The organism is Lawsonia intracellularis PHE/MN1-00, from assembly GCF_000055945.1.
Classification (GTDB): Bacteria; Desulfobacterota; Desulfovibrionia; order Desulfovibrionales; family Desulfovibrionaceae; genus Bilophila; species Bilophila intracellularis.
Window position 1 is genome coordinate 115,343 of the sequence record NC_008011.1, and the last position, 57,671, is coordinate 173,013.

At 32.4% G+C, this 57,671-nt stretch carries 53 protein-coding genes and 2 tRNA genes (2 of these 55 running past the window's edge); 29 read left to right on the plus strand and 26 right to left on the minus strand.

The genetic code is table 11. The features are described 5' to 3' along the window. The 3 genes from queF to eno all read left to right on the plus strand — a co-directional run. Positions 1-311 carry the 3' portion of a preQ(1) synthase gene (gene queF / locus LI_RS00495; RefSeq protein ID WP_011526172.1) on the plus strand. 199 nt of this gene lie to the left of the window's left edge, so the window shows 311 of its 510 coding nt (coding positions 200-510); its start codon lies off the left edge, out of view; it ends in the stop codon at positions 309-311. 19 nt (positions 312-330) lie between these two features. Beyond that, on the plus strand, positions 331-1,140 hold the full coding sequence (locus tag LI_RS00500; RefSeq protein ID WP_011526173.1) for a type III pantothenate kinase: 810 nt from the start codon (positions 331-333) through the stop codon (positions 1,138-1,140). A 113-nt stretch (positions 1,141-1,253) separates the two neighbouring features. After that, positions 1,254-2,555, plus strand: a complete 1,302-nt coding sequence (gene eno, locus LI_RS00505) for a phosphopyruvate hydratase (protein WP_011526174.1) — start codon at positions 1,254-1,256, stop codon at positions 2,553-2,555. 13 nt (positions 2,556-2,568) lie between these two features. On the opposite strand, the gene LI_RS00510 is transcribed toward eno, so the two are convergent. Then, on the minus strand, positions 2,569-3,612 hold the full coding sequence (locus LI_RS00510) for a glycosyltransferase family 9 protein (protein ID WP_011526175.1): 1,044 nt from the start codon (positions 3,610-3,612) through the stop codon (positions 2,569-2,571). 532 nt (positions 3,613-4,144) lie between these two features. Here LI_RS00510 and LI_RS00515 point away from each other — a divergent pair. Beyond that, positions 4,145-5,140, plus strand: coding sequence for a phosphodiester glycosidase family protein (locus LI_RS00515; protein WP_011526176.1), 996 nt, complete (start codon positions 4,145-4,147; stop codon positions 5,138-5,140). Positions 5,141-5,154: 14 nt separating this feature from the next. Next, on the plus strand, positions 5,155-6,372 hold the full coding sequence (locus LI_RS00520; protein ID WP_041817060.1) for a bifunctional nucleoside/nucleotide kinase/histidine phosphatase family protein: 1,218 nt from the start codon (positions 5,155-5,157) through the stop codon (positions 6,370-6,372). A 24-nt stretch (positions 6,373-6,396) separates the two neighbouring features. On the opposite strand, the gene LI_RS00525 is transcribed toward LI_RS00520, so the two are convergent. The 3 genes from LI_RS00525 to LI_RS00535 form a co-directional block, all read right to left on the minus strand. Then, positions 6,397-7,677, minus strand: coding sequence for a response regulator (locus LI_RS00525; RefSeq protein ID WP_011526178.1), 1,281 nt, complete (start codon positions 7,675-7,677; stop codon positions 6,397-6,399). A gap of 69 nt (positions 7,678-7,746) precedes the next feature. Beyond that, entirely contained in the window at positions 7,747-8,148 is a 402-nt protein-coding gene (locus LI_RS00530) for a hypothetical protein (protein ID WP_011526179.1), read from the minus strand. Positions 8,149-9,000: 852 nt separating this feature from the next. Beyond that, entirely contained in the window at positions 9,001-9,936 is a 936-nt protein-coding gene (locus LI_RS00535) for a magnesium transporter CorA family protein (protein ID WP_011526180.1), read from the minus strand. Between the two features lie 300 nt (positions 9,937-10,236). Between LI_RS00535 and LI_RS00540 the strand changes: the two genes are divergently transcribed. Further along, on the plus strand, positions 10,237-10,734 hold the full coding sequence (locus tag LI_RS00540; protein WP_011526181.1) for a hypothetical protein: 498 nt from the start codon (positions 10,237-10,239) through the stop codon (positions 10,732-10,734). A gap of 3 nt (positions 10,735-10,737) precedes the next feature. Here LI_RS00540 and argC read toward each other — a convergent pair whose 3' ends face one another. From argC to polA, 4 genes are all read right to left on the minus strand, one after another. Further along, the gene (gene argC / locus LI_RS00545; RefSeq protein ID WP_011526182.1) at positions 10,738-11,799 is read right to left on the minus strand and encodes an N-acetyl-gamma-glutamyl-phosphate reductase; all 1,062 of its coding nucleotides are present in this window, start codon (positions 11,797-11,799) and stop codon (positions 10,738-10,740) included. Positions 11,800-11,802: 3 nt separating this feature from the next. Then, a complete protein-coding gene (locus LI_RS00550) occupies positions 11,803-12,153 on the minus strand; it encodes a DUF1844 domain-containing protein (RefSeq protein WP_011526183.1) in 351 nt (116 codons plus the stop codon). Positions 12,154-12,453: 300 nt separating this feature from the next. Further along, complete coding sequence (locus tag LI_RS00555) at positions 12,454-12,819, minus strand: diacylglycerol kinase (RefSeq protein ID WP_011526184.1); 366 nt, start codon at positions 12,817-12,819, stop codon at positions 12,454-12,456. 27 nt (positions 12,820-12,846) lie between these two features. Next, positions 12,847-15,453 carry a DNA polymerase I gene (gene polA / locus LI_RS00560; RefSeq protein ID WP_011526185.1) on the minus strand — a complete coding sequence of 869 codons (2,607 nt, stop codon included), beginning with the start codon at positions 15,451-15,453 and terminating at the stop codon, positions 12,847-12,849. Between the two features lie 372 nt (positions 15,454-15,825). Here polA and LI_RS00565 point away from each other — a divergent pair, with 372 nt between their 5' ends. The 3 genes from LI_RS00565 (at position 15,826) to LI_RS00575 (ending at position 18,839) form a co-directional block, all read left to right on the plus strand. After that, on the plus strand, positions 15,826-17,100 hold the full coding sequence (locus LI_RS00565) for a hypothetical protein (protein ID WP_011526186.1): 1,275 nt from the start codon (positions 15,826-15,828) through the stop codon (positions 17,098-17,100). Positions 17,101-17,109: 9 nt separating this feature from the next. Continuing rightward, positions 17,110-17,751, plus strand: coding sequence for a hypothetical protein (locus LI_RS00570; protein WP_011526187.1), 642 nt, complete (start codon positions 17,110-17,112; stop codon positions 17,749-17,751). Between the two features lie 143 nt (positions 17,752-17,894). After that, positions 17,895-18,839, plus strand: coding sequence for a M15 family metallopeptidase (locus tag LI_RS00575; RefSeq protein ID WP_011526188.1), 945 nt, complete (start codon positions 17,895-17,897; stop codon positions 18,837-18,839). 171 nt (positions 18,840-19,010) lie between these two features. On the opposite strand, the gene LI_RS00580 is transcribed toward LI_RS00575, so the two are convergent. From LI_RS00580 to LI_RS00595, 4 genes are all read right to left on the minus strand, one after another. After that, the gene (locus LI_RS00580; RefSeq protein WP_011526189.1) at positions 19,011-20,675 is read right to left on the minus strand and encodes an acetolactate synthase large subunit; all 1,665 of its coding nucleotides are present in this window, start codon (positions 20,673-20,675) and stop codon (positions 19,011-19,013) included. 18 nt (positions 20,676-20,693) lie between these two features. Continuing rightward, on the minus strand, positions 20,694-21,623 hold the full coding sequence (locus tag LI_RS00585) for an AEC family transporter (protein WP_011526190.1): 930 nt from the start codon (positions 21,621-21,623) through the stop codon (positions 20,694-20,696). A 301-nt stretch (positions 21,624-21,924) separates the two neighbouring features. Then, a complete protein-coding gene (locus LI_RS00590) occupies positions 21,925-22,824 on the minus strand; it encodes a dihydrodipicolinate synthase family protein (RefSeq protein ID WP_015353669.1) in 900 nt (299 codons plus the stop codon). A 391-nt stretch (positions 22,825-23,215) separates the two neighbouring features. Then, a tRNA-Arg gene (locus tag LI_RS00595) sits at positions 23,216-23,292 on the minus strand. 124 nt (positions 23,293-23,416) lie between these two features. Between LI_RS00595 and ybgF the strand changes: the two genes are divergently transcribed. From ybgF to LI_RS00610, 3 genes are all read left to right on the plus strand, one after another. Beyond that, a complete protein-coding gene (gene ybgF, locus LI_RS00600; RefSeq protein ID WP_015353670.1) occupies positions 23,417-24,139 on the plus strand; it encodes a tol-pal system protein YbgF in 723 nt (240 codons plus the stop codon). 4 nt (positions 24,140-24,143) lie between these two features. Further along, positions 24,144-25,409, plus strand: a complete 1,266-nt coding sequence (dprA, locus tag LI_RS00605; RefSeq protein ID WP_011526193.1) for a DNA-processing protein DprA — start codon at positions 24,144-24,146, stop codon at positions 25,407-25,409. 66 nt (positions 25,410-25,475) lie between these two features. Then, a complete protein-coding gene (locus LI_RS00610; protein ID WP_011526194.1) occupies positions 25,476-26,417 on the plus strand; it encodes a tyrosine recombinase in 942 nt (313 codons plus the stop codon). A 64-nt stretch (positions 26,418-26,481) separates the two neighbouring features. Here the strand turns inward: LI_RS00610 and LI_RS00615 are convergent, their stop codons facing one another. From LI_RS00615 to serS, 3 genes are all read right to left on the minus strand, one after another. Further along, positions 26,482-27,423, minus strand: coding sequence for a Tim44 domain-containing protein (locus LI_RS00615; protein WP_011526195.1), 942 nt, complete (start codon positions 27,421-27,423; stop codon positions 26,482-26,484). A gap of 192 nt (positions 27,424-27,615) precedes the next feature. After that, complete coding sequence (gene der, locus LI_RS00620; protein WP_011526196.1) at positions 27,616-28,977, minus strand: ribosome biogenesis GTPase Der; 1,362 nt, start codon at positions 28,975-28,977, stop codon at positions 27,616-27,618. A 94-nt stretch (positions 28,978-29,071) separates the two neighbouring features. Next, positions 29,072-30,343: a serine--tRNA ligase gene (gene serS, locus LI_RS00625; RefSeq protein WP_041817028.1), complete on the minus strand. Its 1,272-nt coding sequence runs from the start codon at positions 30,341-30,343 to the stop codon at positions 29,072-29,074. 266 nt (positions 30,344-30,609) lie between these two features. Here serS and LI_RS00630 point away from each other — a divergent pair, with 266 nt between their 5' ends. The 4 genes from LI_RS00630 to purN all read left to right on the plus strand — a co-directional run bounded on the left by LI_RS00630 (position 30,610) and on the right by purN (position 34,580). Beyond that, positions 30,610-31,188 carry a hypothetical protein gene (locus tag LI_RS00630; protein ID WP_011526198.1) on the plus strand — a complete coding sequence of 193 codons (579 nt, stop codon included), beginning with the start codon at positions 30,610-30,612 and terminating at the stop codon, positions 31,186-31,188. Positions 31,189-31,205: 17 nt separating this feature from the next. Further along, the gene (locus LI_RS00635) at positions 31,206-32,285 is read left to right on the plus strand and encodes a tetratricopeptide repeat protein (RefSeq protein ID WP_011526199.1); all 1,080 of its coding nucleotides are present in this window, start codon (positions 31,206-31,208) and stop codon (positions 32,283-32,285) included. Between the two features lie 71 nt (positions 32,286-32,356). Continuing rightward, the gene (cobA, locus tag LI_RS00640) at positions 32,357-33,868 is read left to right on the plus strand and encodes a uroporphyrinogen-III C-methyltransferase (RefSeq protein ID WP_011526200.1); all 1,512 of its coding nucleotides are present in this window, start codon (positions 32,357-32,359) and stop codon (positions 33,866-33,868) included. A 28-nt stretch (positions 33,869-33,896) separates the two neighbouring features. After that, the gene (gene purN, locus LI_RS00645) at positions 33,897-34,580 is read left to right on the plus strand and encodes a phosphoribosylglycinamide formyltransferase (RefSeq protein WP_011526201.1); all 684 of its coding nucleotides are present in this window, start codon (positions 33,897-33,899) and stop codon (positions 34,578-34,580) included. Positions 34,581-34,655: 75 nt separating this feature from the next. Here the strand turns inward: purN and msrA are convergent, their stop codons facing one another. From msrA to LI_RS00660, 3 genes are read right to left on the minus strand one after another with little or no spacing between them, the layout of a single operon-like run. Continuing rightward, the gene (msrA, locus tag LI_RS07585) at positions 34,656-35,138 is read right to left on the minus strand and encodes a peptide-methionine (S)-S-oxide reductase MsrA (RefSeq protein WP_223604111.1); all 483 of its coding nucleotides are present in this window, start codon (positions 35,136-35,138) and stop codon (positions 34,656-34,658) included. Beyond that, positions 35,131-35,538 carry a methionine-R-sulfoxide reductase gene (locus LI_RS07590; RefSeq protein WP_011526203.1) on the minus strand — a complete coding sequence of 136 codons (408 nt, stop codon included), beginning with the start codon at positions 35,536-35,538 and terminating at the stop codon, positions 35,131-35,133. Before LI_RS07590 ends, msrA begins: the two co-directional genes overlap by 8 nt. A 44-nt stretch (positions 35,539-35,582) precedes the next feature. After that, a complete protein-coding gene (locus LI_RS00660; protein ID WP_011526204.1) occupies positions 35,583-36,239 on the minus strand; it encodes a YigZ family protein in 657 nt (218 codons plus the stop codon). Between the two features lie 648 nt (positions 36,240-36,887). Between LI_RS00660 and LI_RS00665 the strand changes: the two genes are divergently transcribed. Next, positions 36,888-37,646 carry a cytochrome c biogenesis CcdA family protein gene (locus LI_RS00665; protein ID WP_011526205.1) on the plus strand — a complete coding sequence of 253 codons (759 nt, stop codon included), beginning with the start codon at positions 36,888-36,890 and terminating at the stop codon, positions 37,644-37,646. A gap of 138 nt (positions 37,647-37,784) precedes the next feature. Here the strand turns inward: LI_RS00665 and LI_RS00670 are convergent, their stop codons facing one another. Then, a complete protein-coding gene (locus LI_RS00670; protein ID WP_011526206.1) occupies positions 37,785-38,354 on the minus strand; it encodes a sugar O-acetyltransferase in 570 nt (189 codons plus the stop codon). A 514-nt stretch (positions 38,355-38,868) separates the two neighbouring features. On the opposite strand from LI_RS00670, the gene LI_RS00675 reads away from it, so the two are divergent. The 3 genes from LI_RS00675 to clpB all read left to right on the plus strand — a co-directional run bounded on the left by LI_RS00675 (position 38,869) and on the right by clpB (position 42,831). Then, entirely contained in the window at positions 38,869-39,777 is a 909-nt protein-coding gene (locus LI_RS00675) for a DnaJ C-terminal domain-containing protein (RefSeq protein ID WP_011526207.1), read from the plus strand. An 18-nt stretch (positions 39,778-39,795) separates the two neighbouring features. Next, on the plus strand, positions 39,796-40,107 hold the full coding sequence (locus LI_RS00680; protein ID WP_011526208.1) for a chaperone modulator CbpM: 312 nt from the start codon (positions 39,796-39,798) through the stop codon (positions 40,105-40,107). Positions 40,108-40,197: 90 nt separating this feature from the next. Then, positions 40,198-42,831 (plus strand): ATP-dependent chaperone ClpB, encoded by a 2,634-nt coding sequence (clpB, locus tag LI_RS00685; RefSeq protein ID WP_011526209.1) that lies wholly within the window; start codon positions 40,198-40,200, stop codon positions 42,829-42,831. Between the two features lie 61 nt (positions 42,832-42,892). Here clpB and LI_RS00690 read toward each other — a convergent pair whose 3' ends face one another. Genes LI_RS00690 through LI_RS00700 form a run of 3 tightly spaced genes read right to left on the minus strand, consistent with a single transcriptional unit; the run spans position 42,893 to position 45,205 of the window. Continuing rightward, complete coding sequence (locus LI_RS00690; protein WP_015353671.1) at positions 42,893-43,627, minus strand: amino acid ABC transporter ATP-binding protein; 735 nt, start codon at positions 43,625-43,627, stop codon at positions 42,893-42,895. Continuing rightward, positions 43,620-44,405, minus strand: coding sequence for an amino acid ABC transporter permease (locus tag LI_RS00695; protein WP_011526211.1), 786 nt, complete (start codon positions 44,403-44,405; stop codon positions 43,620-43,622). The genes LI_RS00690 and LI_RS00695 overlap by 8 nt, the downstream gene beginning before the upstream one ends. Positions 44,406-44,455: 50 nt before the next feature. Next, entirely contained in the window at positions 44,456-45,205 is a 750-nt protein-coding gene (locus tag LI_RS00700) for a basic amino acid ABC transporter substrate-binding protein (protein ID WP_011526212.1), read from the minus strand. A gap of 333 nt (positions 45,206-45,538) precedes the next feature. On the opposite strand from LI_RS00700, the gene LI_RS00705 reads away from it, so the two are divergent. The 9 genes from LI_RS00705 to LI_RS00740 all read left to right on the plus strand — a co-directional run bounded on the left by LI_RS00705 (position 45,539) and on the right by LI_RS00740 (position 54,403). After that, positions 45,539-46,132 carry a D-glycero-alpha-D-manno-heptose-1,7-bisphosphate 7-phosphatase gene (locus tag LI_RS00705; RefSeq protein WP_011526213.1) on the plus strand — a complete coding sequence of 198 codons (594 nt, stop codon included), beginning with the start codon at positions 45,539-45,541 and terminating at the stop codon, positions 46,130-46,132. A gap of 100 nt (positions 46,133-46,232) precedes the next feature. Next, positions 46,233-47,540, plus strand: a complete 1,308-nt coding sequence (locus LI_RS00710) for a bifunctional folylpolyglutamate synthase/dihydrofolate synthase (RefSeq protein WP_011526214.1) — start codon at positions 46,233-46,235, stop codon at positions 47,538-47,540. A gap of 33 nt (positions 47,541-47,573) precedes the next feature. Then, positions 47,574-48,998, plus strand: coding sequence for an L-seryl-tRNA(Sec) selenium transferase (selA, locus tag LI_RS00715; RefSeq protein ID WP_015353672.1), 1,425 nt, complete (start codon positions 47,574-47,576; stop codon positions 48,996-48,998). 175 nt (positions 48,999-49,173) lie between these two features. Continuing rightward, a complete protein-coding gene (locus tag LI_RS00720) occupies positions 49,174-49,521 on the plus strand; it encodes an STAS domain-containing protein (RefSeq protein WP_015353673.1) in 348 nt (115 codons plus the stop codon). 90 nt (positions 49,522-49,611) lie between these two features. Then, on the plus strand, positions 49,612-50,742 hold the full coding sequence (locus LI_RS00725) for a FapA family protein (RefSeq protein ID WP_011526217.1): 1,131 nt from the start codon (positions 49,612-49,614) through the stop codon (positions 50,740-50,742). 5 nt (positions 50,743-50,747) lie between these two features. Continuing rightward, positions 50,748-52,451 (plus strand): CgeB family protein, encoded by a 1,704-nt coding sequence (locus tag LI_RS00730; protein WP_011526218.1) that lies wholly within the window; start codon positions 50,748-50,750, stop codon positions 52,449-52,451. 63 nt (positions 52,452-52,514) lie between these two features. Then, positions 52,515-52,601: transfer RNA gene (locus LI_RS00735), tRNA-Leu, on the plus strand. A 249-nt stretch (positions 52,602-52,850) separates the two neighbouring features. Then, positions 52,851-52,979: a hypothetical protein gene (locus LI_RS07705; protein WP_371982682.1), complete on the plus strand. Its 129-nt coding sequence runs from the start codon at positions 52,851-52,853 to the stop codon at positions 52,977-52,979. Positions 52,980-53,800: 821 nt separating this feature from the next. After that, positions 53,801-54,403 (plus strand): HD domain-containing protein, encoded by a 603-nt coding sequence (locus LI_RS00740; protein WP_015353674.1) that lies wholly within the window; start codon positions 53,801-53,803, stop codon positions 54,401-54,403. Between the two features lie 269 nt (positions 54,404-54,672). Here the strand turns inward: LI_RS00740 and LI_RS00745 are convergent, their stop codons facing one another. The 4 genes from LI_RS00745 to LI_RS00760 form a co-directional block, all read right to left on the minus strand. Continuing rightward, positions 54,673-55,461 (minus strand): DUF4396 domain-containing protein, encoded by a 789-nt coding sequence (locus LI_RS00745; protein WP_011526220.1) that lies wholly within the window; start codon positions 55,459-55,461, stop codon positions 54,673-54,675. Positions 55,462-55,814: 353 nt separating this feature from the next. Then, positions 55,815-56,201 carry a hypothetical protein gene (locus LI_RS00750; RefSeq protein ID WP_011526221.1) on the minus strand — a complete coding sequence of 129 codons (387 nt, stop codon included), beginning with the start codon at positions 56,199-56,201 and terminating at the stop codon, positions 55,815-55,817. Positions 56,202-56,234: 33 nt separating this feature from the next. Continuing rightward, a complete protein-coding gene (locus tag LI_RS00755) occupies positions 56,235-56,717 on the minus strand; it encodes a hypothetical protein (RefSeq protein ID WP_011526222.1) in 483 nt (160 codons plus the stop codon). 206 nt (positions 56,718-56,923) lie between these two features. Beyond that, positions 56,924-57,671, minus strand: the 3' portion of a protein-coding gene (locus tag LI_RS00760; RefSeq protein ID WP_011526223.1) for a glycosyltransferase family 2 protein. It continues 509 nt past the right edge of the window; only the last 748 of its 1,257 coding nucleotides appear in the window; the start codon falls outside the window, past its right edge; it ends in the stop codon at positions 56,924-56,926.

Sequence of the window (57,671 nt, forward strand, 5' to 3'; positions counted from 1 at the left end):
GAACTATTGTTGTTGAGTATATTCCTCATGAGCGTTGCATTGAATCTAAGAGTTTCAAACTGTATTTAATTGCTTTTCGTAACCATCAGACGTTTATGGAAACAGTCACAAATACAATTCTTGAAGACATGGTTACTGTTCTAGATCCATTATGGTGTAGAGTGAAGGGTTTATTTGAACCTAGAGGTGCAACACATTTGCATGTGTTTGCAGAACATATAAAAGAGGTTGAAGAAAAAGAGAAACAGGAAGCCTTACATACAGTTATTTTTAATTGGAAACAGCAGTACTTACCACATAGTTGGAAATAAGTTTTTTTGGGGTATAGTAATGGAGAACTATGGTCTTTTCATTGATGTAGGGAACACATCAGTAAAAATTGGTATTGGTGTTATTGATAGGCTTCTGATTTCATATACACTTTCAACAAACAATTCATTAAGCGGAGATACATTAGGCATACAACTCCTTCAATGTATTAATCATGCAGAGCAAGTTATCAATAAAGATATTACTATTTCTAGTTGTATGATGAGTTCTGTTGTTCCAACTATGGATACGTTGTTACAGTATGCTTGTGAACGTTTTTTGTTATGTAAACCACATATTATTAATCAGGATTTTATTATCCCACTAGATAATCATTATGAAGAGCAGTGTGAGGTAGGTGCTGATCGATTAGTTGCTGCCTATGCTGCAAGACGTTTATTTCCTGATTCTAAATCAGTAGTATCTGTTGATTATGGAACAGCGACTACATTTGACTGTGTAACAGATAATACCTATCTTGGCGGCTTAATATGCCCAGGTATTAAATCTTCCTTACAGGCATTATATACTAATACTGCAAAGTTACCTTCTATTATATTAAATACTGCATCTAAGGTTCCTATAATTGGTAAAAATACAAAGACTAGTCTAACACATGGTTTTCTTTTTGGCTTTGCTACAATGACAGAAGGTATTTATTCAAAACTTATTAATGTTCTTGATGGACCAGTAACTTTTGTTGCTACAGGTGGGTTTGCTAGAGATATGGCAAATGTTGTTTGTTGTTTTGATGCTGTTTGCCCTGATCTTATTTTAGATGGACTACATTTACTATGGATAGATTGCTTAAGTAAAAGTTATTCTTTATAATTAAAATTAAAAAATTATTGATGTATTCGTATTCCTTATTGCAGAAAGAAGATTTTTTTTGTACATAGAATGCTAATTATGATATAGTGACATGTTGCTATTAGGAGGAATATATGACTGCTATTGCATCAATTTGGGCTAGAGAAATCCTTGATTCTCGTGGGAATCCTACTGTTGAAGTAGAGGTGACTCTTGATTCTGGATATATTGGACGTGCAGCTGTTCCATCTGGCGCATCTACTGGAACCCGTGAAGCATTAGAGTTGAGAGATGGAGACAAGCAGCGATATAATGGAAAAGGTGTTTTGAAAGTTGTTGAAGCTGTAAATGGTCCTATCTCAGAGGCTGTTATAGGTATTGATGCATTAAGGCAAGTTCAAGTGGATAATACTCTTATTGATCTTGATGGTACTGATAATAAATCCAAACTTGGAGCAAATGCTATTCTTGGAGTCTCTCTTGCTACTGCTAGAGCAGCTGCAGAGGCTGTTGGTCTACCACTATATCAGTATATTGGAGGAACTAATGCTAAAGTACTGCCTGTTCCATTAATGAATGTTATTAATGGTGGAGCACATGCACCAAATAATTTGGATATTCAAGAATTTATGATTATGCCTGTAGGGGCAGAAACATTTCGTGATGCATTAAGAATGGGTGCAGAAATTTTTCATACATTAAAAACTATATTATCCGCTGATGGACATGTTACTAGTGTAGGAGACGAAGGCGGGTTTGCACCTCACCTTAAAAGCCATGATGAAGCTTTTCAATATTTAGTTAAAGCTATTGAAGAAGCAGGATATAATCCTGGTTCAGAAGTTATGTTGGCTATTGATGTTGCTGCATCAGAGTTTTATAAAGATAAACGTTATTTTCTTACAGAATATAAGACTCCTTTAAATAGTGAGGAAATGATAGAGTGGCTAAAAGGATTTACATCTAGGTATCCTTTAATATCTATCGAGGATGGTCTTGCTGAGAATGACTGGGATGGTTGGCGTGAATTAACAGTTGAATTGGGGAATGATATCCAACTAGTAGGTGATGATATATTTGTTACTAATCCAATCATGCTGAGTCAGGGAGTTGAAGAAGGTATTGGTAATTCTATTCTTATCAAAGTAAACCAAATTGGTACGTTAACAGAAACATTAGATACTATTGAACTTGCTAAACAGTCAGCATATACAACTATTGTTTCTCATCGCTCAGGAGAAACAGAGGATAGTTTTATTGCTGATCTTGCAGTTGGAATAAATGCTGGTCAGATAAAAACAGGTTCATTGTCCCGTAGTGATCGTCTTGCTAAATATAATCAGTTACTACGGATAGAAGAAGAGCTTGAAGATTCTGCTATTTACTATGGTCCTGTTTTTAGTGAAAGTAATCATTCTTGTTGTGATCATACCTAATAATATATAGATATTACGTTAATAATTGTCGAATAAAAGGTAAAATGGCTTGAGCAGCTTTTTGTGGTGTAACAAGCTTGAGGCATTTGGTAGAGATATTACATGTATTTTTATTACATGGCTGACAGTGAAGATTTGATTGGATATGTCTATGATTGTCTGAAGGATATGTCCATGCAGAGCTTGTAGAGCCAAGTATAGTGAAAGATGGTGTATCTACAGCAACAGCAATATGTCTTGGAGCAGAGCAATTACCAATATGTAATATTGCTTCATTAATACAAGCAGACATTTCCCTAAGAGTTAACATGTTATCAGGAAGTAAAATATAGTTATTGAGTTCTGGTGTATTAATCAGTTGTTGGATCTCTTTATATTCTCCAGGTCCCCAAAGAGGAAGAAAGTATAAATTAAGCTTAGCGTTTACAAGCATCTTTAATAATTCAATATAATGTGTGATAGGCCAACGACGGGTATTTTTTTTATGTGTTGGATCAATGGTAATAAGATGACTTTTTGACTTTAATCCTAATGTGGTAAGTCGTTGTTTTGCTAAAGTTTTTTCTTCTTGAGTAAGGTAAATATGAGGAGGTTCACCATTCCACTCAATACCTAGTAGTCTAAGGATACTTGCTTTACTCATGGCTGAGTAACCATCAAGTGGTTTAATTGAATGCGTGTAAAGCAGTTTTGTGTACCATGGTGGAGTATAAGAAATTCGAATAGGTGCTTTAGAAAGAGCTACTACCCAACGACATCGTGGTAGTTGTTGAAAATCTATAACAAGATCAAATTTTGTCTGAGTGACTTTCCAATACCATTGCACTTCTTTAAATAAAGAACATAGTTTTTTTTTATCCAAAGACCAAACAGTATCTATAAATGGATTGTTTTCTAAAAGGGGAACACATTTTTTTTCTGTAAGTAAATGGAGTTCTGCATTAGGATATCGACGTTTTAAAAGTTCAATCGATGGTGTTGCCAGAATAACGTCTCCAAGTTGTCGAAGCTGACATACAAGAATTTTTTTAGGTGAGATACTAGAAAGGGAGTTCATAAAAATTATTTAATTAACTTTGTGTTAATATTGTTCTATACATATGATAGAAAATAGATTATATTTATTATTCAATACTATTTAACTGTAACAATATATAATTTTTCATTATTAATGCTATAGCTAATTTTATTCTTTAAGGAAATCTTATAGCATAAGAGATAATATAATTGCTGAAAATGTAGCAACGCATTAATAAGATCAAGAATTTTTTACTGTTACTAGTTAGCTTTTATAAAAGATTATCCTGAAAATATACGATACTCACTTTTTTTATAACTAGCAACAGTTACATATTGTTATTCTATATCTTTATTGTTTTTATTATTAACTTTGTAATTTTGAACTTATTATTATTATTATTATAAAAGCTAGATAAAGACGACTAATTTGATAACTAAATTTAATGCTATTAACTTTGCTATGACTATGATTGATTCTTCCTCAAGTAATGTTATAATAACTCATATTATGTATATAATTTTAGTATATTTTACTTCTTTCTATTTTATAGGGAAGTAACATTTTTATTATGGCTACTAATTTATTCTCTATCCAAAAGAAATTTACGTTATTCTTAGTTCTTGTAACACTTATTAGTTTTATGTACATTTCATTCACAATCGCAAAAGATAGCTCTAGTTCTTCAAAAGAAAAAAATGTGTCTAATAAGTTGTATAAAAAGGAACAACTAACTAGATTAGATGAGTGTTATACTGGAGGAGGTAATGGTTATTATCAATGGGATTTTGATCTAGATAATATTCCTAAATGGCAGCTATTGGAGCATGGTTTATGGTTAGGAAAGTTTCCAGGCGTGACTAAGGCCGGAGATGTTTTTGAAGTTGTAATGTTAAAGATTAATCCTCAATATTACGACTTTTCACTTCACATGGCATCACAGACTGGTAAAGCATTTTCTTTACAGGATTGGAGTAATACATATGAGCTTAGTGCAGTAATTAATGCTAGTATGTATCTTCCTGATGGCGTTACAAGTACAGGATACCTCCGTAATCATGATCATATTAATAATGCACATGTTGGAAAGCGTCTTGGAGCTTTTTTTGTTGCATCACCTTATAATTCTACTCTCCCTAATGCAGATCTTCTTGATCGCACAAGCGATAACTGGGAGATACTTCTCCCTCAATATAAGATAGTTGTCCAAAATTATAGAGTTATTTCTGCTAATCGTCAGTGTTTGTGGAGTACAAAAAAAGTTATTCACTCTATAGCAGCAGTTGCACGTGATGGGAAAGGTTATTTATTTTTTATTCATACAAAGTATCCAATATCAGATTTAGATTTTGGTAACCTTTTACTCTCATTACCTATTGATATCCGTATAGTTATGTATGTTGAAGGAGGAAGTCAAGCAGGACTACTTATAAATACTTCTAACTTTAAACAATTATGGATGGGAAAACATCCAGTTAGTATTTTGTCTATCAATAATACATCAGTACCTATTCCTAATGTTATAGGCATAAAAAAGAGAAAAGGTCCAATACCATCTTTAAAATAGTCTAATTGACTCCTATGGGAAATTGTACAAGTAAACTGTATGTAATAATGGTTGGGTTGCCAGCAAGAGGAAAAAGTACGTTAGCAAAACGTATATGCTCTGGACTGGAACAGCAGGGTATTCAAACAGCTATTTTTAATAATGGAGAGTTACGTCGTACTCTTTTTGGAGGAGAAAGTGCTTGCCCAGAATTTTTTAATCCTCAAAATAAAAGAACAAAACGCTTTCGAGATCAAATCCTTTATCAAAGTATGGCTGGAGCAAGGGGTTGGTTAGAACAAGGTGGAGATGTTGCTATTATTGATGCTACAAATGGTACATTTGTTCAACGGATGAATATCATGATGACATTACAAGATAGACCGTTGCTGTTTGTTGAATGTGTAAATGAAGATCCTTTACTTTTATCAGCATCTATTCAACGTAAAACAAAATTACCTGAATTTACAGAACTTTCAGAAGATGAAGCATTAGAGTCGTTCAAAAAACGATTAGCTTATTATGAAAGTGAATATACACCATTGAGTAATGAACCTTGTTGGATGAGAGTTGATGCTGTTGATAACCGTATTTTAGCAGAATCTCCATGTAATGACTTACCATACTATGCAGCTATTAGAGACATTGTTGTTTCAAGATGGGTCCATGATTTATTTTTAGTAAGGCATGGTGAAACAGAATATAATTTAGAAGGAAGAATTGGTGGTGATCCACCTTTAACAGAAAAAGGACAAGAGCAAGCTAAGCAGTTAGCTGATCATTTTATGTCTATTGATATCCCTTATATTTTTACTTCTACAAAAATTAGGTCTATTCAAACAGCAGAACTATTACTTGCTAGCCATAATAAAACTGTTTGTATGGAATTGACTGAGTTTGATGAAATCGATGCAGGTATTTGTGAAGGTATGCGTTATTTAGATATACGTAAACATATGCCACATGAGTACGAAGCTAGATCAACTAATAAATATAGTTATATATATCCTCAGGGAGAAAGTTATGCCATGCTTAAAGAACGTGTGGCACAGGGACTGAGGCGTGCTTTATTTCTTGCAGGTGAAGGAACATTAATGATTATTGGTCATCAGGCTATTAATAGAACCTTATTGTCTTTATTCTTATTCCATCGACCAGAAGATGTTCCATATACATATATACCTCAAAATCAATATTACCATATTACTGTGACACAACAGAAAAAGCTTTTTGAAATGATTCAATATGCTTAAAAGCTTTTTTATAAGAGAAAAGAGTTATTTCTTTGAATCTCGAAACATATGATATGTAAATTTAAGTATTGAAATAGCATCTTGCAGTTTTGGCATAGATTTTAGAAAAGATGGTGCTTTAAATCTATCTTTAAGATTTTCAGGCTCATTTATATTTTTTGTTTGTTGAGTATTTGTCTTATGTTGTTTTTTGTCTTGAGTATTAGCTGAATCTAAAAAAAAGGAAAATTGTTCTTCATTCTTGGAAGAAGAAATAATTTTTTTTGCTGAATGTTCCAGTGATAGAATACGTTTTTTGACAGGTTGAAAGAGGTGTTTTCCAAGAAGTTCTGCCAATGGTGCTTCACCAATAGATTTTAAGTATTCTTGGAGGGTTGTTGCAATTTCTTGAGGATTAGGATTTGCTATACAACCACGAGCAACTTGTTCGTAGAGTAACTCATTTTGAAAAGGTGTACGTCCAGCAATGAGAGCTTGTGCAGCATCTGAGATATTTTTTTTTGATAAGAATTCGCATGCTTCACTATATAAAGGATTAGATGTACCTTCATTTACTTGGACTAACCGTTGATTAATGGTTTTTGCATGTTCCCATTGATGATTTTTTACATAAATATGTAACAGTTCGTCTAATATATCTCTATACTTCCTTTTACTTCCTTTACCTTTCCATGCTGTTGCTAATGCTAGAAGTGCATTTGCATGTTCAGGTTGATGTTTTACTATATAGTTTAATTGAGTAATAGCTTCATCCCAATTTTTTTCTCGTATGGCTTTAATTCCAGCTGTATAACTGTTTTCAGAAGATAACTCTTTAGTGCTTTGATGAGTTTTGATAAAATATTCAAGTGCTGTTTCAAAAGCAATTGTATTTGAGGTAACTGTATGTTGAATAGATTGTGTTTTTTCCTTAGCTAATTGAATGGACTTAAGTAAATCGGAAGATGAATAAGGACGCTTTAATATGGAATAATACATATTTTCTGCATGTTCTTGAGAAATGTTTGTTATTGTCATGATAAGAGGAATCTTTTTTAATACAGGATGTAATTGCAATAATTCAACAAACTCTTTTCCTGTTATGTCTTTTAATTGTTCGTGGCATAGGATAAGATCAGGCATACTAAGTTGATTTAGGTAGTTACTGACAAGGGTTGATGCTGCTTTTATACCTAGCTCCATAAATTGAATGCTTTTTACATTAATAGATCGAAGTGATCGACGATCAACCACAGCTACATCTTCATTACGAGCTAAGAGAAAGACATGTATATTGTCTTCAAGTTGATTTAATAAATTTTTCATATAGAGAATATATCTATTCTGAATGAGTACTGTCTAGTAGAAATCTTTTATAAAAAGATAGTAATATTTTTAGTTAGTCACATTCTGTGGGAATGGAATAATTTTTTTACAATTATTTTTTTTTATCAACGTTGGATCAGTATTTTTCTTTACAGAAGCCCCACATGTTGAACATAGTTCTTTATGGTTATCAATATAGCTAAGTATTCCTCTTAATTCATAGCAATGTTTACAAAATGGTCCTTTTTTGCCATCTGTATGATGAAACCAATAGGAATTTCTATCAAAGTGAAGGTTCTTAGAAAAGAATAATGTATCTTGAACGTCTTGGAGATGAAGACGTAGTTTATTATTTTCATCATGAATTTCAATAAATTCCTGTTGTAATTCTATAAGTAATTTAAGTGCTTCTTCATGTTTGCCATTAATGGCATATTCATAAACTTGTTTAAATTTATAGTAATTAATCATACAAGATGCACTCCTTTTTTTTTTTTAGTCATACTTTGTTATCGTGTAATAAATAAAAAACTTTAGATTAGGGGAATAGATAGTATTAGTAATAAGAAAAATACATATTTTAGGATAATCATTAATTAAAAATAGTTACTATATAAATGAAAGGAGCTTTCAAGGAGAGATAGATAACCTACGATATATTAAGGCTAAATCTTAGTTGGGAATAAATGGCGGAGAAGTATTGCCTAGTTGAGTAAATATGCTAATGTAGCATGTGGTATATGTGATATATTTAGAAGTGATAATAAATTATATTTACACAATAACTGTGGTAAGTTTTGTGATATTTAATATTTATAGCATGTTAGTTAAGTAAACCATAATGGTACTAAAAATCATAGTATTAACCAAATAAATAATACAGATAGACCTATTTTTAAATATTTATAGAAATTAAACATCATACTACTCATATTATAGTTAGATTCAATTATTAGTAAAAATTATCATTTATTACTATTACATTTTTCTATTCTTGTAAGAATAATTGTTATAAGATAAAAATGAGATATAAAATAAGTATATATTAAAAAATAATACATTATAATGAATTAGTATGATTGTTATAGATTTAGTAATATCTTTGAGTTTAATATATATATATACTTTATTTATATAGACTACAATAGGTTAATATTTCCTATTAGAGTTAATGTATCTTAATGTATTGTTATATACTTTATTACTCTAATGTAGAATGAATTTTTATCAAAATAGTTATATAATATGTTCTTATAATATAAGAATCTTAACTTATTATAATTAATAAAATAAGTTAATTAAATAATTATAGTAGTTATAGTACTATTGAAACCATCCTTTACGATAGAAAAAGTAAATAAGAATCCCAGAGATAAGGACCATCAAGCCTAATAAAACAAAATATCCATATTCCCATCCAATACCTGGCATGTTTTCAAAATTCATTCCATAAATACTTGTTATAAGCGTTAATGGCATGTAGACAGTAGAAAGTACAGTAAGTTGTCGAAGTCGTTGTTCTGTCTTTCTTTCCATTAGATACTGGTAAAATTGTTGTATATCCCTCAGGCGCATTTCAAGGTGTGTCAAACTTCTTACTAGATGTCCTTGTGCTTCAATGCTGTCTTTTAGTGTATCATAAAGTTCATTGAGAAAAGCTTTTTTTGTATGTTGTGTTTCTAAATTTGTTAATGCATAAAACTGATCTTCAAATTGACTGAGAAGTTGACTAACTTGTCGACGTACATTCACAGCGTCTTGTTCTTTGATAACAACAGTAGCTAAATCAACTTTTTCCCCAAATTCTTCAGTAGTTAGTCGAGCTCTGGTAAAGCAGCGAATATTTGCATCTATAAGGTTGTCTAAAATATAAGAAATTAAAGTTGGTATAGATTTTACATCTTCATCCATAGTATTTTTTTGATACTGTATTCTAAGTTGTACAAGAAGAGATACTTGGCTTTGATGGAGAGTAACAAGTCGATCTGGGAAAATAAGAAATGTTACATACTCACAGTCAGGTATAGACCATTCGCTACGTATAGGAAGTCTAAGTATAGCACAGGTTGAAAAAACTGTAGCTTCTGGGAACGGTTGGTTTTCAATAGCAATTTCAGAAATTTCAGGAGATATAGAAAGATTATCAAGAAAAGTAATGAGGTCATTTTTACTACCAGCTATATCATACCATTGTATTTTTTCATAAATAGGAATTTTTTTATGGATACTATGTTTTGAGCTATATCGAATTTTTTTCATATATGTATTTTCTAGTATATATTAAAAGATAGATAGTTAAACATATTTTTTTTTTTAATAAAAAAATGGATAAATAGAATGTAAACTACATTGTAATAATTTATAATTTATTATATAATGTATTTAGTTCATATGATACATTATATATCTTTTCAATTGTATATTAATATATTTTTATAAATATTTTACTATTATATTTTGCATCAGTATTTTTTTTTGTATTGTTTATAATACGATTTAGTAATTTATATTAATTTATAACTTATTTTACTAAATGATATTACTAACTGTGAGGGAACAATGGCTGATGCTATAGCTCTTGGAGATCATATTGAATCTAAATGTACACGTTGTCATGATGTAACGGGTCATATTGTAATTTTAATGATTGATGATGAAATTACTAAAGTTGAGTGTAGGGCTTGTGGAAGTATACATAAGTATTACCCTCCAGTTAATCAAAAGAGTAGTCTAAAAAAGATAAAAGAATCTAGTCCTGGATCTAAAAAAGTACAAAAAGAAACAACAACATCTGTTAATGTTATACCAAAAGCTAGTTCTAAAAAGACAAAGTCTCAAAAAGTGAATAGAGAACTAACAGAACAGCAATGGCAAGAAGCTATAAATACAAGTTATGGAATACGTAAGCCTTATACCATGACTATAAATTTAGCTCTTGGAGATATTGTAGATCATCCTAAGTTTGGAGAAGGTGTTGTACAGGAACTATTCCCGCCTGATAAAGCTGAAATATTATTTCGTGAAGGGATAAAACTTCTAAAATGTTCTACCAATTAGTAGTTAGGGCAGAAGAGGACAGAATATAAGTCCTGTTGTCATGGGTAGGTTAAACATAAGATTTGCATTTGCTATAGCTTGTCCTGAAGCACCTCTACAGAGGTTATCTATAGCTGATATAATTATAAGTCGTTGTGTACGTATATCTACTACTAACCCTATATCACAAAACATAGTACCACATACATTTCGTGTTTCAGGAAGTTTACTTGAAGGAACTATTCGTATCCATGGCTGATCTTTCCATGTATTCGTATAAAGTCTGTACACTTCATCCTGTGAGATTGGTAATGCTAATTGAGTATAAATAGTGGAAAGAATTCCTCGTGTAGTAGGTAAAAGGTGAGGACTAAATGTGACTGTAATAGGTTGTTTTGCAATATAGGAAAGCTCTTGTTCAATTTCTGGTGTATGTCTATGTATACCAATATTATAGGCTTTAAATGAATTTTGTATTTCACAAAAAAGCAATGAAGACGTTGAGGTATTACGACCTGCTCCAGAAGTTCCAGATTTTGAATCAATGATTATATTTTCAAATTTGATTAACCCATGTTTAATAGCAGGATACAACCCTAAAATAATGGATGTTGGGTAACAACCAGGATTTGCAACAATATTAGCTCTTTTTATGAATTCTTCATTAAGTTCTGGAATACCATAAACAGCTTCAGAAAGTAGGTGAGATGCATTATGTTCAAGGTGATACCATTGACTATATGTCATTGGATTATTAAGCCTAAAGTCAGCCGAAAGATCTATAACTTTAGTACCCTGTTCTAATAATTGTGGTGCTATCTCCATTCCTGTGCCATGCGGTACAGCAAGAAAAGCTACATCACAAGTTTTACCAATAGCTTTATGGTCTAATGGGGAAAAAATAGTTTCTGCATAAGGCATTCCTGAAAGAAATGGATGAACTTCATAGAGTTTTTTACCACATTGCTCTCTAGATATAATAAATATAGGTTGGATATTTGGGTGTAATGATAGTAAGCGAATAAGTTCTATACCTGTATATCCGGTTCCACCTATAATTGCTGCTTGAATTTTTTGTATTCCCATACACTAATTTTTTTTCATAACATATTTCATACGTAGTTCATAAAGTAGGCCTTCAATAAGTCTAGATTCATCACTATCTAGACATTCTTTTGTTTTTTCTTGTAACATTGATAAAATTTCAATTGTATGTTTTGCCATGGGTAAATCTTGGATAATTTCCCCAGATTCAGGATGAGGAACTTCTCCAAGTTGTGCTAAGGCTGATGATGCTAGTGATAAAATAAATGTTGAGAATGTAACTTTAGGGAGTAAATTACTTGTCGTAGTAAAAGAAGGTTGTGTATTTTTTGTGCCATTAATGTTTTTAGTTGTAGAGTGTACTTCGTCTTCTTTAGTTGTAATAGGTTTATACATTATTATCTCCAAAAAATAAATTTTAAACTATAATACAATTGGCAATAAGTTATTATTAGCTAACGTCAAGGCCCGTCTTAATGTGCTAATGAAGTTTTATAGCGTAGAAGTATTTATTTGAAATTATAGTAATAAGTTACTTTAAATGTAAAGTAAGAAATGTTGTTGTGGAAGATAATATACCATCATTTAGATTAATTTATCTAGGTAGTTATCATTTACTATCAAAGTTCCATAAGAGGAGATATAGTTGGTTATTCTTTTAAGCTAGTTATAACCAGTTAATATTATGCCTATTTTTTAAAAAGGAAGAGTAAACAGATAAATCCAAAGACCTATATTGATGACAATAGCTAAAAATATAGCTGCAGAAGCCATATCTTTCCCTGCTTTAACAATTGGTTTTATGTCAGTTGTAATAAGATCAAAGATTTTTTCTATAGCACTATTTAGTAGTTCTATTATCATGACAAAAAGCCATCCACTTATGGTAATAAGACAGTGCAGTGCATTTTTGTCTTGAAACCACAAGAGAAAAAATAGAATTCCTAAGATAATTACTTCATGACGAAAAGATTGTTCAGATTTGAATGCTTGGATTAAACCCATTAGAGAATATTTTGTTGCATGTATTAGATGACAAAACTTTATTAAGCAAAATGACATTATAATCCTACAGTAATAGCTAAATGACTAATGTGCACTTCCCCAATCATAGCCTATACTCCATTGAGTTACAAGTGGTACTATAAGAGGTTTACCACCTGGCGTTACATTTGACATTAACATGGCTATACGTTTACCTACTTCTTTTGCATTGTCTTCTGGTGCTTCTACGACAAGTTCGTCATGTACCTGAAGAATAAGCTGAGCATCCATTTTAGCTAATGTTGTATCACCATGAACAGTTAACATTGCAATTTTTATAATATCTGCAGCACTTCCTTGGATAATAGTATTGATAGCCTGGCGGCGTGCTAAAGCTTGTAATTGAATATTTTCTGAGTGAATATCTGGTAATAGTCTTCTACGTCCAGCAATAGTAGTTACATATCCATATTCTTTAGCTGAGTGTTCTACTTGATCATAAAATTTTTTTATGGCTTGAAGGTGTTCAAAATATCGTTGTATGAATTTTTTTGCTTCATTTAATGTTGTATTAAGTTCTTGGGCAAGTTTTTGTGGTCCCATCCCATAAATTAAACCAAAATTGATAGTTTTAGCATTTCTTCTTTCATCCGCTGTTACTTCTTCCTGACTTTTTTCATAAAGAAGGCTTGCTGTACGTGTATGAATATCTGCACCTTCAAGGAAAGCAGTAAGAAGTGTGGGATCTTTTGAATAGTGGGCTAAGACACGTAGTTCAACTTGGGAGTAGTCAGCAGAAATTAAGAGGTTCCCTTGAGAAGCTGTAAAACATGAACGCATACGTTGTCCTAATGAGCCTCGTATAGGAATATTTTGTAGGTTAGGGTTACTGGAAGAAAGTCTTCCTGTAGCTGTAGCAAGTTGGTTAAATGTTGTATGTACACGTCCATCTTTACCAATAAGTCGTGGTAATGGTTCTAGATAAGTAGAGCGAAGCTTTTCAAGTTTACGATATTCTAGGATTGTATCTATGATAGGGTGTTGTCCTGATAGCTTTTCAAGGACTTCTTGAGATGTGGATGCTTGCCCCCCACGAGTTTTTTTAGCTGCAGGAAGCTCAAGTTGATTGAAAAGAATATCTCCAAGTTGCTGAGCTGAGCGGATATTAAAGGAACCACCAGCCTCATGATAAATTGTTTCAGTGAGATGATCTAAACTATTTTGTACTTCCACAAGAAATATTTTTAAATTTTGATCATCTAGAACCACACCTACTGCCTCCATATCAGCAAGGACAGGAATAAGGGGTAGTTCCAATGAGTCCATTAGTTCTAATAGTTGAGCAGTCTTAAGTTTATTACGAAGTTGTTCCCATACTTTTAGAGCAATGAGACCTGGGTTTCCTGCGGATAATCCAAAAACTGAGCCCCAACGTGCAACAAGTTTAGGCCAGCTATAATCTCTTTCTTCGGGATCAAGAAGGTAAGTAGCAAGACCTAAATCAATCCAATGTGTATTAGGGATAGTTCTCCATATTCCATTTGTTCTCAGCAACGATTTTAAATCAGGAGTAACTACGTGTCGCGATTGATTAAGAGCTTTAGTTAGTGGTAGTAATGGTCCTGTATAGAAATATTCTGTATTTTCTACAGCTAATGTTACTTCATGTTTATCTGTCAATAGTGCTACAATTTTCCCTTTAACTGATGGAAGATCACTGGCTGTAGAGCAATATATTTTATTGATTGGTTTAGAAGACCCAAAAAGAGATAGTTGTCCATGAGAAGATGTTCCAGACTCTATAATACCCTTTGGGTCTATGAGTTTTTTTTGATGTACAACAGCCATAAATTCTCGCTCCAAAGAAACAAGTTCAAACTCACGAAGAATAGTCAATGTTTCTTGTACGTTAATTGGGCCAACTTTAATTGTATCAATCTGAAGATCTATACACTCAGTCGTTGATAATGTTGTAAGTTGTCTGTAAAGAAACATGGCGTCAAGGTGGCCATCAAATTTTTTTTGAACAGGTAAGGGTAGTGAGGAGAAATTATCTTTTATAGATTCTAATGAAGGAAAGTCTTGAAAAATTTTTTTCGCGGTTTTGAGTCCTATCCCTGGAATTCCTGGAATATTGTCGCTAGAGTCACCTATTATTGCTTGAACATCTGGCCATTGAGAAGGTAATAATCCTTCATCTTCTTTAAAGCTTTTTAGTGTAGTAATTTTTTCAGCTTTACTTGCTGGATCCCACATCAGAACATTTTTATCTAGACATTGTTTTAAATCTTTATCAGAAGCAATAAGTACAATAGGGTAGTTATCACGATAGCGGTGTGCAATTGATGCAAGGCAATCATCAGCTTCGCTATTACTAGCAACAGTTAAACATAGTCCTAAACTTATTACTAAGCGTTTTATAGGTTCAATTTGTTTTATAAGTGCTTCAGGAGCAGGGCTACGTTGAGCTTTATAAAGAGGGAAAAGTGTATGTCTAAAATTTGTTCCAGGGCCATCTAAGACAAATACAAAATATTTTGGTTGTTCTTCACGTAATATTTTTAAGAAAATTCTACCAATATTAAAAAGTGCACTTGTAGGAAATCCATCAGAGCGTTGCATGCTTTGATTTGCATAAAATCCCCTATAAATAAAAGCTGAGCCATCCATCAAGTAAATGGGGTCTTCTGAAAAGAATTCTTTAATATTCATGAGTGACCATATGTTTTTAGTATTACTTGTTATAGCTATCTTATTTCTTAACAATAAGATAACAACATTGAGGCATAATTCTATGCAATAAGAACATTATTAAAAATTTACTACAATAATGAGATAGGTAGATAGTATATCACCAGGCAAATATGTATCTGTTCCTTGTGAGCAAATCAAGGAGAGTTATTCAATAATATAAGAAAAAATTTAAATTATAAAAATACAAAAAGACTGGTAGATAAACACTTCACAGTAATAAATAGTTTGTGTATTTTCTAATGACTTTAGTTTATAGTACTTTTTATAGTAAAAAGTTTTTTGTTTAGTTTGGATTTATCCATAGAGATCTAAAATTGTCTGGGAGGAGATATGGGCAATCCTATAGGTAGTAGGAATAATGGTCTTAATAAAAAAAATAAAGATGAACATTTTGAAGATGAGTCTTCAGGTAATGCAAAGTTATGGCTTGCCCTTATTTTCATTATTATTTCAGCAGGTGTGATACTTTTATTTTGGTTTGTTAGAGGTTCTGTTTTTCAAAAAGATGAAGTAACTACAGAAGATACACAGAATATGATAGTAAATAACCCTTCAGAAGCATATGAAGCTATGAAGGAAAAGCTTATGAAAGATATAGAATCTTCTCAGTCTAAAGAAAAAGAACCTATGCTTGAAGAAGTAATTGAGGAATCTATATCTCCACCACCACCTGCGTCAACTTTTAATAATTATGAGCAAGGAAGTAAACACATATTTAGAGATAAGGATGAAACAGGAGCTTCTGAACGTGGGATTTTTTCCACAAAATCTACACATCCTGTTCATACAAAAAGAGACAAAAAAGATGATACAGTTGTTCGAATTGGCTTTATTGATAGTTTAGCTGCATGGATGGCAAAAAATTATATACCTCCTTCAAAGTCTACGATGTCTGGCTCCATTAATGTAACGCTTCAGAGTCTTAATATGCGTTATGGTGTAGGTATGACAGGCCTTTCATGGAAAGGTGAAGATCCACAGGCAGCTCGGTCTGCAATTTTACGATATGTCTTTACACCATCTATGTTAGACGCATTATATCGTCTATATGTTGATAGATTTATGAAAGCACTTTCTGAAGAGCTTTCTGTACGTCGTCATAATAAGGTACTTACTATTCAACAGAAACAAGAATTTTATCGTTTATATGCTACACAGTTTCGTGGTATTGCAAGTACATTGCAGGGTATTGCTACTATACCTAATTTTGTCCAAAAGGTGGATGACATAAAATTGGCTGCCAAACGTGTAGTCGATACTAATACAAAGTATATAAACCTTGTAAGTTGTACAGACAAATGTAAAGAATTAGGAAATAAAGTGGAGTTACAGCAGCTCACAAAGAAAGTTACTGCTGCAAGTAAAGCATATCAACAAGCAATTATTACACGTGAGAAAATGATTAAAGCACTTATTTTATCAATTAAACAACATACTACTACACGTGTTTTGGATGACTCCAACATACTATTCCTTGCAAACTGGGTATATCGTCGGGTAAAGAGTGATCCAGGGAATATAGATGCTGTATTACAATCATCAACATTGTTTTTAGATCTTGCAAAACGTTTTGAGATGACCTCTGGAATAATAAGACATGAGTAGTCTGTTATTATGAAGAGTTGGTTTGTAATTTTTTTAGGTATAATTCTTCTTCTTTATTATCCTTTTATAGGAGTAGGAAAACAGACACCCAGAAATTCATTACTTAAAATACAGTATGCAATTGATTCACATAACTTTGAGCTTTTTGAAGAATATGTTGATATAAATGGATTATTAAATCAAGGAGTTGAATATTTTTTTTGTTCACTAACTACTGTTAAAGATACATCAAAGTTACCATCACTTTTATATTTATTGGCTAATACCATACAAGTACCTCAATATGCAGCACAGGTCAGATCTTTATTTATTAGTGAATTATATTTATTTATTAAATATGGAATTTCTTCTGGGTTGTTTGCAGGGCATGAACTATTAGATGAACCTACTGGCCTTTTAACACCTTATATTTCAAAAATTTCTTTAGGTAGAAAAGAGTTATTATTTTCTAATTCAGAAAAAGTATTAGCAAAAATGTATAAACAGAAAAGAGATATTGTAGTTCCTATCCAAATTAAAGATTATGGTAATGGACGACAGTATCCTGTTTTACTAGGTATGAGCTTTTGTAATGGTATGTGGAAAGTTACTACTATTAAAAATCTTCCTGAACTATGTAAAAAGTTTGAAGAGGAATATTTGCATAATTAGTATATAGGATAAAGAAAAAAGAATATTATGGGTTGTTATAGCTCTTAGTAACTTAACAGTACTTAATATAACATGCCAAATTTATTTATCTTTTTCTATCTAAAAAATAAAAAATCATTAATATAAGTTAGGATAGTGTTAGCATGAATAGCAGTATAAGATTGATATGTTATATAGTTTGTTGTTTTTTTATTCTTTCAAAATTGAGTATGGCTGCTGTTAATTATTCTGATCTAGAAATACTTGTTCAACATAGAATTGTTTTTCAGGAAGGCTCAGATATTGCTTTATTTGGTGATAAACAAATTCTTTTCACACAGGATGCTCAGATATTATGTGATGATAATGCTATATTAGATTTTGAGTGTCTATTGGCATCATATCCAGGGGTTATAACTGGAATTATCACTGATGAAGAAAAAAGACTTTGGTTAATTGTGAATGGACATAAAGTACTTTATGATGATGGTAAAAAACGTATTTATAGTGAGGCATTATTAAACAGTACAGTTAAAGATTCTATGGCTCAACTGTATCCTTTAGAGCCTAGTCGTCCTATCCCTGATGTTGGCATTGCACCAGGACGAGTTCGTTCTTATGCATTATTAGAGGCAATATATGGTAATAGTAGAGAAGAAGTAGAGAAGCAATTAGTAGGGATTAGGTTTAAAAAAAGAGAAAAAATATGTTTTTTTTCTCATTCTGCAAAGGCTGCTCAAAGCTTAAAAGATGTTTTTACACAACTTGATACATTATTAGATAAAGATCCTCAGGTTTATGAATATATTTTTCCTTTATCAGGTGGATTCGCATGGCGTGTTATTGCAGGAGAAAAGAGGTTAAGTCCACATAGTTACGGTATAGCAATCGATTTACATCCAAAAAAAGGTATATATTGGCGTTTAGTAAAAGATAGAGAAAAATATTTACAGATACAAAAAGAATATCCAAGTGAGTTAGTAGGCATTTTTGAACAAAGAGGTTTTATTTGGGGCGGGAAATGGTATGAATATGACTTTATGCATTTTGAGTATCGACCTGAGTTAATTTATAAAGCAAAGAGAAGTATTCATAATAACGTTATGTAACTATAGTAATAAAAATATATTTACTTATCTTGTTTATACTTAAGATAAAAAATAAAATTTGTATAATGCTGTTATAAATAAATAAACTACTAATTATTGGTATTAGCTAAACTAGTATGAAAAAATATACTGTATTTTTTAAAGACATTTAGTTCTATTTTTATATAGAAATTAAAGTTTAAGATCTAACTCTCCAAGTTTTTCAATAAGTTTCATATTTTCACTATAGTCTACAGGACAAGAGATAACAGAGACTGTTGAGTCATTAAGTGCTTTCTGTAGTATTGGTAATAGATCTTCTGCTTTAGTTATTCTATAGCCTTTAGCACCAAATGCTTCTGCATATGTTACAAAGTCTGGGTTAGTGAAATCAACAAATTGGTGTTTACCTATTTCCATATCCATTTTCCATTTTATGAGACCATATGATTTATCTTCCCAGATAAGGATAACAAAAGGAATTTTTTCTCGAATAGCTGTTTCTATTTCTTGGGAGTTCATCATAAACCCACCATCACCTGTTACCACAAGAACTTTACAGTCAGGACAAGCTAGTTTTGCAGCTAATGCTCCTGGTAAAGAGAAAGCCATCGTTGATAATCCATTTGAAATAATGCAAGTAAGAGGAAGATAGGTTGGGTATAGTCGAGCCATCCACATTTTGACAGCTCCTGTATCTACAAGAACAATGTCATCATCTTTCATTGCTTTTCTAATATCGCTGATTACTCTTTGTGGTTTAAGAGGATAGTCATCTGCTGATTCTCCATATTCAAGCTCTTCTTTATGCAGCTGGATAATATTAGCTATACCTTTCCAAGGGGTATGACTGTTTTTAGGAAGCTGTTCACATAACATATTTAGTGTAGCACTAATATCTGCTTGGATAGCTACAGTGATAGGATATGCAATGTCTTCATCTTCTGCAATTTGATGAATGTGAATGATGTTTTTATTATTATTTGGATTAATCTTAGATGGAGTAAATTCTTGAAGTTCATATCCAATGCTAATAATGAGATCTGCTTTATCAAAAGCAAAGTTTTCGTAGTCATGTTTCATAAATCCAATTACACCAAGCAGTAATGGATTTCTATCTGACAGTATGCCTTTTGCCATAAATGTTGTAGCTACAGGAATTTGTAATTGTTCCGCAAAACGTTGAAGAGCTTCACTAGCTTTGTTTCTAACAGCTCCATGGCCTACAAGAATAACAGGGTTTTTTGCATTTACAATGAGTTCTTTAGCTTGTTCTAACATCTTTGGATCTGGATATGAAGTATGCTGAGGACGTGTAAGTAACGGTTTCAAAGAAGTATCAATATGCATTTCTTCTACATCTTCTGGCAAGGCAATAAAAACAGCACCTGGTCTTTCAGTTTGAGCAAGTTCAAAGGCTTTTCGTATCATCTCAGGTACAGAGTTTGGAGTTAATATGATATCTGCCCATTTTGTAATTGGTTTAAACATGGATACAAGATCAACGTATTGATGAGATTCTTTATAAATACGGTTGAGCCCAACTTGGGCTGAGATAGCAACAAGAGGTGTACTATCTGTTTGAGCATCTGCAACACCAAGTAAGAGATTGATAGCTCCTGGACCAAGTGTTGATATACAGACGCCTGCTTTTCCTGTAAGGCGTCCATAAATATCAGCCATAAATGATGCTCCTTGTTCATGGCGGACAAGAATAAACTTAATAGATGAATTAGCACATGCCAAAACTAGATGTAAATTTTCTTCACCAGGTAATCCAAAAATATATTTAACACCTTCTGCTTCTAAACACTCAATAATGAGTTGAGAAACAGTTTTGATATTATTTGTATCCATAAAAATTCTCCTTATATTTTACTTGAGTAGCCAGATAAATAGCCCCATTGTGATAATGGATAAGGTAGTACTGATAAAGAGTATAGAAGCCATTTCACGTTCTGCTGTATGGTATTGAACAGCAAGGATGACTGTTATGGAAGCAGTTGGTATTGCCATGGATAATACTGATTCCATAGTTTGTTCATGAGGGAGTTGAAGTAACATTGCTAATAACCAGACTATAAAAGGTATAATTATATTACGACTAATAACTGAAATAACAACAGGGAAATTTAGTGTGACACGTTGAGCAAATAAAACAATGCCTGATGCAAATAGAGCAACTCCACCTGTTGCTTTACCAAGTAATGTTAAAGAATCATTAATAGATGTGGGAAATTGAATATTAAATACAATAAAAACAAGAGCAAGTAATGGAGCCCATACAACAGGTTGACGTAATGCATTAAGAATATGTTTATAGAAATTATTCTTATTACTTTCAGATAATGTAGATATAGAGAGTAATACTAAACTGACAGGAACTTGGAAAAGGTTCATAATAATACTTGAAATAGCTATGGCAACAGCACTTTCAATACCAAAAAGATATCCTAATACAGGGACCCCTACAAAGGGAACAGCAGGTCCACTTATGGCTAGTGCTTGCAGTGCTGCACTTCCTAAGTCTTGTTTAAAGACAATTCGAGATATTAGAAAAACACCTAAAAAACCTCCAATCATTGCAATGCATATGAGAAAGAATAATCCCCAATCAGAAACTAATTGTTCCTTAGGGATAAGAACCATACTAGAAAATAATGTTAGAGGTAGTGCATATAACATAACCATTTGGTTTAGTATTGTTGCTTGCTCTATATTAAAGTCTTTATGCCATCCAGCAAGTACACCTAAAAGAAGTGTGATTACAATAGGTAATAAAGCTCCAATTATAGTATCTAACATTGGTTACGTTCCTTATACATAAGAAGTAAAGCAAACAATAGTAAAAATATTACAGTTAAATTAAAGATCAACAAGATAGTAATCAATGATAATAAACAAGTAGTTGTGGATGATACATGCATTATTTAACTTTATTGCAGTATATCTAATTTTATTACTATGCGTTAATTAGTAATAGTAGATAAAAATGAATATTATATCTAATATATATATATATTAGATATAAAGGAGGCTCTCATTCTTTGAGTAGTTATCTTAATCTTAATGATTATAATTTTATATAATTTTTAAGAGGTAATTATTAAAGTAATCCTACTTTTTTCATTAACTGTTGCATAGTAGATTTATCTTTATCTGAAAGAGTGGAAGGTAATGGACTTCTACAGGGTCCACCATAATAACCTAGGCAGTCTAATGCATATTTAAGTCCTGTAATACCAAATCCGGAAGTAATAGCTGCATTGAGTTCAAGAATATCCATTTGTAATTTTTTTGCTTTATTATGTTCACCTTCATGAAATGCTTTTATAATAGCTTTACAGTAGTCAGGAGCAATATTTGCATAAGCCATTGTTCCACCACATCCACCCATATATAATGTAGGTAATAAAAAACTTGCTGAACCAGCAATTACTGAAAAACCTGGTGCACTATCATGAATAATTGTAGAAAGTTGGATAATATCTCCGCTACTATCCTTTATTCCTATGATATTATCATGGCGTGATGCAGATATACTTACCCATGCAGGTATATTTAAAGCAGTATTCCTTGGGATATTATAGAGTAATACAGGAGAAGTAGATTGATCAGCAACTCTAAGGAAGTAATCTAACATAACTTCAGGGTTACTAACAGTATTTCTATAATATGTGGGATTTATGACAACTACACCATCGACTTCAGCTAATGAAGCTTCTTTACATAATGTTAATGTAGAGTATTCTGATTCACATCCTACTCCAGCAAGAACAATTTTTTCAAGAGGAAAGTGCTCTCTAGCTAAAGAGATAAGCTTTATTTTTTCTAATTCAGATAATGATACTGCTTCTCCATTTGAGCCAAGTACTAAAATACCATCTAGCGTTGTTTTTCCAAATTGTTTAATATTTTCTATAAATTTATCCCATGCAATTTCTCCACTAGCATAAAAAGGAGTTGGAACAGGTGCAAATACACCGTATAACGTACACTCTTCCATAATATCTTCCTTTATTGTGTTATTTAGTAGTATTATATAACTGTATATTATAATAATTATATCATAATAAAAGTAATTATACTTCAATAGTATATTATTTATAATAAGTTATTATATTTAATATTCCATTTTTATATAACTAAAATTATTACATTTACGTTATTATATAAGTAGTATATTATAGGAAGAGATATTAAGTAGTATTCAGTATGTATAGGTAGGTAAAAGTTCACTACACAAGGAGTAAAAGTAAAAAAGTTTTTTCAATCTTACTATTTACTATATAGGTATACCTAGTTTTTCGCTTGTGTTAGGATAACTATTGATAAATAATGTATATGGTTAGACGTTATGTGGTTAGATCCTTAGTTACACTAATAAGGTAAATAAGTGGTGCGCCCGGGAGGAATCGAACCCCCGGCCAAGAGCTTAGAAGGCTCCTGCTCTATCCTACTGAGCTACGGACGCAACGATTTTTTTCTTAGGATATGAATGATTAAAGGTCAAGAAGAATTATCTTGTTATTTTGTTGAAAGAATGAAGTATATAGTCTATTCACAAACCTATCTTATTGTATTACATGGAGGTTTTCATGTATAGACTTTATAGCATTATCCTATGTATAGTTATCCTGTGTTCTGGTTGTTCTTTATGGACTAGAATAAAGAAAGCAATAAAGAGTAATGATACTATACAAGAAGAAGTATTAAATGAAGCTGAAGCTGGTACTATAGCTGAAGCACTTTCTGAACTAGATGCAGATAGAGAAAAAGAGAGTTCAACTTATTTAAACAAGATTTCTGATAAAAAGACAAACATTGACCCTGAATCTGTTGAAAAAAATACTCAACATGTGAAGTCTGTAGATCCGTCGCCTTCTTTAGATGAAACAATACCAAAAAAGAAGGTACAGATAGATAATAATAATAATAAGTTAAGCCAATCACAAGAACAAAAAATGTATAAAGATGCTCTTCATCTATATGAGCTGCATAAGTATAATGAGTCTATAACGCTTTTTGATCAGTTTATGGAAAAATATCCTAAAAGTCGCTTGATGCCAAATGCTCTTTATTGGAAAGGAGAAAATTTATACGCACAACAGAAGTTTGCTGATGCTATTTTTATGTTTAAATCCGTTACAGCAACATATCCAAAACATCAGAAAGCTTCGGATGCTTTATTAAAAGTAGGAATGTCATATAGAGCGCTAGGAGATCAAGATAATGCAACGTTGCATTTTAGAGCACTATATGAGGATTATCCAAAATCGACAGCTGTACAACGTGCACAAAAATTAGGAATCAAACCATGAAAAAATGGAATACTTCTTTGGAGGGGTTTCTTTGACCAAGAAGTTATTTCATAGTAGTGCTCTTGGGGCATTAGATGCAGTAAGTCGAAAAGAATTTTGGGCATCTTTAGCTTTAAAATATACAAAAGGTCTTGGAGGACGTACATATAAAAAACTTTTAACTTCTTTTGGTTCAGCATTTGAGGCATTACAACAGGTAAAAAAGTGGAAACAGCTTGGAATACCAAGTGATAAGTCTTTAGGCATACTTTCCGATTCATGGAGAGCAGGGGCTAAAAAAGAATGGGAGGCAGTTCGAGGTTGTTATGGAACAATTTTGCTTTGGACTGATCCACGCTACCCTAATTTGCTTAAGGAAATTTCTGATCCACCACTTTTTCTATACTGTTTAGGCGATATATCGTTACTTGAAAATCCTTGTATAGCTATTGTAGGAACAAGAAAATGTTCTATAGAAGGCATTAGAGTTACAAGAGCTTTTGCAAAAGGATTAGCAACTGCTGGAATAACAGTTGTTTCTGGTATGGCGTTAGGTATAGATCGTGAAGCACACCTTTCTTCTATTGATTTTCCTGGTAAAACTATTGGAGTACTTGGTTCAGGAATTAACATAAGTTATCCACGTCAAAATAGTGATGTAAGGGAATTACTTGTTAATAAAGGTCTTCTCATTTCTGAGTATGCTCCTGGTACTCGTCCAGAGCCTGGATTTTTTCCTACAAGAAATAGGATTATTAGTGGACTGTCTTTAGGTGTTCTTATTGTAGAAGCAGCACTTCATAGTGGTAGTCTTATCACGGCACGTTTAGCGCTTGAGCAAAATCGTTCTGTATATGCTATCCCAGGAGCAATTGGTTCTCCATTTGCAGAAGGTTGTCAAGATCTTATTCGTGAAGGAGCAAGACCTATTTTTTCTGTTGATGATATATTACACGATTTGTCAGAATCGCTAAAAGGATTTATTAATCAGTATAATAAACAGGATATTATATATAAAGAAAAAAAAGAGGGTTTGGAGGAGCAAGATATCATGCTTTCTCTTCCTGCTTCTAATGATAAAACAACTGTTATTAATAAACAAAGTCAATATAAAACATTTGGAAAGATAGAACGACAGATAATAGATATTATCAGACTAGAGCCAAAAGATATTGATCAACTGTGTCAGTTATTGCAACTTCCAGCTGAAGAAATAAGTCCAATACTTATTATTTTAGAAATTGAGGGAATTATTAAACGTCTTCCTAATACACAGTATGTTTTAGCATAATATCTATGTAAAAGCTTATTGAACTTTTTTAATAACACATAACAAATAGTACTTATTATCTATTCTATGCAACTTCCAGCAGTAACAGAAACATTTTTATCATGGCTTAATCTTCATAAGGGATTTTCTTTAGCAACACAGGATGCCTATAGAAGAGATATATCTCAGTTTGAAGTATATCTTAGAACAATTGGACTTACTCTTGAGCATCCAGAACATATTAATAAAAAGCATATTCAACAGTTTTCTGCTTCATTATATTATAAAAAGTTAACAAGGACATCTATAGCTCGAAAGTTAGCAGCATTACGTTCCCTTTTCCGTTATCTTTTAAAAACACACCATATAAAAGATAATCCTGCAGTTGGCGTACATAATCCTAAACAACATGTAAAATATCCTGAGATACTTAACGTAGATCAAGTATTTTTGTTATTGAAGGGAGCAAACAATATATTAAAGACATCACATACAGGGTTAGAATTAGCTATTGCACATAGAAATAATGCATTATTAGAACTTCTATATGGTTCTGGTTTACGTATTTCAGAAGCATTATGTCTTAATGTGTCTGACATAAGAACAGAAGATGGATTTGTACGAGTCATTGGAAAAGGGAATAAAGAGAGGTTAGCGCCACTAAGTGATACTTCTATTGTAGCATTAGAAGAATGGTTAGCTATTAGACATATGGTAGCAACATTAGGGGAACAAGCACTTTTTGTAGGCGTTAGAGGTAAACGATTGCATAGGAGACAGACAATAAGGATACTTGAAGAACTGTGTCTACAAGCAGGACTTCCATTAACTACTGCTCCTCATACATTACGACATTCTTTTGCAACACACCTCCTTGAAGGAGGTGCAAACTTGCGTGCTGTTCAGGAACTATTGGGTCATGCTAGATTATCAACTACACAACGCTATACACACATAACGCTAGATAAGTTAATTCAAGCCTATGATAAAGCACATCCTTTTTCAGGTACTCTACGGTTAAAAAATTAAATAATAGAAACCAAAAATGGAAGTTTGGCAGGATTATATAATAAAAGTAATATTTCTTATCTAGTTAGGCATGCTCAACTTGCTGGATGCCATCAAGTTTCCAAGAACCCTCACCAGAAGCAGGGCGTACAAAGTGCCATATTTCTCGAACTTCAATAGGGGATTCTTGAGATTGGTTTTCTTTAAGAAGTACATTAAAATATACAGAGACAAGTTCCTCATCTTCTATTTTTTTCACATCTACTACAGATGCATTAACTAACATAATCTCTGTTGTCTCTGGATTTGGATTTTCAGTAATTTGTTGCTGAAGTTCATTTAAAAAACCAGGTGTAGTGAATTGTTGAATATCTTCTAAATCTCTATTATCCCATGCAGCATTAAGTCTCACATATGCTGCCTTTGCGCCTTTAAGGAATTCTTCTTCATTAAAGTCTATAGGTATATTGGTTGTTATAGCTTGATTAGATACATCTGCTGAATATGTTGTGTGTTGTGACTTGAGAGATTCCCAACCTGTACCTGATAATGTTGTTGAACGAGGTATAGGCATTTCAGATGTTAGTGGTTGTTGTGTGGCGTAAAGTGAATTAGTTACAGAAGCTTCATTTGATGTGATTTTTCTTTTAAAGAAAAGCCGGTAGGCTAGATATACAAGTCCAGCAATAAGAATGAGATCTAAAAAGCCTCCTCCAGAAAATCCATGTCCTGAAAGTAATGAGCCAATAAGCGTTCCTGCTAAGAGTCCACCAAAAATACCACCTAATCCACCAAAACCACGAGAAGCTGTGTTTGCAACGCTTCCTTGTTGAATTTGTTGTGATATATTAGACTGTTGACGCATCATTGGTGAAGATGGAATAGGCTTTGAATATGGTCTATTCATAAATGATTTCCCACCAAATGAGCGTCCGCCACCAATACGTGCATAAGCTTTATGCCATCCAAGGACAAGAACTGTAACAGTAAGTAATAAACATATACAAACAGTAATTTTTTGAAACATATATTGATCCTAGAAATAGTTATTGTTATGCACAACCAAGGTATAAATAAGAGTAGAAGTAAAAAAAACAAGGTTTAAATTTTGATAAAAATAATAAGACGATAGATATATAAGTTATATTGTGAAGATTAGAATTTTTTTTTAATAAGTCAAGTTTTTTATATAGCAAATTTAATGAGCGTTAATAGCTAGTTATTGGTTACGCTTTTTATGTGATGAACGTAATCGAATACGTATTGGAGCATGATGTAAGTTAAAAATTTTTCTTAAGGAGCGTTCAAGATAACGTACATATGTTTCAGATATTTTTTCTGCATCATTAACAAAAAAAACAAAAGTAGGAGGGCTAGTTTCAGCTTGAGTCAAATAAAAAAATTTGGGTCGTATACGACGTACAACAGGAGGTTGATGACGTGTAATAATTTCTTCCATAGCTCTATTTAGGACTCCTGTATTAATGCGAGTAGAACATTCAAGATAAACTTGTTCTGCCATAGCAATAATTTGATCAAGTCCTGATGACGTCACTGCAGAGACCATAAGAATAGGAATATGAGGACAGAACTGTAGTTCTTCTTTAAATGACTTAGAAAGTAATGTCTTTTGTTTTTTTGCAATAAGATCTGTTTTGTTAATAAGAAGAATAAAAGGTATTTTTCTAGTGTCTAAAAGATCAAGCAGACGTTTATCTTGAGCTGTGATGCCTTCTGTAGCATCAATCACATATAGTGTAATGTTAGCTTTAGTTGCACTTTTTATAGATGCGTTTACAGAAAAGCGTTCAACAGGATCTGTAATTTTTGTTCTACGACGAATACCTGCTGTATCTACAAAAAGATACTGTGTTTTGTTAAAAATAAAAGGAATATCAATACTATCACGAGTTGTTCCTGCAATATTGCTTACTATTAGTTTATTTTTACCAATTATTGCATTTATAATAGAGGATTTCCCAGCATTAGGGCGTCCAATTATTGCTAGTTTTAGTGCAGCTTGGGCAGTAGACTGATCCTTTATATTTTCATTATTGGGTAATAATAAAGAAAGTTCATTTTCTAGTTGTCTAATATTATGACCGTGTTCAGCCGAAACAGCAATCATAGGTAAACCTAAGATATGAAATTCTGCAACTATTTGATCCTCTTTCTCTATTCCATCAACTTTATTGACGGCAAGTAATATTGGCTTACCTGTTTTTCGAAGAAATAATGCTAAGTGCTCATCAAAAGGTAATAATCCATCACGAGCATTGACAATAAGACAGATAGCTTGAGATTCTTCTATAGCTAATTGGACTTGTTGAAAGATATCTTTTTCAAAGCCATGTAATTCATCAATGATATTGATAGTAGAATAATGGCTATCTAGTATAACTCCTCCTGTATCAATAAGAATAAATGATGGATGACCTATAGATTGAACTAGTCCTTCCATTCGATCTCGAGTAACTCCTGGCCGATCATGTGTAATAGCTCTATTTTTGCGTATAAGTCTATTAAAAAGGGTAGATTTACCAACATTTGGTCGACCTACTAGAGCTATTTTCGGTAACATACAAGTTCTCTTTTTTCTTTAAAATGGCTAGTAATATGATAATAATAAGAAAGAAGTATATTATTTATATAAGTTATGATTGAATATGATAAAACTATGGCTCAATACACTCTATGCCTCCCATATATGGAACAAGTTTTTTAGGAAGTTTAACAGAGCCATCTTTTTGTTGACCATTTTCTAAGATAGCAACAATGGTACGTCCAATGGGTAACCCAGAGCCATTTAGTGTATGGACAAACTGTGTTTTTTCTCCAGAAGAGGCACGAAAACGAATATTAGCTCGTCGAGCCTGAAAAGATTCGCAGTTAGAACATGAAGATATTTCTTTATATGTGTTTTGTCCAGGAAGCCAAACTTCTATATCATATGTTTTACTTGAAGAAAACCCTAGATCACCAGTGCACAGAACAACTGTTCTATAAGGAAGTTCAAGTTGTTCCAATAATGTTTCAGCACTTTTCCTCATTTGTTCCAAAAGATCATAGGATTGATCTGGATGAGAAAAATAGACCATTTCAACTTTTGTAAATTGGTGTTGTCGAATAAGTCCTTTTGTATCTTTACCTGCAGAACCTGCTTCTGAACGAAAACATGCTGTTTGAGCACAGTAAGATAGAGGTAATAGGTATTCATCAATAATTTCGTCAGAGTGTATATTTGTAAGAGGAACTTCTGCAGTAGGAATCAAAAAATAGTCTGTTCCTTCTAGTTTAAAAAGGTCATCTGCAAATTTTGGTAGTTGACCTGTATTTGTCATTGATTTTTCATTAACAATGAGTGGGGGTAGAACTTCTGTACGGCCTTGGGCTAGATGAAAATCAAGAAAAAAATTAATTAATGAACGCTCAAGTCGAGCTGCCCATTTCCATAGTATTGTAAAACGACTTCCTGTAATTTTACTTGCTCGTTCAAAGTCTAATCCTTGAAGAGTGGAACCTAGTTCCCAATGTTCCTTTGGTTGAAAATCAAATATAGGTATTTCACCCCATCTATATATTTCTTTATTATCAGTTTCATCTTTTCCAATTGGAACACTGTAGTGTGGGATATTAGGGACAGCAAGCATCCAGTCATAGAGTTCATTTTTTACTTGATTTATCATATTGTCTAATACAACAATTTTTGACGAAAGTTCAGAAAGTTCTGCAATAATAGTATTTGTATTTTCACCATTACGCTTCATTTGTGCAACTTGAATAGAAGCTTGGTTACGTTTAGCCTTAAGAGTTTCAACTTCAGAAAGAAGTTCACGCCGTTTAGTATCAAGCTCTTCAAAACTTGTTATATTAAGTGGAGATCCTCTATGAATAAGTGCAGTTGACACTATTTCAGGTTTTTTTTGTAACAATTTAAGATCTAACAACACTTGTCCTTTATAATTACCATTAGTATAGTTATGAGTATTATCAGTAGTAAAAGTATTCTTTTGTAAAGAAAAAGAAGTATAAAAGTTATATTATACTGTATCAGGTTTAGAGTAAAGAAAGTATCACGTCAACTAATAGCTTATGTTATCTTAGTACCTTATTGTTTTTTAACCATACCATATTATAGAAGATAGGATTGCATGTCTTGTATAAAAATAATATAGTTTCTTATTCATAATTATATTTTTAGGAGAGGCCTACTATGGGTAATAGTATTTTACAGGTAGTCATTAAACTCTCTTTATTTTTTTTCATAATCCTTTTAGGTTGTGGACCATCAAATAAAGTTAACTTGATATATCCAAAAGGTGAAATTGTCCTTCCTAAATCAGGAGCTCCTAGAGTAGTGGTTGTATTATTTCATGGCTCCAATAAACTTCATACGATTGGGACAAAAACGGATGGTTCTCACTTTATGCCTACATCTCCAGTTACTGAGTGGATAAGTAGATCTTTAGCAGAGGAACTCTCTAAGCAAGGTTTACAAGTCTCTTATGCAAGAGATTTAGCTCAGGCAAAGATGAGCAATCCTAACTATATAGTGACTGGAACTATAAGTGAAGTATGGGTGGTTGAAGAAAACCCTGCAACGTTTACTGCTGCCATTGGATTAAAAGTTTCTCTTTCAAATAATAAAGGAGTAATTTATACAGAAAACTTCAACTCTTCTCAAGAAAGACAATCTATTCCAATAGGTTCTCAAGTTGAAGTATTACTTTCTACCACATTAAAAAGTCTTCTTGAGTCAATAGCTAAGAAAATTCATTCAGAAATCCACTAGCCACGAGAACATCATTTATGAATGAAGTAAGTGTAGGGATAGAAGATGGAGATAGTATAGCATGTCAAAAACAATGGGGATACTTTAGTATAATTACCTATATTCTCCTATTTTTTTTGATTTTTTCTCCATCTATTACTATAGCAAAAGAACCTATACTTGAAGTAACTTATACAATTCCCTACCATGCACATTTAGTTACAGAGCCTGTTATACAAATAGCTGAAGCTGCCACTAAATTACATGCATTAGAGCAGACTAGAAGTAATTTTACATCAAACTTGGCTGTAAAGTTAGAATTAAGGACAAGGGAGCAACAATTAGCATTAGCATCGGCTATATATTTTGTCTCTATTCATGAGAGAACTGTACTTGATGGCCCTAAACTTTCTATAAAAGCACATGTATATCCTTCATCAGAAAAAATATTAGACGATCATATTCGTCAATTATTACGTCAACAGGATCATCTTCAGCTTAGACTGTTGGCAGTAAATCAGCTTGAACAATATATTAATGAAGGTGTTGAACTTCTTAATCAAGCACATCTATGTTCTAGTGCTGATATACGGTGTAAACATGATGATTCACTTGTACCAAAAATTAAACGAACTTCTAATCGTATTAAGGCATTGGAGTTGTTTCTAGTTGAATTAAATGATTTTGAACATGTTTGGGCAAATCCAGAAAAGTCTGTTTTAACTTTTTCAGAAGCAACAGCATTAGATCCTGATAATTCTTTATTATGGTTAGGGGTTGGAGAGTGTCTGGTGCTTTTAAATAGACCATATGAAAGTATTAAAGCATTTCAGAAAGTTATGATAAAGAATAATATACCTGCTCGTACATTATATATGCGTGGAATAGCTCATTTACAGATGTATCTTCCTGGACTTGCTATAAAAGATATTTCTCAAGCATTGCAGTTAGAGCCAGAGCACCCCAGTTGGTGGAGAGCTCTTGGCACAGCTAAACTTGTTGCAGGTGATACAGTAGCAATGTGTGCCGATTTTTATCAAGCATGTGCTATGGGGGATTGTGAAGGACTAGCTGAAGTCCGTGAACAAAATTTTTGTTTAGTATCTCCTGAATTTTAATATAGAAAAAAATTATAATTACATGGTAATAATTTTTATAGGTTCTAGATAACGTTAGTTATGAGGCAAATATGAAAGTATATCTCATTGGAGCAGGACCAGGTGATCCTGGTTTACTTACAGTTAAGGGAAAAGAAATATTACAGCAAGCTGATGTTATTATGTATGATTTTTTAGTTAATGAAATCCTGCTTAACTATGCAAAACCAGATGCTGAAATTATTTATGTTGGGAAAAAAGGTAATTCATCATATACCTCACCTCAAGATGAAATAACACAATTACTTATAACTAAGGCAAAAGAAGGAAAAATAATAGCACGATTAAAAGGAGGAGATCCATATATTTTTGGTAGAGGTGCTGAAGAAGCTGAAGCACTTGTTTTAGCTGGTATTCCGTTTGAAGAAATACCTGGTATAACAAGTACCATTGCTGCACCTGCATATGCAGGTATTCCTTTAACACATAGAGATTATACATCGTCAGTAACATTTATTACAGGACATGAAGATCCTGATAAGATTGATTCAGCCCATAATTGGTCTGCATTAGCTCATAGTGCGAATACATTAGTTTTTGTGATGGGCATGAAAAATCTTCCTGAGATTTCAAAAAATTTAATACAAGCAGGATTATCTCCTGATACACCAGCAGCACTTATTTTTTGGGGAACAACAGCAAAACATAAGAGTTTAGCTTCTACAGTTAAAAATCTCCCTGAAGAAGCAAAAAAGAATGGTTTTACAAATCCTTCTATTATTGTCATAGGTAAGGTTGTTACATTTCATAGTACATTAAATTGGTTTGAACAAAAACCATTATTAGGAAAAAGTATTGTTGTTACTCGTGCAAGAGAGCAGGCAAGTTCTTTAGCAAGGCTACTTACTGAATTAGGAGCTGAAGTTATTCAGTTTCCTACAATTGATATAACACCAGTTACAGAAACAGCTACGATTGATCAATATGTACATAAAATAAAAGAATATGATTGGATTATCTTTACTTCAGTAAATGGTGTTCGATTTTTTTGGGAACGTCTTATAGCTTTTAAATTAGATGCAAGGGTATTTGCAGGTGTGAGTATTGTAGCTATTGGACCTGCTACAGCAGAAGCTATAAGAGAAAAAGGAATTCAGCCTGACTTTGTTCCAGAAGAATATATTGCAGAAAGTATTGCAGATGGATTAGTGAAACTTGGAGTTAAAGGGAAACGTATTTTACTCCCAAGAGCACAAGAAGCACGAGAAGTTCTTCCTAACAAGTTACGCGAGGCTGGAGCAACAGTTGATATTGTCCCAGTTTATGAAACACGTCTTGCTATTAAACTTCAGGATAATATATTACAACTCTTAGAACAAGGAACGTTAGATTGTATTACTTTTGCTTCTTCTTCAACAGTAGAGAATTTTTTTGAACATATTCCTATAACTGTGCTAAAAAAATATCGTCTTCCAAAATTTGCAACTATTGGTCCAGTGACATCTAATACATTAAAAAAATATGGATTTGAGTATGATATACAGCCAACAAAATACACGATTCCTGATTTAGTTAATGCTATCGCTGATACCTATAAAGGTTAATATAAAAAGGTAGAAAGGTTTTTATAATATGTCATTAAAAATAGCTGTATTTGGCTCTGGAAATGGAGGAAATTTTCAAGCTATTCAAGATCATATTACAAAAGGCACCCTTAATGCAGAAATTAAACTCTTAGTTTGTGATAAGTCTGATGCTTATATTATAGAGAGAGCTAAAAAGGAGAATATTCCTTATTTTATTGTTAGTTATACAAAAGATAAAAGTAGAGAGGAGATCGATAAAACAATTCTTGATGCAGTTCAAGAGGCAGATGTAGATGTACTTGTTCTTGCAGGGTATATGCGTCTACTGTCATCAGTTGTCATTAAGGTGTTTCATAACCGTATTCTAAATATTCATCCCTCACTACTTCCAGCATTTCCTGGTGTTCATGGTATACATGATGCTCAAACATGGGGTGTAAAATTTACAGGATGTACTGTACATTTTGTTGATGAAATGATGGATAATGGTTCTATCATTATCCAAGCATGTATTCCTGTCGTAGATGGTGAATCATTGGAAACATTACAACAGAGAATTCATGAACAAGAACATAGGATATATCCACAAGCATTACAGTGGATGGCAGATAATAGGCTTGAATTATGTGAAAGTAGTAGGATGGTTAAAGTTAAAGGAGATAACCATAGGGGGTTGGCACCATTGAGTTATGGTGTACTTATTAATCCACCTCTTGAGGAAGGATTTTAGATATTTTTTATATTAGGTATGGAAAAATAAACTCATTAATATAGGTAAAGAGAGTTCTGAAATAATAGATAACGTTTAAAAGCGTTTCACTCTTAAATGACAACCTCCACGTCCTGTTTTTTCTGTAAAATTTTGATGATATTCTTCAGCAGGATAGAAAGTTGATACAGGAAGAAGTTGTGTAACTATAGGTAGATTAGTTTGTTTTAATTGTTTTATTATTTGTTCTGCAATATCTTTTTGAAGTTCATTGGCATAAAAAATTACAGATCGATATTGTGTCCCTATGTCAGGACCTTGACGGTTATATTGTGTTGGATCATGTATTTCAAAAAAAAGTTTTACAAGATCTTTGTAACTAACTTGCATAGAGTCAAAATGAACATGTACAGTTTCTGCATGTCCGGTTTGACCAGTACAAACTTGTTCATATGTTGGATTTTTTGTAGATCCACCCATGTAACCTGATACAGCATCAATAACCCCAGGTGTATTTTGAAATACATCTTCAATGCCCCAAAAGCATCCTCCAGCAAAATAGGCATCTTCTTTACTCATTTTCTGTTTGCTCACCATTTGTATGATTTTTATTCTGTGATAGTTCTATACTTGGTTCAAATAGTAATGAGAGTGAGTTTACACAATGACGAACATTTTTTTGAGTAAAATTTTCTCCTTCAAAGACATGTCCTAAATGACCATTACATGTACTACAAACAATTTCTGTTCTATATCCATCTGCGTCAGGTAATTGTTTCACCGCATTAGGAATTGTGTCATCAAAACTAGGCCAACCACAACCTGAATCAAATTTGTCTTTGGAGTTAAAAAGAACTGCACCACACTGCCTACAAATATATGTTCCTTCTTCTTTATGGTTAACATATTTCCCTGAGAATGGAGGTTCTGTTCCTTTATGAAGAATAATCCATGCTTCTTTATCTGATAGCGGCTTCATATAATTATCCTAATAAATAAATTACGATAGAATATCTCTACATGTTACGAATGACTATAGTCAATGATATCTTTTCCTAAGAGTTGAGTAATAAGTACTGTCCCACTTGTGAGGTTAGTAAGCTCATTCTGAAAGCTTTGGATATATTCATTTTGTATAGAGATAACATAGGTAACATCACTGGTAAAAAGTTCATTAATAATTATACAATGAAATTGTTGGAGAAGATGTAAAAAGGAGGAAATATGTTCATAACTTAAAACAACCTCTAGTGTTGTTGATATAGCCATCTTTTTAAGAGGTAATTCTTCTAATCCAAGTTGAATGGTTTGTTGGTAAGCTCGCATTAGCCCACCTTTACCTAGTTTAATTCCTCCAAAGTAGCGTGTTATTATAGCAGTAATTTCACCAATTTTTTTATGGATAAGGATATTCATCATTGGTCTTCCTGCTGTACCATGTGGTTCTCCAGCATCAGAGTAACCAGTATATATTGTTTTCTCAGGAGCACCAGCAATAAAAGCCCAACAGTGATGACTAGCATTACTAAATTCATATTTTAATTTTTCTATAAAATTTTTTGCTGTTTCAACTGTTGGTGTATGTGCAATACTTATGATAAATCGACTTTGTCTGACTGTCATTTCTCGACGATGAATATCAGTTAAATTAATATTTGGTATGAAGTAACTAAGTGACATTCAGAAAAAATATCTTTAGTTATAATCAGATGCAATAAAAAGCTTTTATAGTATTATATTTATAGGTAACCTGGAGGCTAATACAAGGCTAGAGCTTAAATAAGTTCTTGCCATTAGCTAATTATAAATACTAAAAAAGAAAACATCTTGAAGATAGGATATAATTAAAAGGTATAATAAAAAATAAAAGGGAGTTAGTTAGCCCTAAAACGACATCCAACTATTATACTAAGTTGAACAAGCTAATATAGTAACTATATACATTTTTTAGGTAATAGTTAGACTGTTATAACGTTTTTATAACATAGAGTATGTTAACATTAAAGTAAGATATGTTGATATATAACAAACAAATGAGATTTTTATAATTAATATAAAATTATGATAGTTAAATATGATATTTTAGATAAATAAAAAAATTTTTAAAATTAATAAGTTAGTTATAACCCCTTAGTTTGGTTAAAAATAAATTTTTATTTATTTACATTGAAGAATATTGTTTTAATGATATATGTTATTTGATTTAGTCAAGGAAGTTGACATGTAGTAATAGGTTTTATGCTATATGTGTTTATTGTACTATTAGTAATGAATAGATTATTGCTTATAGATAACCACATGATATGTGAATATAAGTAAGAGGTATTAATGTTAGGTATTTTTTCTATGGAAACTACAAACTGGGCAGCTGAAAGCCTTGCAGTTATTTGTGGTAGTGCTTTTTTATGGGGATTGGGTAGTTCACTTTTAAGTCCATGTCATTTAGGAATTGTACCTATTTTAGGTAGTCATGCTGCTGGGTACAGTATTTTTGGTTCAAACACAAATCCTTTGCGTCAAGTGTTGTTATTTACATTAGGTTTTTTCCTTACAATTCCTCTCATTGGTTTGTTAATTGGTTTTATTGGTTATGGCCTCCACTTTGGAGGGCATTATTGGACTATTCCTTCTGGATTTCTACTGTTATGGTTAGGATGGGATATGACACGTGGACACAGCTGTTCACATTTGTCTTATTTATTAGGCAGAATAAGAACTCGGCTTGGCCTTGGTGTGTCTTCTGGTGCATTAGTACTAGGTTTTGCTTATGGATTTCTTGCTGGAGGATGTTCCGCAGGGTTTCTTGTCCCCATCTATGCACTTACCTTACCTAGTAGTATATGTGTATATGTAGTTATTGCTGCATGTTTTGGATTAGGACATACATTACCAATGACTATTGCAGGTGGTTCTGTTTCATTAGCAAAACGTTTTCTAGGTGATAAAAGATGTTGTGATCAAAATAGTAAATGTGAAAGTAAGACAAATGAACCACATAGTGGAGAGGCAAAATTTCGTAAATTTGTAGGAATTATTACTATTATTATAGGTATTCTATTTATATTACATCCATTTCTTGAAAGTTGATTTTCTAACTAAAATTAAACAGTGTTATTTTAGCATATATTAATAAGTTTAATATATTGATAACTCAATAGATGTTTGTATTATAACTGGTAGTTATTGTTACCATATATTATACTATAGCAGTAAATTTATAGATAATTAGTTCTTTGTTGCTGGGATACTTTTAATAACACGACAAGGGTTACCAAATGCTAAGACACCATCAGGAATATCTTTACTTACTATACTTCCAGCGCCAATAGTACTGTTATCTCCAATGGTTACTCCTGGTAAGACAATAACATTACCTCCTATCCAAACATTATTACCTATAGTTATGGGATAAGCATATTCTAACCCCTTATTTCTTTGTAAAACATCTAAGGGATGCACTGCTGCATAGAAGCCACAGTTTGGTCCAATAAAAACATTATTCCCAAAAGTGACTTTAGCTGTATCTAGTATAGTACAATTATGATTTGCATAAAAATTTTCTCCAATTTCAATTAAGTATCCATAATCACACCATAGGGGTTGCTCAATAAGAAAGTGTTCTCCTGTTTTACCAAAGAGCTTTTTTATAATGTTTCTACGTTCTTCCATTTTTATAGGGTGTAGCTGGTTATATTCGTAGCATAGCTCCTTACATCTTAAGCGTTCTTCTATAAGCAAAGGATCAGTATTTGCATCATATAATAATCCATTCCTTGCTTTTTCTTTTTCCGTCATGATAAGCTCCTAAGTAATAAAGGTAAGGTAACTTCTTTTGGACTACTTTATTTATTATTATTATTATTTGCAAAAGAGTATAAGCTAGGTAATGGAAAAAACATAAAATTAATTGTTAAACAGATAGTAACTTATTTAGCCTTATATTATAAAATATATTTTTTCTATGAAGTAGAAAAGACTATTTTTTATTAGAGACTTGTATCTTTTAAAAATAATGCCTATCTCTATAAAAGGTCTTTTTTGGGGTTTATGTTTGTTATATAGGAAGATTTTAGAATTATAGTAATGATAAAAAAATAATCTATGGATTTGTAGTTTTTTAGTAAGGTTACTTTTTTATTGTTATAGCTAATAATTATAGTGAGATATTGAGTAAAAGTTAGAGGTAATCTAAAAGATAATAGTATACTTTTTATAATATTATAATAAAATTATATATTATCATAATATTTATATAAGTGAACATAGTTTTCTAAAAAGACTATAATGATCCTCATTAGGAGGTATTTTTGTGGCTGTTGAGTACAAAGATTATTATAAAGTTCTTGGGGTTGAGAGAAATGCTACAAAAGATATGATATCTAAAGCATATAAAAAGCTTGCTAAAAAATATCATCCAGATCTTAATCCAGGTAACACAGAGGCAGAAGAAAAATTTAAGAATATTACAGAAGCTTATGAAGTACTTAAAGATGATGAAAAAAGAAAAATGTATGATCAACTAGGTTCAAACTGGAAAGATGGTCAATATTTCCAGAACGAAAGTGGATTTGATAATTTTAGCTTTAATTTCGGCGGAGATGCCTTTGGGGGCTCTGGTTTTAGTGACTTTTTTGAATCTCTTTTTGGTGGGGGGCAAAGAGGTAGAAGTAGTGGGTTTAGTGGGTTTTCTTCTCGCCAACATCGTGGAAGGGATATTGAAGCTGAAATTTCTATTTCTCTTGAAGATGCACTCCATGGTGGTGAACGTAGTTTTACTCTACAAACGCCAGATGGTCCAAAGACATTAAAAGTTAACATTCCTGCAGGTGTTCGTGAAGGTGCTAAATTAAGACTTGCAGGCCAAGGATACTCTGGCTCAGGTGGAGGAGCAACAGGAGATTTATATTTACATATTCGCTTTTTGCCTCATTCTCAGTTTCATGTTGAAAATAATAATATCACATACAATGTACAAATAATGCCTTGGGAGGCTGTATTAGGAACAAAAATTAGGGTTCCTACTCTTGAAGGAAATGTTGAGCTTTCTGTTCCTGCTGGAACAAGTAGTGGACGTAAAATGCGGCTACGTGGAAAAGGATTAGGCTCTTCAAATTCTCGTGGTGCTCTTTTTGTTATTATAGGTATTAAAACACCTACTAACCTTACAGATAAACAGCGTAAATTGTGGGAAGAGCTAGCTGCTAATGCAGAAAAGTGAAGGTAAGGAGGTTCGTATATGGATTTGTTACAAGACAAAAAAGACCTACCCAGCTGCTCCAGATTTATAGTATGGTCAGAGTTTATAGAACTCACAGGAACAACTCCTGAGCGTGTCTTTGAGCTTATTGAAATAGGCTGGCTTGAACCTGTACGTACCGCAGAAAATATTTTGTTATTTCAACAAAGAGATGTTTATAAATTACGAAAGCTTGAACGAATTTGTATGGATTTTGAAATAGATACACTAAGTGGAAGTATTATTATTGATCTTCTTGAACGTGTTGATAGCTTAGAAAAAAGAGTAAGAATGCTTTCATCACTTTATTAAAGTTATAATATTTAGTTAACTAAAAACAGTAATTGAAATTATTCTTATATACTTATTATATACTTATACTGAAGAAGTAGAGGTTGTATTATGGATGTGAATAAGCTCACACAAAAGTCTCAAGAAGCATTATCAGAAGCACAAAGACTTTCTGCTCAATATGGGCATCAGGAAGTAGATGTAGAACATTTAGCATTGGCACTTACCATACAAGAGAATGGTTTTGTTCCAAGGGTTCTTGAACAAGCAAAAGTACATGTAAAAGTTGTGATTTCAGCATTAGAAGAAGTATTAAAAAAGCGTCCTTCTGTTCGTGGGCCTGGAAGTGAGATGGGGAAAATTACTATCTCTCAAAGGCTAAGTAAAGTTATTGCCAATGCTGAATTATTAGCAAAACGATTGGGTGATGAGTATGTAAGTGTTGAGCATCTTTTTGCTGAATGTCTTAATGAGCCAGAGTCAACAGGAATGGGACAAGTTGCAAAAGAGATACACCTTACGTCACAAAGATTTATAGAAGTTATGTTAGCTGTGCGTGGGCCACACCGTGTTACATCTCCTACTCCAGAAGATAGTTACGAAGCATTAAAAAAATATGGAAGAGATCTTGTAGAAGCTGCTCGAAAAGGAAAGCTTGATCCTGTAATTGGACGGGATGCTGAAATCCGTAGAGTTATCCGAATTCTTTCTCGTAGAACAAAAAATAATCCTGTGCTTATTGGTGAAGCTGGAGTTGGGAAAACAGCTATAGTAGAAGGATTAGCTTTTCGTATCGTTCAAGGAGATGTTCCTGAAGGTTTAAAAGATAAATCTATTTTTGCTCTTGATATGGGGTCACTGATTGCTGGAGCAAAGTACAGAGGAGAATTTGAAGAACGTCTTAAGGCTGTTTTAACAGAAGTCGAGAAGTCAGAAGGAAGAATTGTTCTTTTTATTGATGAATTACATACTATTGTTGGAGCAGGAAAAGCTGATGGAGCTATGGATGCAGGGAACTTTTTAAAACCTATGCTTGCTCGTGGAGAGCTCCATTGTATTGGTGCTACAACATTGGATGAGTATAGAAAGTATATAGAAAAAGATCCTGCATTAGAGAGACGTTTTCAACCAGTGATGGTAGATGAACCTTCTGTTCAAGACACTATATCTATTTTACGAGGATTAAAAGAACGCTTTGAAGTTCATCATGGTGTGAGGATTAGTGATTCTGCTATAGTTGAAGCTGTAGTCCTTTCAGATAGATATATCTCAGATCGTCAACTACCAGACAAAGCAATTGATTTGATTGATGAAGCTGCAGCTATGATCCGTACAGAAATCGACTCTCTTCCATCTGAGCTTGATGAAGTTAATCGTAAAATTATGCAGTTAGAAATAGAAAGAGAAGCCCTTAGAAAAGAAAGTGATTCAGCATCTCATGAAAGATTAGTACGTTTGGAAGAAGAATTAAAAGTACTGCAATCAACACAGTCTGAATTAAAAAAGCAATGGGAAACTGAAAAAGGTTCAATTGATTCTCTTCGAAACATAAAAGAACAAATTGAGCAGACACGACTTGCAATTGATGAGGCTACACGAAATGGTGAGCTAAGCAAGGCAGCAGAATTAAAATACTCAAAACTGTTTGAATTAGAAAAACAATTAGAAGAACGTGAATCAAAGGCTGATGGTCCACGTTTACTTAAAGAAGAAGTTCGTCCAGATGATGTTGCTAATATTGTTGCTCGATGGACAGGTATACCTGTAACACGACTGTTAGAATCTGAAAAAGAAAAATTGTTACGATTGCCAGATACATTACATGAGCGTGTAATTGGTCAAGATGAGGCTGTGAATGTCATATGTAATGCTGTATTGCGTACACGTGCAGGACTTTCTGATCCAAAGAGACCACAAGGTTCTTTTATTTTTCTTGGACCTACAGGTGTTGGTAAAACAGAACTTTGTAAAGCTCTTGCAGAATCTTTATTTGATACTGAAGAAAATATGGTTCGCTTTGATATGAGTGAATACATGGAGAAACACTCAGTAGCCAGGCTTATTGGAGCTCATCCTGGTTATGTAGGTTATGAAGAAGGTGGGCAACTTACCAATGCTGTAAAACGTAAACCTTATAGTGTCATATTATTTGACGAAGTAGAAAAAGCACATCCTGATGTATTTAATATTTTTCTACAGTTACTTGATGATGGACGTTTGACGGATAATGCTGGCCGTACTATTAATTTTAGAAATACTATTATCATTATGACTTCAAATATAGGCGCATATAAATTACTTGAAGGTATTAGTCCTGATGGTTCTTTTCATGAAGGTGTATATGAGTCTGTTATGGGTGATTTGAAACAACATTTTAGACCAGAATTTCTTAACCGAGTTGATGATGTTGTACTTTTTAAACCACTTCTGGCTGATCAAATAAGTAGTATTATAGACTTACAGTTAAGGAGTTTAAAAAAACGCCTAGAGTCACAGAAAGTTACATTAGAATTAACACATTCAGCACATTTATATCTAGCTGAGAATGGATATGATCCTCATTATGGAGCACGTCCATTAAAAAGATACCTTCAACGAGTAGTGGAAACACCTTTAGCAAAGATGATTATTAGTGGTAAAGTTCATGAAAATCAACAGATTGTTATAGATTACTCAGAAAGTGATTCTTCTTTACAATATGGTGTGAAAAGTGCATCTGAAGATATCAACTGGGTTCAAGTATAATTATAACTTTAATTTTTGTAATTATTAACGATAACAGGTTATTTATTATACATATTATTTATTATAAAATTTGTTTAAGAAATTGCTGAAGTCGTGGATGTTGAGGTGAGGTAAAAATAGTCTCTGGGGGGCCAGTTTCAACAATTTGTCCTTTATCCATAAAAATAACATGATCAGCCACTTCACGAGCAAAACCCATTTCATGAGTGACGACAATCATAGTCATGCCTTCTTCTGCAAGTGTTTTCATTACTTCAAGGACTTCTGTTACCATTTCAGGATCAAGTGCTGAAGTTGGCTCATCAAACAACATAATTTTGGGATGCATAGCAAGAGCTCTAGCAATAGCAACTCTCTGTTGTTGTCCTCCAGACAAATAGGATGGATAAACATTTATTTTATCTGAAAGACCTACCTTTTTGAGGAGTTGCAAAGCTTGTTCTTCTGCCTCATGGGTAGAAAGCTTTCTTAAATGGATGGGAGCCATTGTAATATTTTGGAGTACAGTTTTATGAGGGAATAGGTTAAAATTCTGGAATACCATCCCTAACTCTTGGCGAATGGTATTAATATCATTTTCTGATGAGTTAATATCAAGGCCATCCACAATGATAAGTCCTTTATCAATAGTTTCAAGTCGATTAATTGAACGAAGAAGTGTAGATTTTCCTGATCCAGAAGGACCAATAATAACTACTTTCTCTCCTGGTATTATTTCTAGGCTTACATCATTTATGGCTGTAAGTGATCCAAAAAATTTCCAAATATTACGAATGGTAATGATAGGTTCAGTCATAGTTCTCCTGGTCATAATGATCAAGTTTCCCTTCCATAATACTTACTCCTTTAGAGAGTAAGAGTGTAATAATTAGATATACAATAGCAATTACAGTATACGTTTCAAAATATTCAAAGGTTACTGCAGCATACTCCCTTCCTCGACGAAGTAAGTCAGCTACAGCAATAATGGAGATAAGTGATGTGTCTTTCAGCATAGCAATACATTCATTACCAATAGGTGGGAGAATAGCTCTTAGAGCTTGAGGTAAAATGACATACCGCATTGTTTGATATTTGTTAAATCCAAGAGAGCGTGCGGCTTCTTCTTGTCCTTTAGGAACAGTAAGAATACCTGCTCGAAATACTTCCCCCATATAAGCACCATAACAAAAGGTAATGGCAATGATAGCTGATACAAGCGGAGAAAAATGGCCTAGTGCATAATAGATATAAAAAAGTTGTACAAGTAAAGGAATACCTCGAATAACTTCAACATAAGTAGAGGTAAGAATATTGATAATACGATTTTTAGAAAGTCTACCAAAACCTACAAGAAGACCTAGAGGGAGAGTACAAATTATAGAAAGAAATGTAACTTCAAATGTTACAAAAATGCCATCAGGAAGAAATGCTAGGATGTCTATGTAGTTTTCTGAGCCAAAACTACATAGGAGAACTAAAAGAAGAATTGATCCAAAAAATGCAATATTCCAAGCATTGATAATATTCCTTTCCCTAGGATCTGGGATAGAAGCTCCGTCTGTAATTTCAATGCGTATGCTTGTATTTTGCATATATGTTTTCCATATCTTTATATGTTATTGAGCTATTTATATGTATAAAATTAATGCATGATCCACTTCTTTATTAATGCAGCCTCAATTCCTTTTTCTTTTACTGCTTTGACACCAGCATTAATTTTCTCTAATAATTCTTTATTACCTTTTTTGACTGCAAACCCATACTGTTCTATTTCAGTAGTAATGAAAGCTATAGTAATATGATCTGTATATTCTGGTTGTTGTTTTATAAAATAGTTTGCTACAGGTTCATCACAAATGACAGCATCAAGGCTTCCATTAGAAAGATCTTCTAGCGCAAGACCTATTTCATCATAGGTTTTTACTATAGCTTTTACTTTTGCTTTAGGTAACGTTTCTATAAGACCTGAAGTGCCAATCTGTCCACCTACTTTTTTCCCATTTAGATCCTGTATACTTTTTATTGGTGAACCATTAGGGACTACAATAGCTTGATGAACATTATAGTATGGTTTACTAAAATCCATTACTTTTTGTTTACGTTTATCTGTAATTGTTACAGAAGAGGCAATAATATCAATAAGATCAGCATTAAGTGCAGCAAATATTCCATCCCAAGCAGTATTACGGATTTCTATGTTAATTCCTGCTTCTTTAGCTACAGCAGTAATATAGTCTGAAGAGTACCCGACAACCTTTTTGTGTTCATCTAAATTTTCCATTGGGGGCCATGTTGCATCAGAAGCAACAATGTAAATATCTTTTGCAATACTGGTAGAAGAAAAAATACTTAATATAGTGAGTATGCTTAGAAAGCCAAAAGTGCGAAGCATGGTTTGCTATACTCCTTGAATATGTCTATCTATTATAGATATATTATTCATATATTTTTTATGTTTTTAAAAAGAATTATAGATATTTTTTGTTTAAAAAAGTATGAACAGATATTTATAATATATGTTAACCAATATCTATTCAAGAGATAATTATATATCATTTATTATGATTTTCTGTAAAAATAGAAAGAGTAATTCTATATTATTTTATATCGTTATTAAAAATGAAAGTAGGTAAGTTAGATAATTAGTAAGAGTAGAAATATAGAGTTAGGATACAGTATGATATAAATGAATAGATATTATTAAGGTTAGTAGGTAAATTTTGATATGAAAAAGGTATGGAATATTTTTTTTGATCGTGATGGCACTCTTATTGAAGATAAACATTATCTTTCGAATCCTAGAGATCTAGTATTATTACCGAATGTAGGCCTAGCATTAGAAAAGCTTATTAAGAATGGATGTCATTTATTTTTAGTTTCTAATCAGTCAGGAGTTGGAAGAGGTTTGTTTACTGAAACATCTGTTTTAGCATGTCATAAAGAGCTTACAAGACTTCTTGCTGGTTATGGAGTTTTTTTTACTGATGCTCTCTGGTGTGTACATGCTCCATCAGAAAATTGTGATTGTCGTAAGCCAAAACTTGGTATGTGGAAAGCACTATCTCAAAAACATAGATTAACCGCATCTGAAACAATAATGATTGGAGATAAATGTGATGATATAAGTTTTGGTGTAAAGGCAGAATTTTTAGCTTCTATTCTTGTTAAAACAGGCAAAGGTGAACAAGAAGCTATAAAATGTGGATATCGTTTTCCTGAGAAGGGATGTGCTCCTATGGAAGTAACAAAAAATAAATCTACATGTATTTTAACTACACAATCTATTATGGATGCTGTATCATGGATATTACAAGAATAATCTTCCAGAAAAAAGAGTATATACTATATAAAACAGTGTGGCTCAGTAATTAACTTATATCATGAGATAACAATTAATAGTTTTTATTAAGTAGGGTTACATGAAATTTACTTCATTTGATGATGTTCAAAATTTTTTAGATAATCTTGGTTTGTTTAATATCGATTTAGAGCTTACTCGAATGAATCAAGCATTGACCAAACTTGATTTTAATTCTTTGCCATATAAAGTTGTTCAAATAGTTGGGACAAATGGAAAAGGTTCTACAGCTACTTTCCTTGCATCTTTAGCAAAATCTCATGGTTTAAAGGTTGGAATATATACTTCTCCACATTTTGTGACACCTCGAGAACGTATTTGTATTAATGGTGAAATGCTTTCACCAGAGGTATGGATTACTTTAACTGAACGTATCTTAGATAATACACTATCTTTAACATATTTTGAATTATTAACAGTATTAGCTATTGTTGCTTTTTCAGAGTTTAAGGTTGATTTGGCTATACTAGAGGCAGGCCTTGGAGGGCAACATGATGCAACAACAGCTGTTCCTGCAGATTTGGTATGTTATACACCAATTGATCTTGACCATGAACAATTCCTTGGATCAACAGTTGAAGCAATTGCAAAAGAAAAATCACAAGCAATGCGTTTTAGAAAACCTGTTCTTTCAAGTTTTCAGCAGCCTGAAGTAATGAGCATACTTTGTGCTATGGCTAAAGAAAAAAATTGCTCTTTTCAGTCTCTAGAACAAATTAGTTTAGTATATGATCTCTTTTACCCTAATCTAGATGGTAGTCAGACAAAGTCAGAATATTTAACTTTAGGCATGGCTGGTAAGCATCAACGTGTTAATGCACAGCTTGCGTTAGCAGCATGGCATGTACTTTCACAGAACTTTGGATGGGATTTTAATCTTAACTGTATTTATAAAGGGCTTGCTCATGCGTTTATTCCTGGACGATTTCAATATGTTCCTCCTAATCCATCATTAGGCTGCCTTCCTACTATACTTGATGGTGCTCATAATCCTCATGGGTTAGAAGCATGTATTGCTGCATGTAAATCTATAGGAATCCGCCCAGGAGCCATTATTTTTTCCTGTTTTGCTGATAAAAATATTAAAGAGATGGTTGAACTTGTTCAGATATTTGCAGAAGGGATCCCATTATTTATTCCAACAATCCAAGTTCATGAGAGAGCTATGTGTAGCAACGAGCTAGCAAAACTGTTTAAATGTTCTGTTCAGCCTGTACAACGTCTTAGTATTGCATTACAAGCTATAAAAAATTCTGATATTGAAATTAGTGAAAAACGTCCTATAGTTATTCTAGGTTCATTATATTTAATTGGAGAATTTTTTACACTCTACCCTCATGTATTATCTTCTTCTATAGGTATGATATAAAAATATAGTATACATTTTATAGTGGTAAGTTCAATGAATATGCTGTTACGTCAATTACCTTCTGTTGATATCTGTCTACATGCAATTTTTAAAGAAGATACTACACTATATACTGTAACACCCAGACTTTTATTACGTGAACTTATTAATACATTTCTTGATAAACTAAGGGAAGATGTTAAGAGCGGTAATATTACTGATAGTTCTTTTCTTACTTTGGACTATATTTTACCTCAATTACTGACATTTATAAAAAGACACTCCTCTTTAAATTGTTGTAAGGTTATTAATGCCACTGGCGTTATTCTTCATACAAATATGGGTAGATCTATTCTTCCTCAAGAGGCACTACAAGCTATTAACACTATATGTAGTGGATATTCAAATCTTGAGTTAAATTTAAAAACAGGAGAAAGAGGGAGTAGATATAGTCATGTAGTAGGACTATTGTGTAAGCTTACAGGAGCAGAGGCCGCTATTGTTGTTAACAATAATGCTGCTGCTGTATTACTTACATTAGATACGCTTTGTAAAGGGAAAGAAGTTATTATTGCTCGTGGTCAGCTTGTTGAAATAGGGGGTAGTTTTCGTATCCCTGATGTTATGGAGCATAGTGGGACTAAGTTAAAAGAAGTAGGATGTACAAATCGTGTTCATTTAAAAGATTATGAAAACGCAATAACTGTTGATACAGCTGCTATTATGCATGTTCACACATCTAACTACAGAGTTATAGGTTTCCATAGTGAAGTTAGTTTAAAAGATTTGGTTATGTTATCTAGTAAACATAATTTACTTTGTATCGAAGATTTAGGGAGTGGTAGTTTTATTGATTTTTCACAGTATGGTCTTTTAGGAGAGCCAACTGTACAATCTGTTATTAGCGCGGGAGTTCATATTGTAACCTTTTCTGGCGATAAAGTTCTTGGTGGTCCTCAGGCTGGGATCATTCTTGGTAAGAAAGAGACTATTACTCAAATAGCACTAAATCCCTTAAATAGAGCATTACGTATAGATAAAATGACACTTATAGCTCTTGAATCAACATTAAAACTATATCTTGATAAAAAACAAGCTGTAACAAGAATTCCAACTTTAGCAATGATAACTATTTCACCTAACTTGTTGGAAGAAAAAGCTAAAAATATTCTTTCTAATCTAAAAAAAATATGCGGTGAAATGATAGAATGTTCTATTGTTCCTGGATTTTCTCAAGTTGGTGGTGGTGCATTTCCTGAATATAATTTACCAACATCACTTATCTATCTTCATCCTACTATTTGTTCTTCAGAAAAATTAAAAATGCAACTGTTAGATGTTTCTCCTCCTATATTAGGAAGAATTGAAAAAAGTGCATTTTGTATAGATCCAAGAACAATAGCAGATACAGAAATTGATTTAGTTACTACAGCTATTTCACAAGCTATAGATGCTATTAATATTATAAATAATAAATAATATATCATAAAATATTAAATAATTACTGACATAAAAATAGATGATTGGAATATATTACTAATACTATTTTTAGATTGTTATAAATAGTATGTTATATTCTATAGCTTTCTTGTAGATTATTATTTAAAAAGATACATGAGTTAATGTATCTTTTTATTTATAGTTAGGGTTGAGTATGGCTATAAAAATTATAGAGCATTCTCCATTTTGTATAGTAAAAATAATAGACTCTCTTTCTATAGAGAATGCTATTGCTATACAGCAGGAGTTAGAAAATATATTTGTTACAAGTGTTACATTAGGAGAACTTGTTCTGGATTTATCTAATGTTCAAAATGTTGATTTTTCAGGGATAGGAGGGGTTATAGCAGCATTATTCTTTGCAAGAGCAAAGGGTATTACTGTGATACTTTACCGTCCTACTAAACATATTCAAGAGATCATGTGGAAAATGCAGACAAATAATCTTTTTCCTCTTATTCTTTCAGAAGAGGAGCTTATAATTCATGCGTTAAATAGTTAGTAGTTATATTATGTATTCGTTTTGGAGTTTTTCTATATTTGAAGGATATGGAATATTATATTCTATTGTGATGTTATCTAGGTAAGTTTTATGAAAATGTATTTACAACATTATTTTAATCCTGACTTTGACTATCTTCAATTACAGCCAATTGTTAGTGTTAAAGGACAAGCTGACTTGTATAACTTAGGATATGTTCAGAATGTTGTTAAAGGTCAAGTCATTGCTGAAATGATACCTCTTGAAGCAATAGAAAATCCAATTCCTCGATTTGTGCTTGAACAAGAAAAGTTTCCTCAGGGACCAAATACATATATTGATCCTGCATATCCACATTATTTACTTTCTGACGTCAATGGGTATGTTTTTTATTATAATGGTAAGATATCTGTAAAAAAAGTTTTGAATGTTCGTTCAAATGTAGACTTTCATACAGGTAATATTGCTTTTGTTGGTGATGTCATGGTTCATAAAGATGTCAAAGCTGGTTTTCAACTACAGGCAAATACTATTATTATAAATGGAATGGTTGAAGGTGGAGAAGTTCGTTCAAGAAAAGATATGAAGATTATTGGTGGTGCTCGAGGTGGAGTTAGTAATCGCTGTCTTCTTTCGTCTGGAGGAAGTCTTCATGTTAACTTTACTGAAAAAGTTGAACTTCGATCAAAAAAAAGGATGATTGTTGAACGTTTTTGTATGCAATGCAAAGTGTATGCAGAAGAAAGTTTTATTGTTTCAGGATTAGTAGCTGGAGGTATTATTCAAGTTTCAAAACATGTTTTTATTAAAGAAAAATTAGGAAATACATCAGGAATACCAACGCATATTTTTTTAGGATATAATCCATTTCTTCTGAGAAAACTAGAAAGTTGTGATAATAGCTTAGGGATATTAAGTGAAAAAATAACAAATTATAAAACAATTATTGATCAATCATCTTCTTCTACAGATGAAATTCATCAAAAGTTAGAAGAGGTTGTTCAGCAACATAATCAGTTATCAAAATATAGAAATACTATATGGAAACTGTTACAACTTGATGAGGCTAAAGCATTTTCTTGTCGCTTAGTTGTTCCAGGGATAGTATATCCTGGTGTAGAATTATCTATAGGTAATGCTAGTTTTTCTGTTAAGGAAGAACTTAATAATGTATGTTTCAGGCTTCATGAAAATGAAATTATTTATGAGTCAGTCCCTGCAACTCTTCTTCCTTTTTTTTAAAAATAATGAATAAGTATATTCAATATGATGAGAACGGAGATATCATTGATATCATTATCCAGATACAGGATAGATCTATATCCATGTTAGGTTCTGGGGGGAAGATAAGAGAAAAGAAAATTGCCAGCCATTTTATTACAGCATTGCAAAAAGCAGAAATGTCTTCAAAAGTATTACCAGTTCTCTTAGGAAGTGGTGCAGGATATGCATTAAAAGAGATTTTAGAAAATACAACAAGTCCAATTGCTGTGATTGATAAAGAGTTTTTTCTTAATGATACACAATTGAAAGAAAAAATTACTGATCAAAGAATCAATTGGATTTGCTCATCCAATATCGAAGAGGTATTTTCTGCTCTAACACATTGGCAAATACAGCATGGTCGTTTACCTCTTTACCCTTTAGTGCATCCATTTTACTTTAGAATAGATAAACCTTGGTATCAAAAAATTAAACAATATGTTGCAGCAAGTACAAGATTTGACTTTTGGTCTAAGGCTATTCGACCACGTTTTTCTACAGCAGAGCCACGTCTTCTATTAATTACAACACGATATTTTTTATTAGGAGTTATTGAAGAGGCTTGTAATCGTCTTGGTATTCCTCATCAAATTATTACTATTCAAGATGAAGAAACAGGATGTGTAGAGTTTGTAGAGCAACTTTTAACATCAGTTGCCACGTTTCACCCTGACTTTATTTTAACTATAAATCATTTTGGGGTAGATAAAGAGGGTATTTTAGTAGATCTTCTTGCTAAGCTAGAGTTACCAATGGCTTCTTGGTTTGTGGATAATCCACACCTTATTATCCATGAGTATGGGGAAGTTGTATCACCGTGGACAGCTATTTTTACATGGGATGAAAATACGTTACATTCATTGAAAGAGTATGGTTATCCACATGTGTTTTATTTACCATTAGGGACTTCTCAATATCGCTTTAGACCTAGAATGCCACAAGATAAGCCTTTATCATCAGTTTTTCCTACTCATCTTTCTTTTGTTGGGAACTCTATGGTTTATAAGGTAGAAGAGCAGATAGAGAAAGGCAACTTCCCTTCAATATTGCTTCAACACTATAAAAATATAGCTAGTGATTTTATATATTCAGATAAACGTTCTATACAACAATTTTTAAAGGAAACATATCCAGAATATTATAAAGAATATCTTAAGCTTCCTGATGTTGAACAGCGTTTAGCTTATGAAGCAATGCTTACATGGGAATCAACACTCCAATATAGATTCAGTTGTGTAGAACAATTACTTTCTTTTCAACCTGTTATTGTTGGAGACAATGGTTGGTATGAATTACTTAGTAATTATAAAGATAATTGGAGTTATTGTCCGTCTGTAAACTATTACAATACATTACCATCAATATACAGATTTTCAGATATTAATTTTAACAGTACAAGTAAACAAATGAAAGGAGCAGTAAATCAACGTGTGTTTGATATTCCTGCAACAGGCTCTTTTCTTATTACAGACTGGCAACAGCAAATGGATACATTATTTGAACCTAATAAAGAAGTTGTCTATTATCGTGAGGTTGGTGAGATAAGAGAGCTTGTTCAGTATTATTTGACGCATCCTAATCAACGTAAGTCTATTGCCAGTGCTGCAAGACAAAGAGTTCTTGCTGAACATACTTGGGAGCATAGGCTACAAACGTTATTAGAGCATATGCGTCAAACATATGGATAATATATTCTTATTATTACCATACTACTTGATAGTATCTTTTATTTTATATACATATTTCTTTTAGCCGAAGTGGTGGAATTGGTAGACACGCTAGGTTCAGGGTCTAGTGAGGGTTCCCTCATGGGAGTTCAAGTCTCCCCTTCGGCACCATTTAAATACAAGGATTAACAGGCTGTAACCCTTTTTCTTTTTTATCTTCTTAAGGGTTCAGAGATGGTGAAAAATTTTTGATGGATCCAAAGGGGTCCCAGCAGGGGGGCAACTTCTCCACTAGTAAAAGGCTAGTCATGACTAACCCCTTTATTTCCTTCCAACTTTATGGGAAGATATCGAATTTCCACTCTCATGTATCCTCCTATCTATCTTTATCAGAAGAGGAATCTCTACTAATTTCAATATGTGCTTCCCAAACACATACTGAAATTGCTTGGTGGCACGGAAATATGGTTCAGTTTGTGCACCACATATATCCGTGAAGCAAAAAGACTGGTGGATAAACTTCATGATGCATTGTGTGCTAATTTGTAAGGACAACTGATGCTGACTCTTTAGGAAATTAAAAAGCGCTTAGCGACTCATGAGTAATCTTGCCGATTTTCAAGCGGCTATGCTTGAAAAGATGGAGTAGAGCTTGTTCTATGAGAATGCGAATGATAGTCTATCCGCTAAGGAGTTGTGTTAAAAGCAGAAATCTTTGTACCAGAACAGAAGGTGTTAGGAAGCTAATATGAGAATTGGCTGACAAAGAAACTCTTCTTCTGTCTTCCATTACTATAAATCAATATAATGAACTTTTGGACAGACCATTCAAATAGGAGTATTTTTTTGCTTTATACGTTGAAAGACATGCCCGGCTTCTTTTCCAAAGAATAAGTTGAGTAACACAAGGACGTTATTGGCAAAGCTTTAATGCAAACTTGTCTTATGTTTAATGACTATGTTGTCGTGGACGAAGCTGAAAACACCCTTAAAATATATTTATAGCAAACTTATGGGACTGAACTTTGTGGAGACAAAAGTTGCTCCAGTGGTTTAACTACTGGATATATAGTTTTTTTCAGCATTCCTAAGTATAGCATGGTTCAAGGTAGTATCCTGACCATACTACAAGATCTGGCTTCGCTCTTGAAAAGCCTGCAACCCCTGATAGAATATGGTCAAATGACTCTGGAAAGACGCAAAAATTAGTACAAGGTTCTGTAGTCCTTGTTCTTAACCAAATGTACCATGTAAGTGGATAAGGAAGTGAGTACTAAATCAGGAGGAAATGGATAGACTGGCTCTATTTTAGATCTTTCCGGTTATTGAAAGCCATGGATTATGGTGATATATTACCTTTGGAGGATATGATGGATTCTGTACAATTAAACGAGTGTATTGCTTTTATTCAACGTGCTGAAAATCTAAAAAATACATTACGCAGTGCACATACATCGCAAGGGAGGCAGGAAAGTGCTGCAGAGCATAGCTGGCGGCTTTGTTTACTGATACTTGTTTTTGCAAAATACTTTGAACATGCTGATGTAAATAAACTTTTGCGATTGGCTGTTGTTCATGATTTGGGTGAAGCAGTTTGTGGAGATATACCTGCTATTGCCAAACCGGATTTAGACAAAAAGTCGGAGACTGAACGTAGAGGCATGTGTGAACTGTGCACGGGTTTACCGGAAAGTATCTATACGGAAATGTTGGCTTTATGGGATGAATATGAATTAGCGGAAACTCTGGAGGCAAAAATTGTCAAGGGGCTTGATAAGCTGGAAACAATCATGCAGCACAACCAGGGAAAGAATCCACCTGATTTTGATTATGAATTCAACTTGTTTTACGGACAGGATGCTATATCAGTTCTTCCTCTGCTTAAGCAAATTCGAGATGTTCTTGATAAGAACACCAGGGAAAATGTTGCTATAAAAAACTTTTTCAAACATTACGATGGTGGACTATTATAAAAATTTTCTGAATGAAGAATAATGCATATCTGTAAAAGTCCTCCTAAGACATTTGTCCAGAAGGTTTTTTGTTTTTGAGGAACTCATGAATCTCAAAGATATTATTTCCCTATCCCTGGCTGCGTTTATTCTTGACCGCAAGTAAAGGGTGTAGGTCTGCTATAAAGTCTCATTAGACTATGACAAAATCCTCTTGGTATGGAAAGATACAGTTATAATAAGTGATTTAATAATGTTATATATGTAGTGTTACTAATTCATTAATTAAACTACATAGCTTTTTTTATTCCTATAGACATAAGCCACCAGTTCATAGGGTATGATGTAATAAAGCCGCAAAACATACCTATTTGCATCATAAACCAAAAAGTAGGATCTGTTGGAGACATAGGACCTATGAGTAGAAATATAGCAATGGCCATCCAGCCATACATACCTATTTGCCAGGCTGTAAGTGATAAAAAATCAACTCTGAATGCTCTCCACCATAATGATAGTCCATGATGAAGTGTCATTGATGCAAGTGCTGCATATTGAAAAAATACTCCAATAATAAGCGCTAATACATATTCTAATGCCCATTCACCATAGAGCATATTTCCAAATAGTGTAAATGGAAGCAAACGAAATATCCAAGGTCCTATTAGATCTGCAATGGTACACCCAGAACCACAATGCAATGTTCCTTTTATAATATGTTTCCAGTTAAGATTATGTTCTGTAGACGACATATCCATGTTTTGCATTATGTTTTTGTCTAAAATATTGACTTCCTGTTGTCTTGTTATCTCAAGTGTATCCTTTCTTTTTTTTAGTGATGTGGCAATGTTGTCTTCATTTGAATTAAGGACGTTTCTATGGCTTATTACACGGTAAGCCCAGATACCAAAAATTCCAGCCCATAATGCAGTTATTGGCCATACCCATAGCATAATTTTCATTTTTGGGACAGGCCTGCCACATTGATCTACTAAGATATGTGCACAAGATAATAGACAGGTACTCACATACAGTTTAGAAAATAGACTCAATGATTCATAAGAGGTTCCATATATCATTTCTATATACCTCCTGTGCATACTATTTATCTATAACACAAGCGATTATATTTATCTTATCTACTTTATATAAGTATTAATTAACATAAAAAGGTCTATATCATTGGTCAATGACTATTCTTTTTATTGATATTAGAAATTTTGAGATAATAAATTAAATACCCCTGCTTACTATATGACAGTTGTTTAGGAAAAACAGTATTTTTATGAGGATAATAACGTACAGTTAATAGTAGAATCATTATTTTTTCTTTTTTAACCTTAACAACTAGTATTAGTTAGTAGATTTTTATAGAGATAAATTATAGTAATATTATTTAGTATAACATAATATTATTAAAATAACATCTACTTTATAATCCACTTTTTATATGTTCCATATCTTTTTCTATGTCTTCTTCCATAGGAAGTTGACTATGGTTTTTCATATAATTTCTTTGAGCTTCTTTACGAGCTTTCATATAGTTTTGATCTGCTTTTTTTATTTCATTCTGGTATGCTTTAAGATCTTTATCGTGCTGTTCAAGATATTTTTCAGCATCAGTATTTTTTTCATCTGTTAAAGAACTCATTGTTTCTTCGACATTACTTTTTAAATTTGTATAGCCATCTTTAATACTTTGAGTAATTGATGTTTCAACAACAAATTGATCTGAAAAATTATGTGCTACAGCTAAAGGTATAGTAAATAAATTAATGGATAATATTCCACTTCTTATAATTACTGCATGTACTTTCATTTTTATCCTCCGTATAATTTTATTCTAATAGAATTAGAAAATATCTTTTGTTTTTTCTTTAACGTTATTAAACAGTTGTTTTGTATTTTTACTGGCATTGTGTATTGTTTTTTTTGTAGTATCAGAAGTATTTTCTATATACTTTTTGGTGTGTTCTGCGGAAGTGTGTAATTGTTCTTTTACTGAATCAATAGTATATTTAATTTGTATGTTAATATCACTTAATGTTTCTTTTGTTTTATCAGAAGCTTTTTCTATCTGTTCTTTTGTATGATCAGATGTGTGGTGTAATTGTTCTTTTAGATGGTCAAACGTCTCTTTCATAGCTTCATTTGCATGAGAAATAACTTCTTTTGTCTTTTTGATAATTTTTTCTATATTTTCTAATGCTTGTTCTGAAATGGTATGTAGTTGTTCTTTAAAATGACTAGAATCTATTTCATTATTGTGGTCTCCTGTATTATTTTTTTTAATGATAATCTCATTATTTTCATGTTTTTCAGGAAGATTATTCATAGTAACCTCCTTACTTAAGTTTTTTATTTTTTAGACTTTAGTATGTTAGATAAATTTGCTTTATTCACTTAAAAGTATTAAAAATTATAATAAGATTTTTCTAATACATTTGATCTACCGTATGATGAAAAGCAAGATTTTGATATGAGATTATCAAGACGTGTAATGATAATTTTTGAGGTTATAATAGAATTAATATGTTATTATTAAATGATAGAAGTAGTTTTTATTTTATTACGTATAATTTGGGCTTGAATAGCAGCTTGATTATATTTTTTTAGTAGTTCATAGCGTCCTGTTTTATTTAAAATATATTGTATCCTTTTTAAGGTACCTAAAAAGTTTGATTTATTCAAAATAAATTTTAAGAGGCTATTTATCTTTTGTTGAAACAGATGAGAATCAATCCCTAATCTATTACATAGAGTTATAATATATTTTAACTCATCTATATTAAGTGATTTACATAAATTAAGTTCTTCTATCATTAAGGTTAATGCCATAGACACTTCATTATTTTTTTCAAGCCAATTGACTAAAAGGTGTCTACCATGTTTCCAAAAAGGTTCTTCCTTAAGAAGATCAAAGCATTGTAAGGGGTTAAAAGGAGTAGATAAACTTTTGAGCAGATCATATTGTTTTGATTTATGAATTGTTGGATAAGGCCATAGAGAAGGTGTAATATCTACTGTATAACCATCTTGTTGTAAGAAGTAATCCATATCGCCTAGGAAGGAAATATTGTTCCTCTTGAAAAAGAGACTTGTGTTATAAGCTTCTTTATTCTTTCTTCCAGGTGTTTTTGATTCTTTATGTATAACAACACTTTCAGGAATACACATCATATATTTCCCCTGTTCTGTGAGTCTAAGGCATAATTCTACATCTTCAAGGCCATTTTTGTATCCATTAAAGAATCCACCAATATCAATAAAATTTTTTCTATGTAAAAGT

Excerpts from the sequence above, each read along its gene's own strand:
- LI_RS00500 (WP_011526173.1), top strand. The coding sequence starts at position 331 with ATGGAGAACTATGGTCTTTTCATTGATGTAGGGAACACATCAGTAAAA.
- eno (WP_011526174.1), top strand. The coding sequence starts at position 1,254 with ATGACTGCTATTGCATCAATTTGGGCTAGAGAAATCCTTGATTCTCGT.
- LI_RS00510 (WP_011526175.1), bottom strand. The coding sequence starts at position 3,612 with ATGAACTCCCTTTCTAGTATCTCACCTAAAAAAATTCTTGTATGTCAG.
- LI_RS00515 (WP_011526176.1), top strand. The coding sequence starts at position 4,145 with ATGGCTACTAATTTATTCTCTATCCAAAAGAAATTTACGTTATTCTTA.
- LI_RS00520 (WP_041817060.1), top strand. The coding sequence starts at position 5,155 with ATGGGAAATTGTACAAGTAAACTGTATGTAATAATGGTTGGGTTGCCA.
- LI_RS00525 (WP_011526178.1), bottom strand. The coding sequence starts at position 7,677 with ATGAAAAATTTATTAAATCAACTTGAAGACAATATACATGTCTTTCTC.
- LI_RS00530 (WP_011526179.1), bottom strand. The coding sequence starts at position 8,148 with ATGATTAATTACTATAAATTTAAACAAGTTTATGAATATGCCATTAAT.
- LI_RS00535 (WP_011526180.1), bottom strand. The coding sequence starts at position 9,936 with ATGAAAAAAATTCGATATAGCTCAAAACATAGTATCCATAAAAAAATT.
- LI_RS00540 (WP_011526181.1), top strand. The coding sequence starts at position 10,237 with ATGGCTGATGCTATAGCTCTTGGAGATCATATTGAATCTAAATGTACA.
- argC (WP_011526182.1), bottom strand. The coding sequence starts at position 11,799 with ATGGGAATACAAAAAATTCAAGCAGCAATTATAGGTGGAACCGGATAT.
- LI_RS00550 (WP_011526183.1), bottom strand. The coding sequence starts at position 12,153 with ATGTATAAACCTATTACAACTAAAGAAGACGAAGTACACTCTACAACT.
- LI_RS00555 (WP_011526184.1), bottom strand. The coding sequence starts at position 12,819 with ATGTCATTTTGCTTAATAAAGTTTTGTCATCTAATACATGCAACAAAA.
- polA (WP_011526185.1), bottom strand. The coding sequence starts at position 15,453 with ATGAATATTAAAGAATTCTTTTCAGAAGACCCCATTTACTTGATGGAT.
- LI_RS00565 (WP_011526186.1), top strand. The coding sequence starts at position 15,826 with ATGGGCAATCCTATAGGTAGTAGGAATAATGGTCTTAATAAAAAAAAT.
- LI_RS00570 (WP_011526187.1), top strand. The coding sequence starts at position 17,110 with ATGAAGAGTTGGTTTGTAATTTTTTTAGGTATAATTCTTCTTCTTTAT.
- LI_RS00575 (WP_011526188.1), top strand. The coding sequence starts at position 17,895 with ATGAATAGCAGTATAAGATTGATATGTTATATAGTTTGTTGTTTTTTT.
- LI_RS00580 (WP_011526189.1), bottom strand. The coding sequence starts at position 20,675 with ATGGATACAAATAATATCAAAACTGTTTCTCAACTCATTATTGAGTGT.
- LI_RS00585 (WP_011526190.1), bottom strand. The coding sequence starts at position 21,623 with ATGTTAGATACTATAATTGGAGCTTTATTACCTATTGTAATCACACTT.
- LI_RS00590 (WP_015353669.1), bottom strand. The coding sequence starts at position 22,824 with ATGGAAGAGTGTACGTTATACGGTGTATTTGCACCTGTTCCAACTCCT.
- ybgF (WP_015353670.1), top strand. The coding sequence starts at position 23,417 with ATGTATAGACTTTATAGCATTATCCTATGTATAGTTATCCTGTGTTCT.
- dprA (WP_011526193.1), top strand. The coding sequence starts at position 24,144 with ATGGAATACTTCTTTGGAGGGGTTTCTTTGACCAAGAAGTTATTTCAT.
- LI_RS00610 (WP_011526194.1), top strand. The coding sequence starts at position 25,476 with ATGCAACTTCCAGCAGTAACAGAAACATTTTTATCATGGCTTAATCTT.
- LI_RS00615 (WP_011526195.1), bottom strand. The coding sequence starts at position 27,423 with ATGTTTCAAAAAATTACTGTTTGTATATGTTTATTACTTACTGTTACA.
- der (WP_011526196.1), bottom strand. The coding sequence starts at position 28,977 with ATGTTACCGAAAATAGCTCTAGTAGGTCGACCAAATGTTGGTAAATCT.
- LI_RS00630 (WP_011526198.1), top strand. The coding sequence starts at position 30,610 with ATGGGTAATAGTATTTTACAGGTAGTCATTAAACTCTCTTTATTTTTT.
- LI_RS00635 (WP_011526199.1), top strand. The coding sequence starts at position 31,206 with ATGAATGAAGTAAGTGTAGGGATAGAAGATGGAGATAGTATAGCATGT.
- cobA (WP_011526200.1), top strand. The coding sequence starts at position 32,357 with ATGAAAGTATATCTCATTGGAGCAGGACCAGGTGATCCTGGTTTACTT.
- purN (WP_011526201.1), top strand. The coding sequence starts at position 33,897 with ATGTCATTAAAAATAGCTGTATTTGGCTCTGGAAATGGAGGAAATTTT.
- msrA (WP_223604111.1), bottom strand. The coding sequence starts at position 35,138 with ATGAGTAAAGAAGATGCCTATTTTGCTGGAGGATGCTTTTGGGGCATT.
- LI_RS07590 (WP_011526203.1), bottom strand. The coding sequence starts at position 35,538 with ATGAAGCCGCTATCAGATAAAGAAGCATGGATTATTCTTCATAAAGGA.
- LI_RS00660 (WP_011526204.1), bottom strand. The coding sequence starts at position 36,239 with ATGTCACTTAGTTACTTCATACCAAATATTAATTTAACTGATATTCAT.
- LI_RS00665 (WP_011526205.1), top strand. The coding sequence starts at position 36,888 with ATGTTAGGTATTTTTTCTATGGAAACTACAAACTGGGCAGCTGAAAGC.
- LI_RS00670 (WP_011526206.1), bottom strand. The coding sequence starts at position 38,354 with ATGACGGAAAAAGAAAAAGCAAGGAATGGATTATTATATGATGCAAAT.
- LI_RS00680 (WP_011526208.1), top strand. The coding sequence starts at position 39,796 with ATGGATTTGTTACAAGACAAAAAAGACCTACCCAGCTGCTCCAGATTT.
- clpB (WP_011526209.1), top strand. The coding sequence starts at position 40,198 with ATGGATGTGAATAAGCTCACACAAAAGTCTCAAGAAGCATTATCAGAA.
- LI_RS00690 (WP_015353671.1), bottom strand. The coding sequence starts at position 43,627 with ATGACTGAACCTATCATTACCATTCGTAATATTTGGAAATTTTTTGGA.
- LI_RS00695 (WP_011526211.1), bottom strand. The coding sequence starts at position 44,405 with ATGCAAAATACAAGCATACGCATTGAAATTACAGACGGAGCTTCTATC.
- LI_RS00700 (WP_011526212.1), bottom strand. The coding sequence starts at position 45,205 with ATGCTTCGCACTTTTGGCTTTCTAAGCATACTCACTATATTAAGTATT.
- LI_RS00705 (WP_011526213.1), top strand. The coding sequence starts at position 45,539 with ATGAAAAAGGTATGGAATATTTTTTTTGATCGTGATGGCACTCTTATT.
- LI_RS00710 (WP_011526214.1), top strand. The coding sequence starts at position 46,233 with ATGAAATTTACTTCATTTGATGATGTTCAAAATTTTTTAGATAATCTT.
- selA (WP_015353672.1), top strand. The coding sequence starts at position 47,574 with ATGAATATGCTGTTACGTCAATTACCTTCTGTTGATATCTGTCTACAT.
- LI_RS00720 (WP_015353673.1), top strand. The coding sequence starts at position 49,174 with ATGGCTATAAAAATTATAGAGCATTCTCCATTTTGTATAGTAAAAATA.
- LI_RS00725 (WP_011526217.1), top strand. The coding sequence starts at position 49,612 with ATGAAAATGTATTTACAACATTATTTTAATCCTGACTTTGACTATCTT.
- LI_RS00730 (WP_011526218.1), top strand. The coding sequence starts at position 50,748 with ATGAATAAGTATATTCAATATGATGAGAACGGAGATATCATTGATATC.
- LI_RS00740 (WP_015353674.1), top strand. The coding sequence starts at position 53,801 with ATGGATTCTGTACAATTAAACGAGTGTATTGCTTTTATTCAACGTGCT.
- LI_RS00745 (WP_011526220.1), bottom strand. The coding sequence starts at position 55,461 with ATGATATATGGAACCTCTTATGAATCATTGAGTCTATTTTCTAAACTG.
- LI_RS00750 (WP_011526221.1), bottom strand. The coding sequence starts at position 56,201 with ATGAAAGTACATGCAGTAATTATAAGAAGTGGAATATTATCCATTAAT.
- LI_RS00755 (WP_011526222.1), bottom strand. The coding sequence starts at position 56,717 with ATGAATAATCTTCCTGAAAAACATGAAAATAATGAGATTATCATTAAA.